Below are 42,724 nucleotides of genomic sequence, written 5' to 3' on the forward strand. Positions count from 1 at the left end.
GAGGCGCGGGAATAAAATCCCATTCAGACGCCGGATAGATTCAAGCAAGCCAATTTATCGTCAAAATCGGTGTTGCAAAAACGGGAGTGACCATAGATTCCGTTTTCCATGCGGACCCCTTTTCTGATGTTTTTGGATTAAATTCAGAATTTCCACTTATAAATTCAAAGTTAAAATAATTCTGAATGACTTCCCACACGATACAGCCTTAGTTCTGAATCTGTACGTTGGTAAATCAAGAGTAAGTCAGGCATTCCATGGCATTCTAGGTAGCCTATATAGCTACCAATCAGCGGATGTTCTCTATATTTTTCAGGTAAAGGCTCACCTTTTTGAAGAAGCGCAATCGTTTCTAAGATGACCTTTTGCGCTTTCTTATTGTTTCCATATCGTTTTGCGTCTTTTTTAAACCGGCTCTGATAAACAATAGTCAGCATTATTACCAGCCAAGATCATGTTTAAGTTCATCAACCGTATCGACGCGCGTTACCTCGATATTATTTTCTAAGTCGCGAATAGCTTGTAAGGTTTCCTGGTTCGGCTGAAGCAGGTCTCTCGGTAGCTCACCGTTCACTGCTAACCGGTTAACCACCATGCGGATCACGGTAGATAGATCTAAGCCAAGCGCTTTTGCGTTAACCATCGCGGCGGCTTTCAAAGCCGGCGATACTCTTGCACGAACAACGGTATCAGTCATATTACCCTCCATATTCAGTCCATTTATTGTAGCTACAATGTAGCCACTAATCAAACTTCGTACTTTTTAGTTTTATGCGCGCAGCGCATAGAAGGCGACAACCTAAGCCAAAAAGGTTCATAGAGGTAAGTGTCGCCGAAGCGCGGCGCAGCCGCCCTAAGTTAATAGGTTTCATCAATTCCCCCCTTCGCCCTGCAAAGCTAAACCCGCTCAAAGTAACGTAGAAGCTTCTGTGCGCGGTCGGAGTGGTCCCGACAAGGCCTATGGCCGCAGTCGGGGCGTATCTCCGCGTGCGAGCGTTAGCGAAGCTACGAGCGTGTACTCAGAACGTTCAGCAAAGCTACTTCCAGCGATACCAATTTAGTAGTTACAACATTCACTTTTAAAGCCACTCTGTTCCGGGCCTTTGGCCCGGGGCGGGGCGGCTTTTCAGGTGGGCGGAGGGGGTGCGTGCAGGCTCGGTGCTGGGGGTGATGTTTTGAAAGCCTGATGAATGTTGTAACTAATATAACGGGTGTTATGCCCCGGCTTGTCCGGGGAGCTACTTCTTCTTTTTCCCTGGCAAATGATGCCATTGTTCAGGTGTGGTTGCCCTGAGCACAGCGAAGGGAGCTACTCCAGATGCCATGCCGTAGGCTGGCTCAGGAGTACTCTTTCTTTAGAAAGCTTGTTTTGTTCAGAAGTAACGTTCGAAATTAATCACATGTTAAGAGGGGTTTTCGAAGTTAATGGGATGCCTCGACCGGGAGAATTATCTCTTCGAATTTAAACGATTATTTCTTAATCAGACGTTGGCCAGCGCTGCCGGGTGAGAATGCCCCGACCGTCGCCGGTGCACATTTTGGCGGATAACAGACGTGGGGAAGCCTGCCTAGCATCCGCGAACGGAAAAAATGCCAGCATCAGGCCCCCGCGAAATCGCAGGAAGGGGAAAGGTTTAGAGAGGAATGTGGTTAAGACAGTGGAACGCCGGCACGCTCCAGGAGCCGCCGATAAAACGTCTCAGCATCCGTGGCCAGCAGCGTCGGGAACTCGGCTTTAAGGGCACTTTCCAGCGACATCTGCGCAATCGTGGTGAGCAGGCCACTGGCCGTAAATCGCCGCCACGCGTTCTCATGCGTGGCCGTGCTATTTTTTGGACGCAGCTGCCGCACTTTACGCGCCTGTTCGTCAAGAACGGCGCCAATATCTGCCTCAGTTCGCGCTTTTTCATCGCGCAGCTCCGGGCTGACAACCCAGCGTTTTATCTGTCTCAGCCGGTTTTTGAGTGAATGGTGGCGGTCAATACTGATGCCAAGACGCGCCATTTTGAGCAGGTGACGCTGATATTTCTGCTGCATTGACTCCGCCAGTCCGCTGGCTACCGCCCACTGGCGATATTTATGCAACCACTCCCGGATGCTTTCAACGGCGATGCCGCGTGAAGTGAAGCATTTGTCGGTGAGAAAAATTCGCATGGGCTTGTTCTGGCCAGAATCGGCGTCGCGGTCACGGTGTATCACCACGTAGTCCAGTTGCTCCATCACCCGCAGGGCATGGAGCAGAACGTCATAGGCTTTACGACCGTTCTCATAAACGTGCAGCGCATTCATGCGGCGGGCAATCTCTTCCACCGGCAGCATCATTTCGAAAAGGTAATCGCTGTCCGGGCTGTAGTCACAATTGGCGGCCAGAACCAGGGACAGAGAAGTCAGCGCCTCACGGCTCTCAGAGCGAGGGGTAATACGCATAGGTTTAGGGGTAAAGGAGGGGTCAGACGCACGGGAGTACGGCGTGTAACCAGTACGGCGAAGCGCGATCAAATCGGTATTTCGACGCCAGTCATGCTGACGGAAGCAGGCCACCACTTTTGCAGCCATGCCGCGCGGCGTTTTGCCCGTGTAGACCGGCTGGTTGTTACGATGCGTTTTCGACTGGCCTCTACGTAGGCGATTAGCCTCACCCCGACGTGAGGGACGATAAACACTGGCAGAAAAACTGTTTGCTACCGGGGAGAACGGAAACAGTTGTTCAGACACGGCTCCCAACGCTTATGTTGCGCCGGAGGAGTTGATTTTTAAAAGGCATAAATCTATACTCCCTGCATAGAGCAACAACTCTATACAGTTTTAGTGAGCCCCGGTTATCTTTCCTCGCCCGCCAAAGTGAAGAAGATTATCGGGGTTTTTGCTTTTCTGGGCCTGTAAAATCTTCTACACAGCACCCATTCCCTGCCACCTTGCGGCGTGGCTCACCAAAATTCTCTAACTGATCAGCAATCTAACACCGGATCCCAAAACACTCAAGAAAGTTATTCCGTAACGTCTCCAGCTAACCGACTGCTCGCGGTTTTTATTAATTCTTCGAGCATCTCTGTTTGCGTAAGACCTTCTGCTTCGCATAAGCGTTGAAAGTCTTCTTTCAGCGCACTCTGCACGTACACACGGATCTCTTTATGGGTATCTTTTCTACGAGCAACCAAAGCCTGCTGTCTTTCTGACGGCGACAATGGATTACCTTTCCTGTAAGGGCGTTTATTTTTCGATGAGGAAGGAGCTACATTTGTGGATTGTGACATTTTTGGCCTCCCCAAGGATCTGAATATATCGTTTGGGAAAGCCTACTATAGATTCATTAAATCAGCAGCATAAAAAGCATTTTCACTCCCGTTGGCGCGGGATAAGACGAAGATGCGAAAAGAGAGGACGCGTCCCAGGTCAGGTTTTCCGGCACGCACTTAGTCAGTGCAGGTAATGGTCACCTTCAGTGCCTCGTGGTGCAATCCCGGATGCGTTCTGAAAGGGGGCAGTTTGGATATCGAAAATTATTGTGCGTTTAGGCTGTTTATGGGTTTTGAGAGCCAACCGTACGAAAACGTACGGTAAGAGGAAAATGATCGTCTGAAAAATCGATTTATAGACAACGTTGTCCGACAACTGCCTGTTTTCGATTAAATCCTGAGAGATTAAAAAGACGCCATTTTCAGGTCTGTTTTCCATGTATATTATGTTTTGATTTGTCTGATAAAAAATCCTTATCGTGTGAAACCGTTCCGTTGAGCGTCACCCCCCTATACCCACCGCGGGGCATTAGGCATATTTACAACCAAAATCAGTAATTCCAATAAGGTACTGAAATGAAATGGAAAATATTAATAATTACTCTTTACCTTCTTCCCTTTATTGCAAGGGCTGATTCGCAATTAATAAGCCTGATGTGTGCTACTGAATCAGACTTCAAGAGCTCAAAACACACACACGGCGTAATGATTATTGATATCAAATCTTCAAGTGACGGTGTTGGTTATGCAGTAACTAAATTCATGTCAAATGATGGCAGCGTCAAGCTTGGGATGACGTACTTCAAAGCATCAGGCAAAAAAGTCGATGATTCTGTATTATTTACCACAAGACAAAATCCAGATGATCTTGGTAAGGATGCTGATTTCCTTGGTCTTTCACTCAAAGATCAAGGTTTTACTGGCCAGGAAATATACGGAGCTGTCATTGGGAGAGGTCATGATTCTATCAGCACGTATACCGAAAAATATTTTTGCTGGCCCAATAAATAACAAAACTGCTGATAGTGGATCAACGGTGCTTTTTCACCGTTCATCGTTTTTCTCCTGACACCGCGCAAAGCCACCTCAAACCCGGTGGCCTGCACGACCTCGCCTTATTTCATCGCATTATCGATGGCCTGCTGCATCACCTGAGCGGACACGACGCCCAGAATGACGGTTGTGTTGTCAGCGGTCGCGTTCTCTGCCGGCATCACGATGATCCCCGGCGTCCCGGTTAATCCCAATAGCTCTGCCAACGCACTGTTACCCGCGATCAGGGCATCTGCCGCTGTGCGGTTCGCGACGTCTTCTTCTCCTGCGCCCGCTGCCGTGGCCACTTTTTCGATATCGTCTGACGTCAGTTTCCCTTCGTTATGGCCGGTGCCGTAAATCCCGTTGTGGTAGGCCATATAGGCATCAGCCCCCTTCTGTTTCCAGATGGCCAGACCCCGGCGTGACGCCTGCGTAGACTCGGGGTAATGCCCGGCAAAAATCGTCCAGTCACGAAAAGCAAACCGCACATCCGGGTTGCTGACCATGACCTGCTCCATTACCGGGGCCATCATGCTGCAGGCAATGCATTCGTAGTCGAAAAACTCGGTCACAATCACTTTCGAGTCCATCGGCCCTTTCACCGGCACGCCGTCAAGCTGCATCAGCAACCGGTGCCCCTTCAGAGCGGACTCCGCCATCAGCTGTGCCTTGATGGCTGCCTGCTGTGCCTGCAGCTTTTTGCTCACCTCGATGAGCACCTGCGGGTGGGCCACCAGGTAGTCGGCGGCAATCTCGCCGATGCGTGACTGTTGTGCCGGCGTGAACTCTTCCGGCTCTGCGGCGCCGGCGTGGATTGAACCGAAAGTAAAACTCAGGGCGAGCGAAAGCGCCGCCGCGTTAAAACGGTTTGTCATGATGATGTCTCTCGAAGAAGGATCCCGGTGTCACCGGTGAATAAAAGGTTGAGCCGCTGCCATGATGTGTCGCGGTGTGGATTAACGTTCTTTCTGAATATTTCGGACGGCTTCGTGGGTAATTTCTTCCCGCTCCGGCTCCCGGCCCCGGCTTTCGGGCGGCAGCGTCAGTTGCCCCTGTTTTTCCAGTTCACGCGCCGCGCTGGCCAGCGCCCGCTCTGACAGGTCATTTTGTGGGTTTTTAGCGGTGCCGTGCGTTTTATCCTGCTCGGCCTGCACGTAGCGGAGTGTTTCTGCAGACACCATGCTTCCCTGTGCGTTTTCAGCCGGCAATACTGCACTGGCAAACTGACCCGCCCCGGCAAGGGTGGCCAGCACGGCCCGAATGGCACCGTTGTTGTCCTGCAGGGCTTCGTTTTGGGCAAGCAGGCCAGACGCCTGACGGATAAGCGCGGCGTAGTCCGGCAGTTTCTCACCCGGTAGCACCGGTATTTCCTGCTGCATGTTTTGAACTACACGCTCGACCAATTGTGCTGACAAAGCTGGCACATCCTGCCCTTTAGTCTCTGGAAGCTGAATTTCAGACAGGGGATGCCGCGTCTCTTCAATAGCCCGGAGTGCCTGGCGAAGCAGGGCAGACTCATCCGCCGGCCTTTCTTCTGCCGGCAGATGCCGCAGGATCTCCTGCAGCTCAGACTGGACCAGCCTGAGCAACGTGGCATCCGGCCTGACAGTCCGGTCAGTCACCCCGCCCGCCACTTTCAGCAGCTGCGCGGACGGCATCTGCCGGCCGGTGAGCAGCAATACGCCTGCCGCCGGGTTGCCTCGCGCCGCCGTCAGTGCCTGCGTCATATCGCTAACCACAATCGTGTCACCGTTGCGGCTTTTTTGCACCACCGCCGCCTGGGCGCCCTCAGTCGTCAGCTGGCGTACCGGCCCGGTCTGTATCTGGCCGGTGTCTGACTGCAGGGGAAACATCGTCAGGCCCGCCGTCTTGCCGTTGCCGTCATAAACCGGTAACGCCAGGTGCGGCATGGGATATTTTCGGGTCGGCGGAATAATCCGCGCCGTCACGGGGTTATCTTTTATGCCCTGTTCCCGCAGGTAGGTTCGCCCGATGGCCGTTTTGCCCACCGGCTGCCCCATCGCCCAGATGCTCCGGGCCTGCGCCCGCTCTGATTCCGGCTTCAGGGCATCATGCGCCGTCGTCGGGCCGTTATCCTTTTGCCGCAGCGTATCCATCCAGTCACGAAGACCATCGGTATAAATCTGCACATGATCGCGCGCACGGGAGGCGTTAATGTAAAAGGCCCGCATGCCGCTCATTCGCTTACGCGCCCCCTCCGTCCCCTCCAGCGCAATCACATAGTCCGTACTGGCCCCCTGTGCGCCGTAGCCGGTCACCGCCCAGGCATAATCGATGTGCTGGTCTGCCCGCGTCATGCCCGGCGTAATGACCTTTTCGCCGCCGGCGTTTTTAAGCACCACCTCGCCGTTGTCACGTAGCGTTTCTACCCGGTACTGTTCATGGGCATCATGGCCCGCCTGCTTCTGCGTTTTGCTCATGCGCACGCTGTCACCTTCCCGCAGCTCAATCTCACGCCGTTCAAACACCTCAATTTCGGTGGCGTTTAGCTCTTTCGGGGAGTAATAGTGCATGCGGTCATTTTCATCGCGCAAAAAGACGCGCTCCGTTCCCAAATCGATGCCGGTCACGCTCAGATAACGCTCGTTGGTCAGCACCACCTGCCCCGCCTTCCAGTCATTAATGCGGTTGAAATCGTGACGACCGCCGGTGATGCGATCCAGTATCGGGACGGTCACCGCCTTCTCCCCCAACGACCCTTCTTTTAACATGGCCTGATGAATGTATTTATTGATCATCTGCCGGTCCTCATGCAGCTGCACCACAATCATGGTGCGCTCGCGGGCATCCGGTGTCCGGCTCATGTAGTCCACGGTAATACGTGTCCACGGTGATTCGGTTTCGACCACCGAGTGGCCAGGCGCCTCCCAGGACCTCAGCCGGGGCACCGTCTTCGGTGAGACTCTCTCTATTTTCTCGAGGGCAGCACCGGCTTTGTTCTCAATGACGCTGTAAACGGCAGACTTCAGGTCATGATTACGCTGGCGAACGATTTCGTTCATCACGGCCACGTCGAGGGTACTGCGCTCCTGCATCAGCGTGAACGGTGCCCCGCTTTCCGGTGACTGCAGCTGACCGGTATCGCCCACCGCAACGGCCCGGCCCTCTCCGCGCGATATCGCCTGATAGGCGGCAGCGGTGTCCTGATTCCCCAACATCGAGGACTCATCAATCAGAAAAAGTGTCCTGGCATAACGCACGTCTTCGCCCGCCGCCGTGCGCTGTTGCCAGTCCACCACGAAGGATTTAAGGGTCTGCGCCTCGATGCCAACGTCACGCATTTCCTTCACCGCGCGGTGCGTCGGGGCAAGCCCAATCACGAGCGGCCGTTCACTTTCCGGCAGGGTGTCAATCGCGGCTTTCACCGCCCGGAACTGGGTGGTTTTCCCCACGCCGGCATAGCCCTGTACGGCAGTAAAGCGATCGGGGCTTTGCAGGATAAGCGTCGTGGCGGCCTTCTGCCCGGCGGTCAGCCCATTAAGCAAGACCGGATCCATCGTGGCCATCAGCGGCGTCTGGGTATTTTTACCCGTATCAATTTCCCGGATGATGGCCTTTTCCATCTCCCAGGTCGCCCGCCCCACAAATCCCCCTCCGCCGGCGACTTTCACCGGGATGAGGTCTCCCTCTTTCACCTGCCGGGCCACTTCGCCCCGTAACGCCCCCAGATTATTGAAGAACGTGCCCGCCTGCTCCAGCAGCTTCACCTCTGAGAAGGCGACGTCCTTCATCTGGGCAACCGCCCGCGACACGGCCTTTTGCGCATCCGTGAGTAATCCCGCGTTTAACGCGGCCAGCGCTTCCCCGGCGTCTTCCTTGCCACTGGCCTGGCGGACTAACGCCAGCGGTGACCGGGTGGTGCGCATCCGGCCGAGTTTCTCCTCCGCCTTGTTTTGTGCTTCCCCGGTAAAGATTTCCGCCTCATGGCCCGACTGGGCCAGGGCGTTAATGATGTTGCCGGACAGGTCACGGGCGTTGAGGCTGGCCAGCACGATACCGTGCTCATTGTCCCGGCTCCCCGGTGCGCTGACGTAGCCGTGCGTCAGATACAGCGGCCGGTCGGTCGCGACCTGCAGCGGTTTTTTCTGGCCATCGCGCTGCACCGTTAATTTTCCCTCACTGACGGCAGTGACCGTCAGCCGGTCGCGGGCTTTCAGCCCATTGGCTTTGTCTGCGGCCAGGGCAAACAGCTGTTCCCCCTGAGCAACGTGCAGCTGTTCACGGGTAAACAGCCGCCAGTCGCCGGTCAGGTCGCTCAGTTTTACGCGGCTCAGAACGCCGTCGCTGTCGATAAGTGACAACATGCGCGTCTCCTCATGCACCCGGTCAAGGGTGTAGTGGCGGGTCTCATTTTTGTCTGACCGGTCTTCCAGCACCATCCCCGCCCGGTACGTGGCCGGGAGCAGGCGTTCTTTCACGCTGGCATAGACCGGCGTGCGGGCTTCGACGGTCACGCCGTCCCGTTCAAGCTTGCCGGCGTTTTGCAGGGCGTCACGGATAATGCCGGTCAGGTGCTGCTGCTCGCGGGCGCCGGTGACCACGGCGGTGACGGGGGAGTCCGGTGAACTCAGGTCAGCATAGCGTTCAGCCAGTGCCCGGTAACGGTCACGCTTATCGCCGATACTGATCACCCGTGCTTCCAGCCCCGCCACCGGTTCGGTCAGACCGTGACGGGGCACGCCGGCGGATGACAGCACCGACAGGGCGTTGGCGTTGGACTGCCGCCCGGCGCTGTCCAGGAAAATAAGCTGGGCGTCTTTCTCCTTCGCTTCGCCGCTCAGGACCAGCATCTCCTTGAGTCCGAGGCGCTCCGCACTTTCCACGATGAGCGTGCTGTGCGGTGAGAGACTGAACCCCTTATCCAAAATGCGGCTGCGATAAAGGATGTCGTCTTTGAGCAGCACAGATTTGCCAAAGCTCAAGCCCCGTTCGGCAGAACTGGCCAGTATTTTCACCTCGCGGCCATGCTCACGTGACATTGTCACCAGTTCTTCCGTCACCTCGCGCAGACGGCCGATTGACGCCGGCGCGTTCAGGATGGCCACCGGCGCAAATTCCACCGCTTTGAGCCGCTCAGGCGTGTCGATGTCGGTCTGCCGGAAGCTGACCACTTTCCCTTCCTTCACGATATCGGCCGCCAGGGCCTGCACAGACAGTTCATCCAGCAGATGAATATGCGAGGTAAATACCCCTTTGTCCCCGTCCAGCGGGGCCAGCAGGTTTTCACCGATGGCCCGGTCGATCGCCTTGCGCAGATTGGGGATCGACTGTTGCCCTTCCCCCGCCTCATGCGCCGTCATCAGCAGGTCACCGTAGGTAAAGCGGGTGCGGGTGTCACTGAGCACCGAAATCGCAGTACGCACCGCCTGCATGACGCTCGGCGGCATCGGACGTTCTTCCGCCTGTTCAGGCTCCACGGCGCGAACCTGTGCCGCGTCTATCACCTCACGGATATCAAAATTCAGGTCTGCCATCTGCTGATCCCACCGGGCCTGCAGCCGGTTGCGCCCGGCCTGCGTCTCTGGTTTGGCGATGGGTGGTTCCGCCGGTGCGTCCTTTGCACCCGTACTTTTTTCCGGCGTTACCTGTCCGGGTTCGGTCAGACTGACCGCCTCAGCGGTCATGCGGACAGGGGCGTTCCCCTCTCCGCCCACCTCAATTGCAGGTTCTGACGGGAAATCCACGCGTTCACGGGACAGTGATGGCTCGGTGACGGCTTCAGCCGGACTGGCCATCTCATCAGGCGTGCGGGCAGAGGCTATACCCGGTTTACCCACTTCGGCTGCTGATTCTGACGGTAAATCCAGACGCACAGGGGGCGGTGATGGCTCGTTGCGGGCGTCTGCGGACGTCAGTGACGGGGCAACCGGCGTGCGTGCGCCCTGCGCATCGACGTCATCGAGTCCGTAACGGCTGATATCGACCTTTTTCTGCCGGGTGTCTAACGCCGCGACGTCGCGGCTTCTCAGAGACGCTTCATCCCCGACCTGGGCGGCGATTTCACGGTGACGGGACGAAAACTCCTCCAGCACCGCCTCCGGAAACCCTTTGATTTCCCACAGTTCATGCTTGCCGCCGGTGAGTTCTGTCTCATACCCCATCGCCTCGGTTTTCGCCTTCAGGCTGTTGCGGTAGATTTTGCCGAAGCTGACCTGATGGCGGTACATCGTCTCAATAAACCCGGCACCGTAAATGGCATCGGTGGCCAGCGCCTTCCACTTCCCGTCCAGCTCGGTCACGTTGGCAACCACGGCGTGGGTGTGGATGGCCGGATCGAGATTGCGAGATGTATCGTGGGTAAAGAGCGCCGCCACCATCTTGCCGGTGGGGACGATCGAGGTGATGCCCTCCTTCGTGTCACGGGCGGAAATCGTCTGCTCCATGATGGCCAGCGTTTCTTTGACCGCCTCAATATGGGCCTGCAGCAGGCGCTTATCGCCGCCGGCCAGGATAAGCATTGAGACACTTTTCGGTGCAGAAAAGGTGAAGTCGTGTCCGGGCCGGTGCACATGATTACCTGACACCTCCTTCCCCAGCTCCACGCCATTCGGTAAATGCCCGTGCAGGATATTGGTGAACGCCTCAAGGTCAACGTTCCCTTCCAGTCCCAGCTCACGGGCGCCTTCCCCCAGCCACTGGCTTTGCAGATCATCGAGAAAATAGTAGTTATCTTTGCTGCTGTAATAGCCCGCCGCGTCTGCAGCAGACGCAACGGAGGCAACGGTCATCATCGTTCAAAACCTCCGGGTTCGTGGTGTTCATCCATATGCTGGTAGGCGTCATAATCATCGTGGTGTCGCAGAATGTTCTGTTCCTCCTCGGCCATCGCGCGGTTTGCCGCGCCGTACTCCGTCGCCTGGGCTTCATCCAGGCTTTCCGGTGACTCCTTCCGGGCGCCCAACGTGCGCAAAACAAGCTCGCCTTTTTCATCCACTTCCACGTCCATCTGCAGATCCGGTGCTTCACCCTGTGCCTCTGCAGCGGCCTGACTGTCCGGGCCTTCTGAAGACGAAACGGGCTTACGGCGTTTAAGCGCGAGCAACTCAAGCGCGCTGAGGCCGGCCAACGGTTTCATGTTGTTGGCAGCAACAGACAACACGGGTGGGTTTTTCAGCGCGGCAGAAGTGTGTGGTTGAGGGGGTATGGTGTGAGTCGTTATGGCGGGTTGCGGTACGACAGGCACAGGTTCAGGTTTAGTCTGTGTGTTGGCCTCTATCTCGGGTGCCACGCCCTTTTTCACCGTTTCCGCCGGCGGAGGATCCTGTCGCATACGCGGGGTGAAAGGGCGAACATTCGCTGGGAGTATCGGCGCATCAGAGGGTTCGGGCTTTTCAGCGTCGTGTTGTTTTGATTTTTCCACGCCCCTGGCAACCGGGGGAGTGCTCAGACTGACGGCAGACACGAGCGGGATATCGGCCTGCTTTCCAGTCGGGACAGTTTTCTGCCGGTCGGCTTGCGGTGTCACCGCCGGGCTGGATGACTGACCGGCATTATTCGGTTCCGCTGCGGCTTTCTGCCCTTCCAGAATTTCGTCGCCGGTCGGGAAGACAATGCCCACCCTGCGCGTCGCCTGTTCGTTCTGGCTGATGACCTGTTCCAGCTGGGGACTGAGCACATCCTTGAAATCGCGCTCAATCAACGCCTTGTGATACTTCTTCTGCGGACGGTACTTCAGATCCAGTTTCACGACCGGGTATTCCCCCGGCAGGCGGGCATAGAAACGCAGATTTGGCATCGACATGATCTGGTCATAATCGACAACCGGCTCATTGACCTTGTCGCGACTGATGGAAATCCCGTCACGGATTTGGTCAAGACCGTAGCTGTTCTGCTCCCGCGCCTCACGGCGGCGCTGATGCCCCAGCTCTTCCTCTACGATTTTCGCCACTTCAGCGCTTGGCGAACGGCCATAGAAACGGGTGTTCAGCAGGTCAAAAATAGACTTGGCCACCTCACGTCCGTACACGTTGATAAGCTGTGGCATGTTCTGAATGCCAATAACAAAACAACCGCCAAATTTGCGCCCTTCAGCCAATGTCTCGGCAAACTCGGGGATTTTTTGCAGGCTGGTCTTTTCATCGACGACAAACCACACACGGCGGTCGGGATCTTCCCCCATGCTTTGCAGATAAATCGTGGCCATCGATAGCCACATGGATATCAGCGGACGAACCGACTTGCGATGACGGGCCGTGGTGGAGATAAACAGCCAGCTTTTGTCGTACCGGGCGTCGGTCATCCACTCCCGGATGCTGAACTCGGGTTTCCCCTCCTGGTCAAGCCCCTGCAGGTATCGCAGCGCTTTGGCGTAGTTGGTGACCACCGAACGGATAGAGATGGCCGTTTTCTCAATTTTTTCCTCAACCAGGTTGGCAGAGGGGGTGTTTTTGAGAAATTCGCGCAGACTTTTCAGGTCGATAGACAACAGGGCTGTCAGGAATTTCTCAATACTGCGATCGCTATGTGAGGCAAACTGCATTGCCGTATCGCTGAAAATGGTACGCGAAGAGGACACCCAGAACGGGTCGGACTCCCCCTCCACCGGAATAAGCGAGGCCGTCAGGTTCTCGTAGTCCACGACCTCCCGCGCTTCCCGCCACAACACCCAGTTCTCACAGCGCTTATCGTGCGGGTTGAGAATTTTGTCGATACGTTCGTCAAAGTGCGTTTCAATAAAAGTGCCGCCGGAGTCGTAGACAATCGCCCGGTCCCCCCGTTTACGAATAAAGTCGAGCAACCAGCGGATAAGCGTGGATTTACCGACTGCAATAGTGCCGTGTATCAGGTAGTTCATGATCTCGGCGTTCTTCACCATGTGTAGGCCACCGATCTGCAGGTCTGATTTCTGACCGGCCTTTTTCAACTGACGGTTTACGCTGTCCACGTCATCGGTCAGCGTCATGCCGGAGAGATAGGTGTCTTCACTCTCTTTTTTTCCAATGCGCCCCACGTACCAGGCAATCACGCTGAACAGCAGCAAACACACCGTGCCGCAGCCTGCGGCACTCAGCTTTAAGTTATTCACCAGCTGGTCGCCCATCGACTGCATCCAGGGGTCAGCCAGCAGCTGTCCCAGCGTCAGTTTGGTGGTGCACAACTGTACGCCGCTATTGCAGTGCCAGCTGATATCCCAGGTCGCCGGGCTTTTCGGGTTCATCAACGGCACAAAACTGGAAAACAGCCTGCCGGTCCAGTACCAGAAACCGTTATTCAGCACATCGGCGGAGGTGACCGCCCAAAATACGCAGCCGGTGGATAACAAAAACAACAGGAACAGCCAGTTAAATATCCACTGGTTGACCTGGGCAAACATGCGCAGGCGGTAGGCCGTCATCTGGCCCCCCTGCGTGAGGTACTTCGGTGTAAAACTCATGGTTCAGCTCCGGCAAACGCGCAGGCTTAAGCCGCCCGGACGGGCAGTTCAGGATGGTCAATGAAAAACAGGGATGAAAGGGACGAAAAAGCAGTAAAGAACTTAATGGAATGACGATGTATTGCGGCGTGCGTGAGTTTGACTGAACTGCGCCTGGATCAGTGCACCGGCCGTTCTGAACAGGAAAGCCACCGCGTTTATCATGGCAACCGTGACAGACGACAAAAATGCACCCACCGCCAACACCAACATCATCAGCAGTACGACCGGCAAAGCATCAGGCAGCATATCGCTGCGGGTCTGGCGTAAGGCCAGCGAGAAGGCGTACAAATTACTGTCGTGCATGATGAACTGCAGCAGGGCGACGCCGTGATACCAGAGAACAAACGCGCTCCAGATGAAAAACAGGGTAAACCAGGCCATCAGGCCACGGGCACTTTTGTATAGCATGAGCAATTCCTTCAGTTGGGCGTTTAGCGGCAACGCTCGCCACAGTCCGGACGCGGGGATTTGCGTCTGGACGAGGAAGCGGAATATCACAGGTGGATAAGCAGGCACGGTCACTGGGGAGTTAACAGGCAGAGCGCTGAATTATGACGTCATGCGAGTGGGTGAACATGGCACACGGGCGTGTGCCATCAGGACAATAAACAACAAAGATAATACGTTCAGGTCAGTTCATGATCCCGGCGACGGATTTCGCCAGCTGGGCTTCCAGAACCGGTTTTGCCTCTTCGAACTTGAGGTTCACCTTGTTGGCGTTAGAGACAACGCGCGTCTGGTATTTCATGCGGTTGCCTTCTTCACTGCTGGTCTGCACCTTCACACCCGAGTTACCCTGGCGTAATGCGGCGATGTTATCTGTTGTCACGGTCGCTTTGCTGCGTTCGGAGATCTGCAGATCGGTCACCATTGTGTAGTTAGTGTCTTCCACCATCGCGTCTGCCGCCATACCGGCAAGACCTGCGGCCAATCCTACCCCCAGAATTGCCCCACCGGATGTGCTGTTATATGCGGTGATCCCAGCGCCCAGTGCGGCACCTGCGGCAGCACCTTCATACCCCGTGGAAAGCAGACCCTGCGCCTGACGCAGGTCCATTTTCTCGGCTTTCAGGACGTTGGCCTGGATCCAGTAATAGGCAGAGTCCGGTGACGACGTGACGTTATAGCCTTTAGCACGCAAATCCTGTGCTAATAGCGTTTGCAGGTCGCTCATGTCTTTGTCAGAGGTGTTTCGGATCTGGATATAGACCGTTTTTTCGCTGGATGGCTCCAGCCACACGGTCTGACTCATCTGTGTTTTCACATCGAGGTTACGTTTTTTGATGGCGGTGCCCATCGCGCTACAACCGGAAAGTACCAGACATGAGACGACCACAGCCGCCACAAGAGAATTGCGGTTTTTCATTTACTGTTTCCTTGTCAAAAAAGCGGGGCAGGCACGCCCCGAAACATTGGCTATTTGGATATAAATCTGGAGGGTGAAACCCTTCCGTTAGAATTACAGAAGGGTTATCGGCAGTAGGGGATTTAACTTAAATCTTTTTGATCAGCTGGCTGATTTTTTCGAGGGCCATACCTGCACCCAGACGGTTAATTTCAGACCCGACAACCAAATTTATGGCAAAAAACATCACCAGCTCGAGCAATGGAATTGCAAAGGCTAACCTTGAGTAAGTTCCAGAAAGCAATGCTGTCAATAGCATAAGTAGCAAGAACGCACTAGCTGTTCGACATGCTACTTTCTTTAAATGACCAAGAATTACGGATTTATCGCGAAGCTCTTTTGGTACTGACATGTACATTATTAAACTGTTATAGGTCATAAATGAAAAAAACAATCCAATAACAACCGTTGGAATCACAACAATCCATCCATCACTGAGAAGATAGCTAAAATATCCTCCAAACGATGAATCTGAACCTTTATAAAAAAGATAAATACTTAGTATGCTGATCAGGCTAAAAAAGGCAGATAACAACGGAATAAATAAGCTCAATCTCAATAATGAGAATAGCGAAGGAATAGGACGGCTATCAAATCCAAAGCCATTCATAAGACCGGCGATATCAGCATCAATCTTATCAACAGTTAAATTACTCATATATCCTCACACTAATCCACCGATTGACCTTAAGAAGCTTTTCTCTGCTCTTCTCTAAGCCGCTCAAGTTTATCTTTAAAGTTATCCCTTTTTTCTGAGCTATCCCAAACAGGTAACGTTTGTTTTAGATCCTCTTCAGAGCGGCCAATCTGCTGACCTTTCACCGCACCCTGATGCTCATTTCTGAGTATATCACTGGATGCCTGAACAGGGGTTTCGTTTTGATCGATTTTCCCGCCATTTTCTCTAATGACATTAGAATTCGCAGATCTTTGTGCTGTAACCTGCGCCGCCACGTTGCTTGGGATACCTGCTCCCTCCGCGTGCGCCCTCACTTTCTCCGCTGCTGAATTATAATTCTCAGTCATTGAAGCTGAAGGCGGACCACCCTGCACGTTAAGATCTCTCTCCCGATTATGCAGGTTCACCTCATCAGCATGTACAGATTCGGCACCCCCAATCCGGTTCCGTTGTGGGCGGTGCGCTTCATCCTGTGTTGATTGGCGATTTTCGCCCACCGGCGCTGACTGCTGGCCACTTTGTACGTGGTGCTCCCGGTTATGCAAGTTGACTTCATCGGAACTTGCAGACGCCGCTCCTGTACCAGGAACCTGGGAAGTGCTGTGGTCATCCGGCGCACTCACAAACGGTGCAGTCCGTTGCGGGGTTGTTTCAAAGACGCCTGATGGTGTCGTTCCATTGACGTTTTCCGGGCTGCCGGCTCCCCCACTCGCTCCATAAGGCGCAGGGATTGAGTCACCTCCTGCGGTATGTTGCGCAGTGACCGCGCCGTATTCTAACGAGTTTGATGGTGTCAGAGGTTGTGTGTTTGTCTGTTCCGTCCGTGCGCCGTAGTTTTGCATGATTTCCGGCTCGAGACGCTCCTTCATAAACTCCGTGGCCGCTTCCCGCGCAGAGTTAACGTTGGTCAGAATACCCTGGGCATTATTACCAAATTTAGCCGTCGTCCAGTCCACGAATTCCTGGTTGTAGTTGGCATCCAGGCTGGCACTTTCGTTCTGGGCCAGCGTGGCCATCCGGCTGAATTCCTGACTTTTAGTGCTGCTGTCAGTGTACTGATGATACTGACTTTTGGCATCGTTCAGCGTCGCGGCATACTGCTCGACCTGGGAATTCGACTGGTTATCCGTCTGGTTGCCAGACTCGCTTACGCGGGCTGACGTCACCATATCCATACCCTGACGGAAATCTTTAACCGTCTGGCTGTTTTCGTCATGGCGGAAATCTTTCCCTTCTGAGTGAGTATCCTGCGTACCGTGTGCACTGCCAGAGGTATGTCTCCAGTCAGTATTGATATGCGCCTCACCGCCAACGCTTACACCCGAGGCCCATTTGCCCAATTTCCCGACGAGCTGATCGCCAGAATCAACCTTAACATTCGCCGACATGCCTGCTCCCCCTGAACCCTGATTAGTGATGTCCATCAGTTGGTTGTAGGCCTCCTGGGTAGAGATATTATGGGCTTTACCATAGCTTTCAGCGGCTGACATCATCATGCTCGCCCCCCGTGTTGCGTTGGTGGCCTGGGTGTTTTCACTGCCCTGCGTCATGGAGGCGCTGTTACCGCTTTGGCTGGTCAGCTGGTTCAGTTGCTGGAAGCCGCTGGTGACACTTTGGTTATAGCCATCGAGCGCCGTTTGCGCCTCCTGCTGTGCCTGCCGCGACTGCTCCTGGAAACCGCTGCTTGCCAGTGAACTGAGTCGCATGTTAACCGGCAGGTTAGAGATGGCCTGAGACGTGTCATAGACGTTATGACCGTCAGCCGTCAGGGTGCGCATCCCGCCATTTTCCATCTGGTGGCTTTGTTGACCCATACGTTGCGACAGGTTGGTGTCAAATTTGTTGGCGTTAACGTTATCCATCGACATGTTGTTAAACGACCAGTTGCCGTCAGCGGTCGTGGATGCCTGCCCGCCCGCCGAGAACGCCGCTGAACTCATCACGCCGCCCACCACCTGCGACGCCACCGAGGCCGCCCCTTTCGTCAGGAAAAAGGACAGTACCGGTATCGACATACTGAGATAGCCTGCGATATTGGCCACGTCAGAATGCTGCAGGGCAATGCGATCCTGATTCGCCAGCACCAACGCCGTTGAACCGGTTTTCGACTGGAGGTAGAAGTTGGCCAGGGAATTCAAAATCGCAAACATCACCGGCCACATCTGGAAATACAAAAACCCGCCGGCGTACAGCTTGAGGGTATTCAGCCCAAAGATGGTGTGGTTGACCAGGGCCAGCGCAATCACCAGCGGGAAAAGGCCTATCAGAATCAGCATCATCAGGGACTGGAACATCGGTAACGTTTGTGAGGCAATCGCCCCGCCCGCCGCCCAGCTCAGACGCTGTTTGGTCAGGGTCGATTCGGTGGCCAGATTCACCAGGTTTGCCGTATCCGAGGAACGGGCCGCAAACCCTTTCCAGCCGTCGCGGATGGCGGCATTGGTCACGTTGTTACGCATAATCTGTGAGGCACTCAGTCCGCCCGCATAGAAAAACCCGTAGCTGTCGTTCATGGCATTGCTCAGCAACGCATCCGCATTCACTTTACTGCCAAACACGCGGGTCGCCATATCGTGCCAGCTGACGCCGCCCACCGAAATATCACTCCCCATCAGCGTTCTGATGGTGCCGGCGGCCTGCTGGCAGGTCACAAACTGCCTTACCCCACTGACCGTCTGATAGATCCCCCGCAACGGACTCGGGTTACTGGTGATCAGCGTCAGCGGGTCGGTGCTGTTGAGCAACTGGTTGATGGTGTATTTATTGTTAAGCAGAATGTCGCCAATCACGCAGTTTTCGACATAGTCTGTCAGCATCTGTGCCAGCTGCGGGTTTTGCGTCCGAAAATTGGAGGTTTGCGCCACGATTTGAGAACCAAACAGCATCCCACTCTTGGTATAGGTCAGCGAGTCCGGGCGCGATAAGGTGTAATCGTACAACTGCGCCACCCCAAATCCCGCACCGGTGGTCAGCCCCGCAGTCATGGCCAGTCCCAGCGGCACATTGTCCACCTCGTACACAGCTGCCGGGTCGGTGATATCGAGGATTTGTACCGACCGTTTTGGCACCAGTAACACAGACGTAATAAACATGAACACGGCCAGCCAGTGCATAAATACGCGCGGATCACGGGTTTTGATAAAAGACACCATCACCCCCAGCACGCCAAATGTGCTGACAATGCGAAGCAAGGTATCAAACGTATCGGCGCCCAGAATGGTGACGACGCCGTTTAACACCTGCCGCCACATGTCCCCGCCGTATATCGTATACATTTCAGTCATTGCTGGTCCCCCAACGGTAGTTACCCTGATATGACGTTGAAATAATGGTCGAGACCTGTTGCTGGAGGTACTGCATGTTGCGGTCAATACCGTCCAGCGCGTTCTGATCGGCCGCCGACTGCAGCTTCATGTTGGCCAGCAACTGCTGAGCCTGGGCCACGTTCTGCCGCAGCTCCCCCGCCGCCTGTTCCGGGAAGTTTTTCCCGGCCAGCGACTGACTGGCCTGCTTCACCAGCTCCTGCAGGTACTGGATCATTAAATCCTGCGCGATGTAATCCGCCACCTGGATGAGGTAGGTCGGGCTTTGCCCCATGCTCTGCGAGTTGGTCAGGTATTTCAGGACGGGGACAGAGGTGGTGTTGAGAAACCCCTTTTCCTGGTCGGATAAGCCGGTGTCATCCGTCAGCTTCTGGTTCATGGACAGCATGATGTTTTGGACCAGCGTGACCAGCGCGTTATTGCTGCTGATGGTGACGCTGGCCACCGTCGGCCCGAGGCAAAGGTCGGGTTCATCACAACCGTAAATCTTGGCGGTCCCGCCGCGCATCAGTACGGTGATCACATCCCGGTTATCCACCATCGGCGTCAGGATAGTCACCTGCCCGGCGCTGTTGAAAATGATGGATCCGACGATACTCATCACCAGCTCTTTCAGCTGGCGGTTCCCGTCGAAAAGATGATTGCGCCCGAGCGCATCCCAGATGAGATTTTTGTTCTTCAGCACCTGGTCTTTTTCATTGGCGTTGGCCCGATTCGTGACGCTGTCACCCTGCCCGCCTACCGTGCACCCTTGCCGGGATGAGGCCCAGTCGGAGAAAATATTGTCGTCACCGGCAATGTCCTGGCAGATTTTCTGGTTGGAGAGCTGAGACACGGGCCAGAGGCCCCCAATGATCCCCTGCGCCGCCTGGCATGAACTCATGTTGGCGGAATTCACGTCGGAGGCGATTTTTTGCAGAAAGTCTTTGGCCTGTTTCAGTTCAGGTACCATCGTCTGCAACGCCAGGTCGAACGCGTAGCCCGCCGCATTACTCATGATTTGCTTGGCAAAGCGCTGAATTTCCTCACCACTGATAAATGAGAAGGCGCCCAGATAGGCATCAATGCCCCCGCAGCCGGAATTCAGGGAAGGCACCTGCATCGAGATAAGTTGTACCTGTTTTACCGGATTTCGCAGATATACCGAACCACCGGTGATGTAGCCTGCGGCCTGCCCCTGCCAGGCCTGCGCTTTGGAGACGTTGCCGTCATAGCCCAGACTGCCGAAAAACCCGTTCAGGTCGCCCTGTACGTCGGCCAGCGCCGGTGTGCTGATACACATTGCGGTCAGTAATGTCAGCATGACCTTTTTGAGTTTCATGGGTATCCTTATATTTGTGGTTTACGACCCAGACAAAGCAGACAAAATATTGTCCATAGCAAGAGGTCGGAAAATCTCGCGCCGCCCGCCACAACATCCGGATAATTACGCTGACTGAAAATCCAGAACGCCGTACCCAAGCTGGCTGCAATAATGACTCCATAGCGTTGAAGCCAGCCTTTGAGTGTGGGCAAGCCTGAATAGATTTCGTGGTCTAGATAAAGGCACCCAACCGGCAACAGGGTGAACAACCACCCGGGCAGGCTGTACATCCTCAGGTCTGCCAGATATCGCCAGCCTGCATCGGGGGGAAACGTAGGTACAGTTTCGACACGGGTGCAGAAGAAGATGTACCACGTTAAACCACACCAGATAATGGCGCACAGCAGCACAAGCCTTTCAGCGGGTGTTCTCTTCGTCTTTACCGGCTGTGCGCACGGATCTGTTGTCTTCATCTTTTTTCTTCCTTTGGGATAACCACGACGTCACCGCACAGCGGGCGGCATTCTCAGGCTCGATGTTCATCTACTATCGGGGGGCGTACGTTCGTTACTGCGGGCTGACGGCCTGACTGGAAGGCACCGGCCCCAGCGTATTGGAGGGCAGATTGTCGATATCCGCCTCAATCATCAGCGCGACGCGCTGGCTCAGGGTACCCATGTCGGTATCCCCCTGATAAAGCGGAAAGGCCGCAATGGTATTGTCCGGGCGTGGCGTGGCAACGTTAACCAGAAACGTGGTCGGCGTGGCGATGGGCAGACCGTTGCCAAAAAACGTCATAATCTCCCCCGCCAGCGGCTCATTTGCGCCGCGTTTACGGGGAATGAGTGCCACCGGAAAGGACGTATCGCCATAGCCGTCAAGCGTATAGGGATAAACCTTGATGCCGACTTCATCTGACCACTGCTTTAACTTCGGGTCGAATTTCGCGCTGTACGGACACCCCCGCTGCATAAATACCACGATCGCGTAATTGTTCAGGTTCACCTCACGCCCGTCGGTGAGCGTCATCATGTGCGGCGCACGGTCTGAGGGGGAGCGCGCCTGCGGTAATCCCAGGTCAGGCAGCACCGGTGACCAGTTGGTTTGTGTCTTGGACTTTTCCAGCGCCGCTATCTGGTCGGCCACGGTTGCCTGCGCGGCCAGCGGAGCCATCAGGCAAAAGAAAAGGAAATGCAGACTCAGTTTCACGATTTTGCCTCCCGGTTCTTCCTGCGCGCTTTACGGTGTGCGAGGACTTCAGACGCGATGAGCACGACCAGCGACAGGATAAGGCAGGTGAAGGTTGAAAAAGTGAGTACCTGATACGTCAGCTTAACCGAGTAGGCCAGCAACTCGCTCAGGCAGTTAGCGATGATGCCAAGCAGAAACAACACGGCCACGACGGGTAAATTATTCATGTTTTTGCTCCTGTTTCCCGCCCTGAACCACCATGCCAAAAGCCGCGACGGACATCCGGCCTTTACGTCCCACCATCAGCCAGCGCGTGGCCCCCGCCACCAGCCCTTCGGCCTGACGGATGACAAACGCCCCCGGCGAAGGCCTGGCATTAACCACGATAAAGAGAGAGAAAATAAACACCGGCCCGATAACCATGATATCGAGCACGAGCCTGACCGCAGCCCAGCCGGCTGCGGCGCCCGTTTTGAGCGCTGAAAGTTGCATGAGAAATCCTCGGTTCTGAAGAAGGGGTTAAACGGGGGGTTAGTCGGTGAGGTCTGCCGCGTAAGGCACGATACGTTCACCGACACTCAGGAAGGAGCAGAGCAAGATGAAATCGCCCGTCCCCTGCTGTGGGCAATAGTCAAAGTTCAGCATGTCGTCCATGAAGTGCGCCTGTATCGCACTTTCCAGCGCATGACAGTCCAATCCGGGGCGCGTTGAAAATGTCACAACGTCATACTCAATGCCGGTGAACGTTTCACCTTCCCTGATGCTTTCAATATTAAGAACAATGCTTTGCATAATGGGCCTCCCTTTAGAAGTTAGGTTTGAAACCCGTGGCCACGTTCAGGAAGCGCTTCGCCAGGTCATCCTGTGTCATAAAGCCATAAGCCAGCGGACGAAAGTCGCGGGAGGCCGGGTTAACCAGGAATAAAGCGGGGAAATGGCTGATGCCCATCCGGGCACTTTGCCCTGCGTCCTGGCGGCTGTCCGGCACCTGCGGGGAGATTTGACCGTCCACGCTCACCGGAATTAACGAGATATGCCGCGTGCGGGCAAAGTCAGCCACCACCCCGGCCATCTGCGCATCAATCGGATCACTGCCGCGATAGAAGTAAAACATCCCGTACTGGGCAGACAGTTCGCTGATGGCCTGTGCCTGTTTGGCCTGGTCGCTGGCTTGCTGCAGCGGTGCCGTACTGTTGTAGTGCGGGTGTTCGAGGTTGTAATCCAGATCGGGATGATCCAACTGCGCCACCGCAAACGACTGGCTGAACATCGATGCCCTGTCCGTCCAGAACTTCTGCCAGCGCAGGAAGGTGGCGGTATTTTCGCTCGACGGGTTAAGAATGGCCCGGTCCAGCGCCTCCTTCGTGTAACGCTTGAGCACTGCCGCCTGCTCTGACGGTGACAGCTTGCTAAAATCCGGCACTTGCGGGGACGGGGCCGGTTTGGGTGCCGGCGTGTCCGCCGGCTTCTTCGGTTCGTTGTACCAGTGCCAGCCGGTGAACGGATCCGCTGGTGTCACCACCGCATCAGCCGGTGTATCTGTACCGTCCGCCCACGCCGGGAGCGCGAGACTGAGCAGGCAGGCAAACCACAGTGTTTTCATCATTTCCCTCCGCCCTGCGCGTTAACCTGCGCCGCAATCCGGTCTTTCACCTGCTGAACCATCACCGACGAGTTCGGGATTTTCTGGTTGGTCATCAGGTCGCTGTAGAAATCAGCAAAGTTAATCAGGTCAAAGTTGATGGCCTGCAGCTCAGGCACGGTGATCCCCCGGCAGTTCGGTGAATCACCGCTGCCAAAACTCACACCCAGCTGATCGCGCCGCCCCTGCTCCTGAATAATGCGGGCCAGCTTGCCCCCGAACACGCAATACACCTGTTTTTTCTGAATACAAACGCCCAGCACGGCGCGGTTGCAGGCCTCACCGACGCTGACTACCACCTTTTTCGCCTTGGCCTTGCCGATGGCCATTTCATCACTGTTGCAGTTCGCCAGCCCGGCGTTGTTCCCCCAGCCGGAGTCCACACAGCAGTTGGAGAATCCCGCCATTGCCTTGCGACAGGACATCGCCTGACCGGTAAAGGCTTTGATGTTGATCTGGTCGTTGACGACATCATCACCGGCTGATGCCAGTCCCGCGAGTTTGGCCACCGCCGTGTCAAAACCGCTGTCTCCGGCGCCGTTGGTATCGTCACAGTCCCCTGACATGCACAGGTAATTGCCGCCGCAGAGTTTGCCGGTAGAGGTGTAGGTCTTCTGGCACTGATACGTGACCTGTTGGTGCGAGCATTGCCCTGCCGTTTGTTCAGTACAGTGACTTCCGACGACGGTACAGCTGGCATCAGACATTAAAGCGGCACAGTTACCGTTACTGGCCGGCGTCGTCAGATAGGTATCGGTGTACTGCCAGCAGTCGCTGTGAACGGTGTAGGTCTGTCCGTTCACGGTGGTTGTCCTGTCGCCGCCGCCCACCGTGCATTGCGTGCTGATTAACTGGCCGCCCACGCTCTGGTCATCACACGCCTGCTGAACGTTGGTCTGGGGTTGATACGTTTGTACGGTAGTGACAGCCGTCATGCTGAGCGTCAGGGACGCAGATCCGTTACTAAAACCACGAATGATGCCGTCAAGGAAAGTCGTCTGGTGATTCACTGACCCAATCGTTAAAGAAAGCGTGACCGTCTCTCCCTGATTCATGTGATAGCCCGAAACAGACAGATTCTTTTGCGTGGTTCCCGAAATCCTATCCGGTACGACCATCGCGTCCCCTAACACGCTCCAGGTGACTGTCCGGGCCAGATACCCCGACATGTTGAAGTTCGCCAGCTGAAGGTCGCCGGTAAAGGGTGCGACAAAGGTGGCATAAACCGTCAGGTTGTTGCGGTAGTAGGTGAAGTCCCCGGTATTGATTACCGCTGTCTGATTGGTTTGCGTCGTCACATACGTCCCACCTATCGTGACGGCACGGTTACAGCTTTGGGTCACCGCCACGTCTTTGTCGCAGGTGTAATTCTGGAAGGTGCTTTTACTGACGACTTTGTCCGTACACTGATCGTAGGTGCCGTTGACGACCGTGCCGGCAGTGCTCTCCGCATCCTTGCCGTTGGTAATGAACGGTGCCTTGGGGTCAATAGTCACCGCCGGATTGGTCGTGCCGGAGCTGATAACCGCCTGCCCGGCGTTGTTCTGACCGAGTTCAGTCTGTCCTTTGTCACTGATACCACCGTCCCCACCCTGCACGCCCCCGTAATACCCGCTCTGTGACGGACTGGCGGTGTACCCTGGAATAACGGTCGAGGGTGAGGTGTTTTTCATCCCCGAGGTGCCCTGACTGCTGTTAGATTTTCCGTAGCTGGAACCGGCGTTGTAGGCATCGCTGACGGCATCGGCCTGTGCCCCCTGGGCACACAGCAGCAACAGTGACAAAAGAAATCGCTTCATTATTTTCCCTCCGCCGTTTTCAGCAGCTGTGTCGCCGTGGTCGCACAGTCTCCCCGGCGCACGACTTCTTCGAGTGCCTGCTTAACCGGCAGGCTGCCGTAAAGCACGTCATAGTTGCCCTGACAGGTGACCACCAGGGCGGGCACAGCTTTGATGCCGTATTGCTGATACAGCGTCGGGTCAATCTGCACCCCCGCCTCTTTATCTTTCTTGGACAGCTCAAACATCACCGAGGCCGTTTTGCGAAAATCGTTATCCAGCAGGCCGCGCAGCGTCGCCGGTATACCAAAGCGGCGGGCATCGGCGAGCATGGGCAGTAACCCTTCTTCCGGAATGCCCAGACTCACAAAATAGAGCGCCTGCGGCGTGGGCCGGTCGGCGCTGTTCTGGTCAGCCTGGGACGCGGCGATTTCGTTTTGCAGCTGAGACACCTTATTTTGCTGTGCCGGTGGCAGGGTAATGTTCATGCCCTTCAGCTGCGCCTGGAACTGCTCAAGCTCGGTTTGCTTTTGTTTCATGTACGCCATATCACCGGCGGACACGGTGGGCTGCTCGGCTGCCTGCACGGATTGCGCGCAGAGCAGCGCGGCGCTGAGCGTCAGCGCCGTCATCAGGGGTCTGTTCATGGAAGGTCCTTACAGATAAGCGCAGTTACGCTTTCGCCACAGGAGGTAGCCGAAGTTCTTTTTGGATGTCGGGGCGTTATGTACCGAGCCCCACAGCTGCGTGGTCGTGCCAAAGGGGTGGCAGTCGCTGGCTTCGGGGTACATGTTGACCATCTGATATCGCCAGCGGGATTTCGGGATAATCGGGGACGGATACTCGTAGCACACCGCCACGTCCGCCCCGACCGTCTCCATCACGAGTCCCTCCCGGTGCAGTTTGAACGCCATCCGTTCACTGACCAGCACCGACGCCTCAAGCGGCGAAAACTCGTTGCTGGTGTAGCCCGTGAAGGGGTACATCGACCCCTGCGCTCCGGCACACCAGAACAGCGGATCCAGCGGCACACCGGCTGTGGAGGCAATCGAGTCGGCGGCGCAGGCCCCCTGTGCCAGCAGGTTAGAGAACAGGCTCACTTCCGGGTTGATGATCATCGACAGCGTGCTGTCATTCCACAGCGGGTCAACCTCGGAAAGGTAAGCAATATCCATGTCGCCGGTCTGCATGCAGCCGGTGCTGGTGATGATATTGAGCCAGTAAATCAGCGGGTATTTGTACCAGTGGACATGGTAGAACGCGCCGGGTGAAGGCTTGTCACTCTGCCCGCCCGTACCCGTACCGGTGCGTCCGAGGTCAATTTTAAACCCGCCCATATTGACCATTACGCCGGGTTCGCGCGTCACGTCCGTCAGGGCAACGGGTTCCCAAAAGCCGATGGCCAGTCCCAGGCGGTAAAAAATGCCGTAAGGACACAGCTGGATAGGCGATGCCGGATTGGGGGTGTCAGGGTGTGAACCGGAAGCCAGCTGAATGCTGCCGAGCGTCATGGGAAACAGGCATTTCCAGCACACATCACTGATAGGGTTCACCCAGCGGCCGTCTCCGGCGTTCGTACTGGCCGCCTGTGCCGGCGTGCACAGAAAGGCCGTCCAGATTAAGGTAAGGCAGAGAATGAGCTTGCGCATTCGTCCTCCGGTTCCCTGACAACCGGCATAACCTTCCAGCCCAGCCGTTCACAGCTGTCGATAAGCTGGATAAGAAACTTCGGTGCCCGCCCGGACTGCATCTGATAGTCGATATCGTCTTCAATGTCCGAACCCAGCACGGTCAGAAATTCCTGACGGGCTCTTTCGACTTCACGGGCCATTGCATCAATGGTACTGCCTGACAACAGCGGCGCTACACCCATTTCCCGGTCTGACAACGTGTAGCCCGCCCGCTGCAGACTGCGCAGAAAGGCAGAGAAAATGGCGTCAAAATAGGCTTCGTTCATCTGCGCCTGTAAGGCTTTACCCGTAATGGCGGCCGGATACCTGAACAGCTTCGATGTATTGCCTTCGGCACGGGGAGCATCGTCCTGACGGGGCATGGGTTTTCCAACAAAATCATTCTTCCCGACAGCTTTGTACCAAAAAAACAAGTAAAGGCAGAGGAGTAATAACAGCAGCCACAATATTTCGTCGCGTGTGAGTGATTCAATAAATGCAAATAATCTCATCGTTATTCAACCTTCTGATAAGGTGCGAAAGAGGCCACGTATAATCCGCGCTGACGCAATCGCCTGAGCATCCGGTGCACCTTCTGTGCACTTTCACCGGCAGCAATCTCCATCCGGATTTGGGCAATTTTCTCTTCGGGTTGGATGTGGGCGGGCAGCGTGCCAATCCAGGTGTAAAGCAGCAGGTTAGCCAGCTGTGTGAGCACGATTTCGGGCACAGAGATTTCCAGCCGGGGATTGGTACTCAGAAAAAGCCCGTGGTCTTTAAGCAGGTGCTCCAAATCGAGAGCCGCCGCCAGGTAAAGCGCCTCTTCCTGCCCGCCGATATCCGCCCCGCCTTCATGCCGACCGATGACGCACGTCAGCAACGGCTTTAGCCATGATTTAATCGGGTTCACAGTGTTGGACTTTCCATTTACACACTCCTTTCTTTAGACAGCGGCCCGTGACGCTGAAGCACTGTGCGAATATCGTGCTCATTCAGTGACGCCAGGATGAGCGAGGTGCGAAGCTCGGCACTCAGAGCCAGCAGCGTCTGCAGAGCCGCGCGGATAACCACCGATTCGGTGTAAAGCGGGTGTTCTTCGGTCATGGCCCGCAGGCCGTTTTTATCGGTGTCGCCCAGCCGCACGGTGGTGGCAAAGCGTTTTATGTTATCCGCGTCGTGATTGTCTTTAACGCAGTGATTCATTTCAGTGCCACCTCCTCGACCTTGAGCGTCCTGTCGTCGCGGCTGATACGTACCGGCGTATGCTCAAAGCCAAATTTTGTTGTCAGGGTGCCGTACTGGTCGAAGTACACCGGTTCATCCAGCGCATTGCTGCTGTCCCGGATATTGCCGTTCACCAGAATGACTTTGAAATTAACCTGCCCGGCCAGCTGCTGTTTCACCCACTTCATCTGCGCGGGGTTGTCGCCGTCAATGAAGTACAGGGTTTCGCTAAACGGCACTTTATCCAGCGGATTGACCTGGTCACCGGCACGGGCGATCACGTTACCGCGCATATCGCGGATAGTTTCACGCACGGTAAACGTCGGGTCATAGTGCAGCGTGCGGTCGGCTTTCGCCGGGGTCAGGCCCGCCACAGGATCGGGGCGAACGGCGTGGGCTTTCACCCTGGCTTCGGCTTCGCGCTGGATCCTGTCCATCTCACCGTTGTCTTTCATGCCCTGCAGGCGCTGACCGATAAAATCCAGCAAGTCAGGCTCGGCTATCGGAAACAAATGCCCCATAGTGCCGAGATCCTTTGCCCCTGCTGACAGGCTGAATAAGCCTGCCAGCAGGCAGATAACCCACCGTGATGTCATGGTGCCTCCTGCATGCGGTGGGCAATGTCCGCCTGGATCTGAGGCGTGATGTCCAGTACGGGCATCACCACCGCCGGCGGCACCAGGATCAGGTCACCGTGCGCCTGCTGCCAGTCATTCAGGCTGGCTTTAAGCGCCTGATCAAACCGGGTGGTCAACACCCGTGCGCTGTTCTCATCCAGCTGCTTTTTAGCCGACTGCTGCATAAACAGATCGATAGTGCCCTTCATGTCAAAGACCACCGTCCGGCGCTGAAATTGTTGAGCGACCAGTGCACTGATACCGGCACACACCGCGACCAGCAGCAGTGTCAGCAACAGTGCCACCGCCCCAGCCCGCACGAATTTCTTGTTGAAAAAACCGGCCTTACTGGCCGGTGTGATGCTGATGCCCTGCCTGACGTTTTGCGCATCGATATCGGTTTCATTCACGGTTGATTTCCTCGGTTTCTTTCACACTCAACCCTGCCCAAATTTCCAGCTCGCGGATCTCGTCCTGATACATGTCGGGTTCACAGGCCAGCAGGTAGGCCGCCTCTTCACTGGTGGCCCCCGCATCCTGCGCCTCGCTCATGTATTGGAAATCCTGCCCGCGCGTACTGAACATCGCCCGCGTGACCGGATCGACGAAAACGCGATGGAAGGAACTGTTTTCCCCGGTCGAAATCATCACCGAACTGAAGCCCGTTTCTTTCGCTGGCTGGAAGCCGCGAATGACCTGCGTTTCCAGCTCGGTAAACTGGTCAGGGTTGGCATTGAGGTAGGTTTTAAAGGCTTTGGCATCCTGCAACAGCGTCACCTTCGTCCCGCTACAATCCCAGGCTGCGGCCGCCGCCGGCGGTGCGGCCTGGTCTTTGGTACCGGTGAAGTCCTTAATCCCCTGCGTGATGGTGATGAAGGCCCCACGGTGACGACGCACCGTCCGGTAGCCGGTTTCGATAAAGCGTGCGGCATGCGGGTTAGAGCCGCTGAACAGACGCCAGGCTTCGTCGATAATGGCCACTTTTTTCAGGTCACGCGGCGAGTGGTACATTTTTTCCTGTATGGCCAGAATGAGCGAATACAGGATGGCGGACAGCAGGTGTGGCTGATTTTCCAGGCTCAGCAACTCCAGCACGGCAAAGCGTGTTTCGCCATCGAGCGTCGGATTGTCGGAGTTGAAGTATTCTCCGTTCGCCCCCCAGGTACACCAGCGGTCGAGCAGCAGAACCAGCTCGTTAATACGGTCACGGATGGTCGGCTGGGATTCGTAAGTGGTCGTGACTTCTTGCGAAATCATGTACGCCACCACGTCATCAATACGGGCTTTGTTGGCTTTCGCTTCCCAGGCCGCAACCACGCCTTTGAGCAGAATGGTTTCGCTGACCTTATCCAGCGGCTCGTTAGGGCTGGCCAGTACGGTCAGCAGGCCAGTGATGCCTTCTGCCGACTCTTTAATGTCCACCACGTTAGCAAAGGGGTTAAAGCGCAGGGTGGCACCGTCCAGGTATTTCCCGCCGGCTTGTTTACAGAAGTTTTTGTAGCTCGCCCCCATGTCGATAACCCAGGCGAAGCCGTGGGAGTTCAGCACCTGTCGCAGGATTTCCTGAATAAAGAAGCTTTTGCCCGCGCCGGTGGTCCCCGTCACCGCAATGTTGTAGTTGGTGCTGCCACTGGTTTCGCTGAACATATCGAAAAATGCCAGCTGGTTGCGGTAGGTCGGCAACGGGCTGCCTATCGGTGACATTTGCCGCTCAGCCACCACCGGCATCAGGTTGACGGCGTTAAAGCTTTTACAGCGCAGCGTCGAACCCATCACCACCATGTCTTCCCACAGCCCCTCCTGCATCATGAAGGGGAAGGAGCTGATCCAGTTTCGCAACTGCTGAAAGCGCGGGGCGGAGATTTCCAGATCATTTTTGCGAAAGACGTTGATGGCCGCCAGTTCACACGACTGTTGTTCGCTGGCGTCATCCGGCGTGAACAGGGTCAGGTTCAGCGAGAAATTGCACATGGCAATTTCGTTACTGGCCAGCCCCTGCCGCAGGTCTCGCCATTCCTCATACGCCCGCTGGGTGCCGGGGAAAAGCTTGGCGTAGGACGTGCCGGCTTTCTTACCCAGGTCCTGCTCTTTACGAAACGCGTCGTTCTGGCTTTTTACCTGATCTTCCACGGATACCGTCCAGCTGAGGATGAACGGACAGGGAATACCCAGATCGGGAAAACGCATGTTCTGCAGATTGTCTGACGCCTGCCAGAGCGCAAACCTCGCCGGGGCTTTAGTCAGTTGCATATTCACAATACGGGTGCTGGCGACGGCGGTATCGCGGCTGTCCCCGAGGATTCGATCCTCTGGCTGACGCGCGGTGGTCAACCGCAGATAGCCCGGACGCACTTCCATTTCGGTACTGTGATCGACGCACTGGCGGTGCAGTTCCTGGTCGGTGTTCCAGTGATCGGGACTGCGGGTCACCTGTCCCGGCCGGTAGTTAAGCTGTTCCCGCATGATCGACAGAAATTCCGGGGCACCGACGCGGCGGGTTTCCATATGGGCCGCCATCAGCGAGACGCGCAGCGTCTCCCGCAGTTGCACAACGGCGTCCATCGCCCGGATACCGCCTCGCCCTGAGCGGGCATACACCAGAAACACGCGGTAGTTACGCAGATAAAGCGGGTATTCCCGGTCATTACTGAGTCCCTTCAGGGCCGCCCGCTCCCAGTAGGCTTTGGTGATGGCATTAAGCGGTTTCGCCATGCTGCCTTTCCACATGTCCTTACTGAGACCATTGTCGAGCATCTCACCCACGCACTTGCTGGCCACCATCAGCACGGTCACCGGCGTTTTGCGGGGCATTTTTTTGCGCAACAGGTCATCGAGCGCCTGCACCACCTGCTGATTGGCCCCGGCCAGCGGAGCCACTTCCATGATGAAGCCGATGGAGCGGCTGTTGATAAAGAGTTCGGTTTTTTCATCATACATTCGGTAGGGCAACAGGCTGGTGATGGACGGATAGCTCAGGCTTTGCTGCAACATGTCGGCCGCCGTCTTTGCCCCGCCTTCATCTTTACTGCCGGCAAAAATGTTAGCCAGCTGGTCTAACCAGGAATCGCTCATGACACCCTGCCTTTTTTAATGTGTTGCAAATAACGAAGAGGATGCGGGGCCGCGTTGTTGAACATTCCCCGGGCGTCGTTGGGCATAAGGCTTCCGCGCGGTTCTGCCTGCGCAACACGGTTCAATACGGCCGGCATGTCGAATGTCTTGCCGCTCCCCGTCGTCCCGGTACTAATAACGTTCCAGGCACAGGCACCACGGGACAGCCAAAACAGGTCCATGCCTGCCGGTCGATACTGCAGGCAGCGCAGGGATGACGCCGGCACGGGCTGCGCGTCAATAAATTCGGGCGTTAAGGTCCGCTTCATTGGCCTCATTCCCCTTCACTGATCACGCGAAAATCGGCATCCCAGCGGGATTTGTTCTTCACGAACTCGACCACGGCGGGCTGATGGAAGCTGTCTTGCTCATCCACCCAGGGGGCGATCCACAGACGCTGCGTGGCATCGGGGATACGACGGGCGTCCACCTGCCCCGGACCGGCATAGTCAGTTGGCGTGATGGGACGGATTGACGACAGCGCGCTTGAACTACTGCCGGTCACCGGGATCGTTGACGCCCGCAGCATGGCGTCGTTATTGGATACTGGCGTGCCGGCTATCGGCCGGGGGGCCAGACCGGCAACGCTGATGGGGCGGTCGGGCGACACGTTCGGTTTGATGTTTGTTGTGGGAGCCAGTGACTCAGCGGCAGGCTTTGGGACGGTTTGCGCCGCCGCCGTCAGGTCGTCCAGGCTTTTGCCTTTGGCGGCCAGGTGACTGGCGTCTGACATGGACAGGCATTGATCAGTGGCTGTCTTGTTACAGTCGAAATCGGAATTCATACCGGCGCAGCCGGTCAGCATGCCGCACAGCAGCACGGCAGGAAGGACTTTGAACATGGTGTTTACTCCGGATGCGGCGATGCCGCCTTTTGTGAAAGAAAAAATGAGTGAATGGTAGGCAGTGCAGTGGGGGGAATTTCTGTGTTCTGAATTACGGGTGCGCGATTCTTAGGTTAACGGGATAGTACATATGCGGGATTTGCGGGCAGAGGGCCGAACATTTCTTCATATCGTTGCACCAGGCGGCGGAGCGTATATGCTTCTGTTTCCGTTTTCTTCAGGTTTTGACGCAAATGGTCACACTCGCTGGCTAGCCGCGACTTTTCCCTGACCGCTTTTCGGACCACCTTTTTAGCGCCTTCTGGATCAGCAAATTTCGCCAATGCATAAGCCAGCATATCCAGTTCAAAACGCAGGTCTGCCGGATGTTGCCAGAACGGCGACAACTGGTGACCCAGATACCCGCATGCGAGACAGCCACAAATATGACCGGCCTTCACCCTGACATGTCCGCGTGTGTTCACCCACAGCAGTCCCCAACGGTCGGGAAGATCATCAAGGTCGATTAATCCTTCCGGACAAATGTAATACCGGTAAGTGCCCGTTATCTCGCCTCTGCGGTGGGGTTTTGCCCGGTCAGCCAGAAAATCAGAGCGGCTGACCTTGGACTCCACCACCACCGAACCGCCGTCACCCCCCCACCGGTACGCAAAGACATCTGCTCGCTCACCACCGTATAGCCCGCCCACCTCCGTTAATGCCACCTGACAGCCGGGGCCGTTACCGCTCGCCGGACGCTTACACCACTTCGCCGCAATCGCGTTCAGTTCGTCATGGTTCATACGCCATAAACCTCGTATAACTTTGCCGCCAGTCCCCCCGTTAACACGCAGCAGGCTTCTATCAAAAAGAGTGCGTTGATATCGTCAGCGTTTAATACCGGGAGACGCCAGGCCACGATGATCCAAAAGGTAAAACCCAACAGGCCCAACACGAGGGGGAACCCGAGTGCAGTCAGAATGATTTTTCCGTTGAATGATTTTCGTCTGCCGGCGAAGAAAACACTGGCAAGGTAAATCCCCCCCAAAAGCAGCGTGCACCGCCATATGCCCCATTCTGCCCGTATATGAGCGAAATGATTGATAGCGGCCCAGCCGCCAAAATAGGCGATAAACGCCAGGGTAAGAATGGCAAAGGGCCACCGGTTGTGCTTACTCAGCAGCATCATGTTTTCCTTAAAGCGTTGAGTTAACACCTGACAAATTGAAACATGCGCCCCCACAGGGCACTCAGAAGTGAAATAACGCCGTGCGTCTCTAAAATGCCGTCTAAAAGGGAAGCGTTAAGCGCAGGTAACCTGCAGGCCACAAAGGTTAACAGCACACAATAGAGAGCCATCATCCCCCAGAGTGCGGCCATCATGCAGAGCGTATTGATGACCGAAAAATCAATCGCGCTGGCATAAATCAGAAACAGATAAAGTGCGCCGGCAATGAGGGCAAAGCGCCAATCACTCCAGTCGGCCGTTGTTGTATGGTGTAATTCGTATGCCCAGACGCCATAAAATCCGAGGGTTATCAGACAAAGGATGACATAGGGAATACGGTTGTTTTTACAATCACTCAGAAACATCATGTTCTCCTCAATAATCCGGATTGAGATTTCCCAACCCATTGGCTGGCTGCGTCGCGTTCCCGGCGTCAGCATCAGACTGGCCGTGCTCAAGCTTTTCAATGTCACTGAGCAGGGCCGACAACTCACAGGATGACGCTTTGCGCTTCCAGGCCTGGCGGTAACGCACTTTTAATGCGCCGAGCCGGATACGTTGTTCCCGATTTTTCACCACGTTTCCCCTCTTTTTATGCCGCTGCTCCCCGCCCCAACACCCGTACACGCAGCGTTTCCGGTGCCCGACGCCCGCTGACCGGCACCCGTACCACCTGATTCATCAGCGTCAGCATCAGCATGGCTCGCCTGGCTCCGTTGGGTTCGTCCCAAACGGCTTCCAGCCCTTCAAACACCCCGCTGAGCACCTCCACCCGGTCACCGTGCACCGGCATCGTCGGTGCGGGTGACAGGCAGTCATGGGTTTTCAGCCGCTCCACCACCTCATCGGGCACCACTGATGGCATGCCGCCAAAACTGATTAAGGACGACACCCCCCTTGTGCTTTTGATGGTGGTGGTGTGAATAACCTCCGGATCAAAACGCACGAAGATGTAACCGGGGAAAAGTGCCTGAGGTGACACCGTTTTAATCAGCGGGCTGCCGAGTAACATGGGGGTGATGACTTGTGCCGTATAAAGCGGCAGGAAACATGTCACCCCCTGATTGTCCAAATGCTGTTGTGCGCGTTTTTCCTGTGCATACTGCGTCTGTGCAACGTACCAGTGTTCCATATCCCTTCCCCCTGTCAGTTAATGGTATCGCCCAGCTTCAGCTGGCTCGCCTGACGCAACACTTCATCAGGATTGAGGACGGCGGCGCGGGTGACGTTATTCACCTGCGCGGAGGCATTACCGGCCACCTGCTGCACGTTGTTCTGCGCGTCACCTTTTTTGTCTTTATCCGCTTCAATGTCTTCAATGGTTTCCAGACGGAAGCCCTGCTGGAAGACCACGGTCACGCTGTTTCCCGCGCCGATATCAATCACCGGGTGATACTGCTCAGCCCGTTTTATCCAGTACTGGCTGAGCGTGTCAGCCGCCTTGCTGGCACCGCCGCCAATCCCCTGCTTAAACACGTCGCCGGCACCCACTGACGCCGTGGCACCCAGTCCGACTGACGGCGTGGCGGCTGACTTGATGCCTTCCCCGAAGCCAGAGAGCAGCCCTGCCATACCGGCGTAGCCGATGATCTGACCGTTACGCATCACCGGCTTGCCGCGAATACCCTGCTTGCCCTGATAGGCCACGTGTCCGTCAAACGGCATATCGATATGCTTGCCGTTTTTCAGGATGCAGCTGATGTTTTTGGTTCTGACCTCACCGCGTTCGCTGGAGATGTCCCCCCAGATTTCGCCGGTGACGCGGCACTGGTCCATGTTGTAGGTTTTACCGTTGGGCATAGAGACATCACCAATCAGGGTGATGACCACGGGAGAGGTGTTCTGCTGACCGGTCACGCTGGCGTTGGCATCCGCCCCTTCAATCATTACCGCTTCCGAGAAGGAGCCGGACGGTATCCACGGCAGTTTGGTTTTCCTGGCCTGCAGTGAGGTATAGCTGAAGGTTTTACTGGTCATACCCCCCAGATGGCCCGAGCCGGTGCCGGGGTAAAAACCGGCACCCTGTCCCTGACCTTGCCCCGGATAAAACTGACTGCCCTGCCCGGCACCCGGCCCACGGTGCGGGTCGGTGACGTTCCACTGCGCGGGGCTGGCCGGGCCGGTGGCAACCGGGCCGTTTGTGCCTGCACCGGGACCGTTGGCTGGCCCGGATGGCGGTGCGCTGGCCACAGGAGACGCCTGCGGCTGACTTTGCAGCTTGCTCATGGCGTCCATGATTTTAGAAAGCTGTTGCTTGAGGGCTTCGTTTTGCTGCTGCTGGTCGGTTTTGAGCTGGTTCACGCTGCTTTCCAGCGCCGAGGTTTTGTTTTGCTGCTGGGCCAGCGCCGCCGTGGCCAGGTTGTCGGTAAAGGAGCTGGTGACCACGCCGCCGGTCATATCGACAGCTTTGGGTTTGGTCGGGTTCTTCAGCGCTGTCTGATGGTGGGCATACGCCCATATTCCCCCCCCGACGCCAAGGGCCACCGCGACACACACGCCGGTTACGACCCACTGTTTGCGGCGGGTCGTGGTGTTGATGTTGCTCATACCCCGCCCTCCGTCGCCGTGGAGAAGATAACCCACACGTACCCTTCACCGCCGGCGTAGAGGTTATGGGTGGACAACATCACCGCACGGACCCCCTTCTGCCAAAACTGCTTTTCTGACAGCGAATGCGTGATATAGCCGGTGTTTTTCATGCGATAGCGCATGACCAGCAGGTGCGAGCCGACCAGCTGGCGTTCAGGTGTCAGCTGGACGCCCGGCATCGGATTGTAGGCAGGTCCGCGCGCCGCTTTGGCTTCGATATAGCTGTCAGGTACGCCGCCGTTCACCACCGTGCGGGCCACGCTCACCAGCGTTTTCTCCCACGGCTGGCTTTCCTCCCAGGCTTTTGCATCCGGGTTGGCCTTCAGCGGTACCGAGGCGGGGATAAGGTGCAGCGTATGTCCGCTGCCCGGCTTTGGCGTCACGTCCAGAGAGGCGCCGATACCGCTGGCCGTTTCCAGAAAGAGCGTGAAGTTCTGGCCGGTCAGTGGCGTGATAAGCAGTGCCCCGTCTTCGGTGTTTTCCTGGGTAAAGGCCCCGTCGGGGCCGGTAACGCGGGTGATAAGCTCACCCTCAATGACAATTTTGTTCGGGCTGGTATTGCTCAGCTGCGCTTTCAGGTGCGCATCATTTTCAAATACGGTGCCCGCCGGGCCGCTGACGTCGGCCATCGCCGCCGGTGTGAGGCAGAGGCCGGCGACGAGCGCGGCAAGAAGTCGTGCTTTCATGCGGTTATCCCTGATGCTGTTTTGACACGGGTTGAGGGGGCTGCACTTCGGGGAAGGCGGTCAGACGGATGATGCCGTCCACATATTTCACGTTGAGCCGGTAGGCTTTATGCACATCGGGGATGTCTAACTTCAGGCTGCCGTTAGAGGTGCTGGCAGAGAGCGTGCCGCTGACGATGACGTCACCGGTCGCGGGGTCGAACGCCTCATCCTCGATGCGAAACACCGTGGAAATGCCGTTCTTCTTGATGTAATCCGCCTCGACGGCCAGCGCTTTTTTCAGCTCAGAGCGAGCTTCGGGCGGTACCCAGCGCAACAGGGCGGCGTGCTGACTGTCAACGGTGTCAGGCGTCACGCTCAGGCGTAAGTTAACAAACGAGCGCACCAGCATGTTGTTCAGGTTGGCATCCCCCTGCGATGCATCGGAGGTGAATGACCGGTCAAATAACATCGGGGTGGTGATGGTTTTTTGCGTGGTCGCAAAATGCCAGGCCATTGCGCCGGTGATGCAGGTGCCCACCAGGCTCAGAGCAAGGAGCGAACCGAGTGACGCCAGAGCCAGCATCGTCACCCGGTTTCGCGTTTCTTTCACTTGGTACTTCATCGTTTCTTCCTTCGGGCAGGGAAAGGGCGCCACCCGAAAGTGGCGCATACGCTACTGCATCCAGTGACGGTTGCCTGAATCAGGCACCCGCCTGAACTGCACCCGGAAAAGTACCGTTGGCAGATACCAGTAAAGAAGGTTTAAGAGCCACCATGAGCCCTGACCTTTTTTAAGATGTCGGATAAGCAGCCAAAGGACGGCACCCACGCACAGCATCACGATAAAAATGTCGCAGAAGAACCCCGTCACCCCGCAGGCTAAAAGCACAAAGGCTTCCTCGGGTGGCAGTCCGGCAACGCGTTTTTGCTGATTGAGAGTCTCCGGGAATCGATATTTCAACGAGTCCTGGTCCATAGAAGGAATTAAGCGATGAGGGCGAAGAAAGCGCGGGTGATAAGAATAAGCATAATAAGACCGGCAAATACCATCGGGTTACGGGTTTTAATAAAACCGGTCACCGACACGATAATTTCCGCCACATATAACACCCACTCCACCGTCGAGCCGTGACCAAAAGTATCATTGGCATCCGCTTTTTGCGTAGCCATTAAATCCACAGCGTGAGCCAGGTGGGGAGAAATAACGACCGCAAGGGCCAGTGCAAAGAAAATAAGATTTCGCCGGGCGGCGGGAGACTGCGAAATAACGGGTTTAATACGGTGAGAGAAAAAAGCACTAAAGTAAAATGGGCGGTTGCCGATAATACCCCTCTGGAGATTATGTCCCCCTTCAGGCAAAGCTACCGCTACCCCTTCCGTCATAGCGGAATCGGTCATCACTGATTTCATTATGAAAAACCTCGATTTAAGTAATAAAAATGTCAGCGTGCGTAAACAGACGTAACGCCCGTCTATCTTACATTGAGTCAAAAAAAAAAAAACTGTGACACATATCACAGTTTTTTCAGTTTCTGAGATATTTCTTATCGTTCACCGGTAGTAGGCTCACACTCTCATTTCCTGTGTTATTTCAGTCAGGCACAAAAATATGAAAGTAAAAGAGAAGATATACGAACGGCGCGGCCGTCCGAGAAAATATACGATGGGCGAAGTGCGTTACCGCGTACTCTGGGCGCCTGAAAATCTGCTGCTGGAGTTGCGCATTGCCGCCCGCGTTCGCGGGGTAAGCATGAACGATGAGGTGGTGGGTCGGCTGATTCAGTCGCTGGATTTCACCCCGAAAAAACCCATTATTAAAACGGAAGAGGGAGAGCGGTTATTAGCCCTGGCCCGTTTGTTTGATGAGTTTATTCAGGCGCACCTGGATATGCTGCGGGAAAAATATGCCCAGGAAGCAACGGTGGTGGATGACAAGCGGCAGTTTGTGGCCGGTAAAATGCGCCGCTTCAGCAGCAGTTTTCCGGTGAATTTAAAAAAGGACATGGAAATCAGCGCGCGGTTTAATCAGCGCAGTATGAATCAGGAAATCGTTCAGCGCCTGTTAGGGTCACTCAATTATTTCACTGAGCAGCAGTTGCCCGAAAATGAGGAAATAAAACGACTGCGTTCGCTGGCGATGCTGTTCGATGAATTCATTGTGTCGAAGGTGGCGGTGGCGGAGAACCCGTTAACGAATAAGGAAAATAACGAATCGGGATCTTAGTTATCCTGACAAGATATGCCGGGCAACCAGCCCGGCATAAACTTCATTCTTCTGCGATAAAATGTTTTGATTCTGCCCGGTCTTCGGCGGCGCTCATGCCGGAGAGGTTTCTGTCGAGCAGTTCCTCCAGTTTTTCATTCCCGCCCTCACCGCGCAGCTGCAAATACATTTCTGACATCATGGCCATCATAATGCTGATGCCTTCACGGCTTCCGGAAACTTTCCGTATTAAATCCCGGTTAAACCCTTCCTGGTCAAAGCTATTTCCTTCTCCCTGGTGCTTTTTCACCATCAGCCCGATGTTAACCAGTTCATTGACCACGGAGGAAAAGTTCACCTCGCCGTGCGTGGCACCGTTTTGCAACTCAATCTGCACCAGTTCCAGCACTTCCCTTTCGGTTTTTTCTTTGAAATAAATATTGCGTCTGGCCATCTCTTTTTCCTGTGTGTCCGGCAGTGTTTTATTGCCGGTGATGTTCGCGTTATTTCCTGAGGTATTAGGCAACCGCATGGGTGAGATAAAGCGAAAGGTGTTATTCTGTTGGTGGCGATTATTCTGCCGAAACTCAGTGTGTGTCAATACGGCACTGCAAATTAACCTCGTCCGTTTTGGTTTGGGTGTGTTAATCCAGCACTGTGGAAGAATTTCATGTGTGACAATCAGGCACTGCATGCCGTTTTGGGGTGTGTTAATCCAGCACTACACGGTATTTTGATGTGTGTTAATCAGGCACTATGCCGTAAATAAGAGTGTGTGGATTAAGCACCACACACCATTGTGAACTATTTAATTTATTGATATTTAAAAAAACACACTATTATCACACCATACAGTGCTGGTTAGAGTGCCGAATTAACACACCATCAGGCACTGTAAACACACACAATACGGCACCTCATTAACACACCATTCAGCACTGCAAAGTGTGCTAATTAGCACACACTTTCCGGGATACTTGTAAAAATACATTAAAAATCACAGTTAACGCCATGAATTACAACAACAAAACCGCAAGATGAAATCTTGCGTGGGGTGTGATGTAAGTTGTAAGAAAAAGCGGCCTGGTGAAATATCCCTATTCTGTTGATTTATTTAATTCCGTGGTGACATCAGAAGGCGTTCGCAGAGCGCCCTGTGCGCGTCTGTAACTAATTATCTTGCATCGGGAAAGGTGAAAGCGTATTTTCGCCAGAAATCACGCCGCGCTTATCCGGCGCATTCTTGGGGAATATAAAATAATGAAATGGTATGCTCTGCTTACGCTGGCGGCGGTGTTTTCTGCCCAGGCCAGCCCGGAAATTTGTTTTAACAAGGCGGGACGCGATTACGGTATTGATCCGCTTTTACTGACCGCCATTTCAATAAAAGAGTCGCGCCTGAGAATGGACGCCATTAATGACCGTAACCGTAATAAAACAGAAGATGTCTGCGGCATGCAGGTTAACAGTTCACATTATGCGGCGCTGCGAAAATTTGATATTACCCGTGAACGGTTACTGAAAGAACCCTGTACCTGTATTTACACCGGCGCCTGGGTACTCGCGCACAATTTCCGGGCTTACGGTAAAAACTGGGACAGCGTCGGGATGTATAACACCGGTCCATCACCGAAGCTCATCGCGCAGCGACGGGCCTACGCAACCGCTATTAAAAATATATATCGCATCCTGCTGGCCACACAAATGATTCAAAATAAACAAATCGCACAGCGTGACGAAAACCCGCTTCTGGCCAGGTCAACGGCATCAGCAAATACAGAAGCAAAAAGAAACAATCATTAATGCAACCACGAGGCGTGCGTATACGTTTTCTGATTTTATGGTGCGGGAGGAGAAATAATTCGAAGGGGAGAATAATATAATGACGTCAAATATCCGGCGCTTTTCGATTGCGCCGGACAGATAAACCGCTACCATTCAAAAACATCGTACCCGTCAAGAGTATCAGCGTCCGGGTCAAAACAGATCATCCCGATTTGATGTTGTTTGCGCATACAAAACACCAACTTCCTCACGGGCTTTGAAATCCCCATTTCTTTTAATTTCAATACCGGATACCGGTATTCACGCAGCATTAAAAGATAGCCATAGCCGGTGTCAAATACCCAGGGGAATTTTTCGTTGACGTATTGCTATAAAATTTCTCCATCGCCCGGCGTTATATGTGCCGTGCTGCATGTCATGCCGTGAATCTTTTCCATACTGTTGACCTTATGCACAGGGAGAGCGAACACTCTCCCTAATGTAAATGCAAAATGTTACGCCTTCATTTTTTTAAACTGCTCGGCAATCATCCACAGCGCCCGGTTTAATTTCACGTCGCCGTCAATACCGTTAATAGCGCGCGTCGTGGTGCGCTTTCCTTTTTCGTTGCGACCGGTTAATCCCCCCCGGATCATATTTTCCTGCACCCGCTGAAAGGTCACCCACAAATCATTTTGGCGGTCTTCGGTGCGGCGCGGCATTAATACACTCGCCGGGGTAACGGGGATTTTTTTATCCTCTTCCCCGTAGCGATACATGAGCGCCGCCTGGGCAAACAGGTCTTGTTCATCCCGGTTGAGGGGGATGTCTTTCATGATGTTCATGTGCTCATCGACTTTGTCAAAGATGCCGAGCACCTCATACGCCCCCTCAATAACCTGCCCGGTCACATCGCCTTTGTGGGGGACACGCACCTCGCCAAAGTCCTCACCGCACACCATGCCGTTCGAACAAACAAAGCGGAAAATGCCGGGCAACATCTGATAACTGCTGCTGCCGTCGTGTGAATTGAGCAGGATAATTTCCGGCACTTCGCTGCCGGTAATTTGATTTTCGCGGCGCAGCCGCAGCATGTGTTTGGTGTGGCCTTTCCGGGCTTCATCCCGCACGCGGGTCTGACAGGCAAAGAACGGCTGAAAGCCTTCTTTGCGCAGGCTGTCGAGCAGCTGAATGGTCGGAATATAGGTATAACGGTCACTGCGGGAGCCGTGTTTTTCTTCTGAAAACACGCTCGGGACGACGCTGGCCAGCTCGTCATTGGTCAGCGGACGGTCGCGGCGGATCTGATTTTTGGCACCAAAGCGGGACGCTAAACGCATAATATTATCCTCGATGTTGATCATGTTGTTGGGTCAGGTGTGAGTCATGAAAAGCGCGCCGGGCAGCTGACGTTCACCGCCCGGCAAAGACGCTATTCCTCTTCAAACAGTTCATTGCGCAGGTCGCAATAGGCGTTTGCGGTGCGGACAACTTCCTCGTCCGTGAGCGTCAGGCCTTTCTTTTCCGCCGCCTGCAAAAACACCGTCTGGTCTTTTTCCGGCAGGCGTTTCAGGTGCGCGACGGCGCTGGAAATCAGGGTGTACTCGTAAATTTCGGCATGCTGGCCGCAGGTGTTGCCTGCATAAATTTCCAGCCGGGAAATCACCACGTCGGCGCGGATCACATCAAACGGATGAGACGACGAAATGTCAGTAATGAAACCGTCCCTGCGCAGCGAGGTGGTTTTCGCCCCCCATCTTTCGGAAGATTCAGGAGCGGCGGTCTTGACGTTTTGTGTG

At 55.2% G+C, this 42,724-nt stretch carries 45 protein-coding genes and 1 pseudogene; 3 read left to right on the forward strand and 43 right to left on the reverse strand.

Translation table 11 applies throughout. From position 1 onward, the window contains the following. Positions 1–170 precede the first annotated feature (170 nt). The 4 genes from ACT3RT_RS21645 to repA form a co-directional block, all read right to left on the reverse strand. Positions 171–437 carry a type II toxin-antitoxin system RelE/ParE family toxin gene (locus ACT3RT_RS21645; RefSeq protein ID WP_112198185.1) on the reverse strand — a complete coding sequence of 89 codons (267 nt, stop codon included), beginning with the start codon at positions 435–437 and terminating at the stop codon, positions 171–173. A gap of 2 nt (positions 438–439) precedes the next feature. Further along, entirely contained in the window at positions 440–697 is a 258-nt protein-coding gene (locus ACT3RT_RS21650; RefSeq protein WP_167686178.1) for a type II toxin-antitoxin system RelB/DinJ family antitoxin, read from the reverse strand. Positions 698–1,650: 953 nt separating this feature from the next. Next, positions 1,651–2,715, reverse strand: a complete 1,065-nt coding sequence (locus ACT3RT_RS21655) for a Replication protein (protein WP_496203725.1) — start codon at positions 2,713–2,715, stop codon at positions 1,651–1,653. Positions 2,716–2,987: 272 nt separating this feature from the next. Continuing rightward, a complete protein-coding gene (repA, locus tag ACT3RT_RS21660; protein ID WP_496203726.1) occupies positions 2,988–3,254 on the reverse strand; it encodes a replication regulatory protein RepA in 267 nt (88 codons plus the stop codon). Between the two features lie 558 nt (positions 3,255–3,812). Here repA and ACT3RT_RS21665 point away from each other — a divergent pair. Continuing rightward, complete coding sequence (locus ACT3RT_RS21665) at positions 3,813–4,247, forward strand: hypothetical protein (RefSeq protein ID WP_496203727.1); 435 nt, start codon at positions 3,813–3,815, stop codon at positions 4,245–4,247. A gap of 104 nt (positions 4,248–4,351) precedes the next feature. On the opposite strand, the gene ACT3RT_RS21670 is transcribed toward ACT3RT_RS21665, so the two are convergent. The 35 genes from ACT3RT_RS21670 to ACT3RT_RS21840 all read right to left on the reverse strand — a co-directional run bounded on the left by ACT3RT_RS21670 (position 4,352) and on the right by ACT3RT_RS21840 (position 38,368). After that, entirely contained in the window at positions 4,352–5,146 is a 795-nt protein-coding gene (locus ACT3RT_RS21670) for a DsbA family protein (RefSeq protein ID WP_496203728.1), read from the reverse strand. 81 nt (positions 5,147–5,227) lie between these two features. Continuing rightward, on the reverse strand, positions 5,228–11,023 hold the full coding sequence (gene traI, locus ACT3RT_RS21675) for a conjugative transfer relaxase/helicase TraI (RefSeq protein ID WP_496203729.1): 5,796 nt from the start codon (positions 11,021–11,023) through the stop codon (positions 5,228–5,230). Next, positions 11,020–13,665, reverse strand: a complete 2,646-nt coding sequence (gene traD, locus ACT3RT_RS21680) for a type IV conjugative transfer system coupling protein TraD (RefSeq protein WP_496203730.1) — start codon at positions 13,663–13,665, stop codon at positions 11,020–11,022. The genes traI and traD overlap by 4 nt, the downstream gene beginning before the upstream one ends. A gap of 102 nt (positions 13,666–13,767) precedes the next feature. Further along, positions 13,768–14,115 carry a hypothetical protein gene (locus ACT3RT_RS21685; protein ID WP_496203731.1) on the reverse strand — a complete coding sequence of 116 codons (348 nt, stop codon included), beginning with the start codon at positions 14,113–14,115 and terminating at the stop codon, positions 13,768–13,770. 223 nt (positions 14,116–14,338) lie between these two features. After that, on the reverse strand, positions 14,339–15,073 hold the full coding sequence (traT, locus tag ACT3RT_RS21690) for a complement resistance protein TraT (protein ID WP_014695898.1): 735 nt from the start codon (positions 15,071–15,073) through the stop codon (positions 14,339–14,341). 127 nt (positions 15,074–15,200) lie between these two features. Next, complete coding sequence (locus ACT3RT_RS21695) at positions 15,201–15,770, reverse strand: hypothetical protein (RefSeq protein ID WP_014695897.1); 570 nt, start codon at positions 15,768–15,770, stop codon at positions 15,201–15,203. Positions 15,771–15,799: 29 nt separating this feature from the next. Continuing rightward, positions 15,800–19,075 (reverse strand): conjugal transfer mating-pair stabilization protein TraG, encoded by a 3,276-nt coding sequence (gene traG / locus ACT3RT_RS21700; RefSeq protein ID WP_496203732.1) that lies wholly within the window; start codon positions 19,073–19,075, stop codon positions 15,800–15,802. After that, positions 19,068–20,435 carry a conjugal transfer pilus assembly protein TraH gene (gene traH, locus ACT3RT_RS21705; RefSeq protein WP_448313620.1) on the reverse strand — a complete coding sequence of 456 codons (1,368 nt, stop codon included), beginning with the start codon at positions 20,433–20,435 and terminating at the stop codon, positions 19,068–19,070. The genes traG and traH overlap by 8 nt, the downstream gene beginning before the upstream one ends. A gap of 8 nt (positions 20,436–20,443) precedes the next feature. After that, positions 20,444–20,890, reverse strand: a complete 447-nt coding sequence (locus ACT3RT_RS21710) for a hypothetical protein (protein WP_014695894.1) — start codon at positions 20,888–20,890, stop codon at positions 20,444–20,446. Between the two features lie 94 nt (positions 20,891–20,984). Next, a complete protein-coding gene (trbB, locus tag ACT3RT_RS21715) occupies positions 20,985–21,626 on the reverse strand; it encodes an F-type conjugal transfer protein TrbB (RefSeq protein WP_014695893.1) in 642 nt (213 codons plus the stop codon). Next, positions 21,623–21,835: a hypothetical protein gene (locus tag ACT3RT_RS21720; RefSeq protein WP_014695892.1), complete on the reverse strand. Its 213-nt coding sequence runs from the start codon at positions 21,833–21,835 to the stop codon at positions 21,623–21,625. The genes trbB and ACT3RT_RS21720 overlap by 4 nt, the downstream gene beginning before the upstream one ends. Further along, a complete protein-coding gene (locus ACT3RT_RS21725) occupies positions 21,828–22,100 on the reverse strand; it encodes a hypothetical protein (RefSeq protein WP_014695891.1) in 273 nt (90 codons plus the stop codon). The genes ACT3RT_RS21720 and ACT3RT_RS21725 overlap by 8 nt, the downstream gene beginning before the upstream one ends. A gap of 39 nt (positions 22,101–22,139) precedes the next feature. Further along, complete coding sequence (locus ACT3RT_RS21730) at positions 22,140–22,400, reverse strand: hypothetical protein (protein WP_014695890.1); 261 nt, start codon at positions 22,398–22,400, stop codon at positions 22,140–22,142. Between the two features lie 13 nt (positions 22,401–22,413). Further along, a complete protein-coding gene (gene traF, locus ACT3RT_RS21735; RefSeq protein WP_250981471.1) occupies positions 22,414–23,211 on the reverse strand; it encodes a type-F conjugative transfer system pilin assembly protein TraF in 798 nt (265 codons plus the stop codon). After that, positions 23,211–25,049: a type-F conjugative transfer system mating-pair stabilization protein TraN gene (gene traN, locus ACT3RT_RS21740; RefSeq protein ID WP_496203733.1), complete on the reverse strand. Its 1,839-nt coding sequence runs from the start codon at positions 25,047–25,049 to the stop codon at positions 23,211–23,213. Before traN ends, traF begins: the two co-directional genes overlap by 1 nt. After that, a complete protein-coding gene (trbC, locus tag ACT3RT_RS21745) occupies positions 25,049–25,675 on the reverse strand; it encodes a type-F conjugative transfer system pilin assembly protein TrbC (protein ID WP_353504316.1) in 627 nt (208 codons plus the stop codon). The genes traN and trbC overlap by 1 nt, the downstream gene beginning before the upstream one ends. Positions 25,676–25,684: 9 nt before the next feature. Continuing rightward, positions 25,685–26,677, reverse strand: a complete 993-nt coding sequence (gene traU, locus ACT3RT_RS21750; protein ID WP_112198206.1) for a conjugal transfer pilus assembly protein TraU — start codon at positions 26,675–26,677, stop codon at positions 25,685–25,687. After that, positions 26,647–27,210 (reverse strand): hypothetical protein, encoded by a 564-nt coding sequence (locus tag ACT3RT_RS21755; RefSeq protein WP_496203734.1) that lies wholly within the window; start codon positions 27,208–27,210, stop codon positions 26,647–26,649. Before ACT3RT_RS21755 ends, traU begins: the two co-directional genes overlap by 31 nt. Before the next feature lie 2 nt (positions 27,211–27,212). Continuing rightward, positions 27,213–27,608, reverse strand: coding sequence for a hypothetical protein (locus ACT3RT_RS21760; RefSeq protein ID WP_496203735.1), 396 nt, complete (start codon positions 27,606–27,608; stop codon positions 27,213–27,215). Positions 27,609–27,625: 17 nt separating this feature from the next. Continuing rightward, entirely contained in the window at positions 27,626–27,901 is a 276-nt protein-coding gene (locus ACT3RT_RS21765; RefSeq protein WP_014695883.1) for a hypothetical protein, read from the reverse strand. Further along, entirely contained in the window at positions 27,898–28,518 is a 621-nt protein-coding gene (gene traW, locus ACT3RT_RS21770; RefSeq protein ID WP_496203736.1) for a type-F conjugative transfer system protein TraW, read from the reverse strand. The genes ACT3RT_RS21765 and traW overlap by 4 nt, the downstream gene beginning before the upstream one ends. After that, on the reverse strand, positions 28,515–28,949 hold the full coding sequence (trbI, locus tag ACT3RT_RS21775) for a type-F conjugative transfer system protein TrbI (protein WP_496203737.1): 435 nt from the start codon (positions 28,947–28,949) through the stop codon (positions 28,515–28,517). Before trbI ends, traW begins: the two co-directional genes overlap by 4 nt. Further along, positions 28,942–31,611: a type IV secretion system protein TraC gene (gene traC / locus ACT3RT_RS21780; RefSeq protein WP_496203738.1), complete on the reverse strand. Its 2,670-nt coding sequence runs from the start codon at positions 31,609–31,611 to the stop codon at positions 28,942–28,944. Before traC ends, trbI begins: the two co-directional genes overlap by 8 nt. Beyond that, positions 31,608–31,919: a hypothetical protein gene (locus ACT3RT_RS21785; protein WP_496203739.1), complete on the reverse strand. Its 312-nt coding sequence runs from the start codon at positions 31,917–31,919 to the stop codon at positions 31,608–31,610. Before ACT3RT_RS21785 ends, traC begins: the two co-directional genes overlap by 4 nt. 5 nt (positions 31,920–31,924) lie before the next feature. After that, positions 31,925–32,491, reverse strand: a complete 567-nt coding sequence (gene traV, locus ACT3RT_RS21790; protein WP_496203740.1) for a type IV conjugative transfer system lipoprotein TraV — start codon at positions 32,489–32,491, stop codon at positions 31,925–31,927. A 116-nt stretch (positions 32,492–32,607) separates the two neighbouring features. Then, complete coding sequence (locus ACT3RT_RS21795) at positions 32,608–33,276, reverse strand: adenylosuccinate synthase (RefSeq protein ID WP_496203741.1); 669 nt, start codon at positions 33,274–33,276, stop codon at positions 32,608–32,610. Beyond that, on the reverse strand, positions 33,273–33,662 hold the full coding sequence (locus ACT3RT_RS21800) for a hypothetical protein (RefSeq protein ID WP_496203742.1): 390 nt from the start codon (positions 33,660–33,662) through the stop codon (positions 33,273–33,275). Before ACT3RT_RS21800 ends, ACT3RT_RS21795 begins: the two co-directional genes overlap by 4 nt. Before the next feature lie 20 nt (positions 33,663–33,682). Beyond that, positions 33,683–34,069 (reverse strand): hypothetical protein, encoded by a 387-nt coding sequence (locus tag ACT3RT_RS21805; RefSeq protein ID WP_496203743.1) that lies wholly within the window; start codon positions 34,067–34,069, stop codon positions 33,683–33,685. A 7-nt stretch (positions 34,070–34,076) separates the two neighbouring features. Then, on the reverse strand, positions 34,077–34,277 hold the full coding sequence (locus ACT3RT_RS21810) for a hypothetical protein (RefSeq protein WP_496203744.1): 201 nt from the start codon (positions 34,275–34,277) through the stop codon (positions 34,077–34,079). A 16-nt stretch (positions 34,278–34,293) separates the two neighbouring features. Beyond that, on the reverse strand, positions 34,294–34,833 hold the full coding sequence (gene rfaH / locus ACT3RT_RS21815; RefSeq protein ID WP_213053029.1) for a transcription/translation regulatory transformer protein RfaH: 540 nt from the start codon (positions 34,831–34,833) through the stop codon (positions 34,294–34,296). Positions 34,834–34,847: 14 nt separating this feature from the next. After that, positions 34,848–36,248, reverse strand: a complete 1,401-nt coding sequence (traB, locus tag ACT3RT_RS21820; RefSeq protein WP_496203745.1) for an F-type conjugal transfer pilus assembly protein TraB — start codon at positions 36,246–36,248, stop codon at positions 34,848–34,850. Further along, on the reverse strand, positions 36,245–36,976 hold the full coding sequence (gene traK, locus ACT3RT_RS21825; protein WP_496203746.1) for an F-type conjugal transfer protein TraK: 732 nt from the start codon (positions 36,974–36,976) through the stop codon (positions 36,245–36,247). Before traK ends, traB begins: the two co-directional genes overlap by 4 nt. Positions 36,977–36,980: 4 nt before the next feature. Then, positions 36,981–37,580 (reverse strand): TraE/TraK family type IV conjugative transfer system protein, encoded by a 600-nt coding sequence (locus ACT3RT_RS21830; protein WP_014695872.1) that lies wholly within the window; start codon positions 37,578–37,580, stop codon positions 36,981–36,983. A 51-nt stretch (positions 37,581–37,631) separates the two neighbouring features. After that, entirely contained in the window at positions 37,632–37,934 is a 303-nt protein-coding gene (traL, locus tag ACT3RT_RS21835; RefSeq protein ID WP_037035618.1) for a type IV conjugative transfer system protein TraL, read from the reverse strand. 8 nt (positions 37,935–37,942) lie between these two features. Further along, the gene (locus ACT3RT_RS21840) at positions 37,943–38,368 is read right to left on the reverse strand and encodes a type IV conjugative transfer system pilin TraA (RefSeq protein ID WP_496203747.1); all 426 of its coding nucleotides are present in this window, start codon (positions 38,366–38,368) and stop codon (positions 37,943–37,945) included. Between the two features lie 199 nt (positions 38,369–38,567). Here ACT3RT_RS21840 and ACT3RT_RS21845 point away from each other — a divergent pair, with 199 nt between their 5' ends. Then, complete coding sequence (locus ACT3RT_RS21845) at positions 38,568–39,182, forward strand: Arc family DNA-binding protein (protein WP_200227453.1); 615 nt, start codon at positions 38,568–38,570, stop codon at positions 39,180–39,182. Between the two features lie 43 nt (positions 39,183–39,225). Here the strand turns inward: ACT3RT_RS21845 and ACT3RT_RS21850 are convergent, their stop codons facing one another. After that, positions 39,226–39,615, reverse strand: coding sequence for a relaxosome protein TraM (locus ACT3RT_RS21850; RefSeq protein ID WP_496203748.1), 390 nt, complete (start codon positions 39,613–39,615; stop codon positions 39,226–39,228). 806 nt (positions 39,616–40,421) lie between these two features. On the opposite strand from ACT3RT_RS21850, the gene ACT3RT_RS21855 reads away from it, so the two are divergent. Beyond that, on the forward strand, positions 40,422–40,964 hold the full coding sequence (locus ACT3RT_RS21855; protein WP_496201058.1) for a lytic transglycosylase domain-containing protein: 543 nt from the start codon (positions 40,422–40,424) through the stop codon (positions 40,962–40,964). Between the two features lie 128 nt (positions 40,965–41,092). On the opposite strand, the pseudogene ACT3RT_RS21860 reads toward ACT3RT_RS21855, so the two are convergent. The 3 genes and pseudogenes from ACT3RT_RS21860 to ACT3RT_RS21870 all read right to left on the reverse strand — a co-directional run. Then, a pseudogene (locus ACT3RT_RS21860) lies at positions 41,093–41,287 on the reverse strand (DUF5983 family protein); the annotation flags it as partial. Positions 41,288–41,440: 153 nt separating this feature from the next. Then, positions 41,441–42,265, reverse strand: coding sequence for a DUF932 domain-containing protein (locus ACT3RT_RS21865; protein WP_496203750.1), 825 nt, complete (start codon positions 42,263–42,265; stop codon positions 41,441–41,443). Positions 42,266–42,357: 92 nt separating this feature from the next. After that, on the reverse strand, positions 42,358–42,724 hold a 367-nt coding region (locus ACT3RT_RS21870), incomplete at its 5' end, for a hypothetical protein (RefSeq protein ID WP_496203749.1).

This window comes from Ewingella sp. AOP9-I1-14, from assembly GCF_052375995.1.
Classification (GTDB): Bacteria; Pseudomonadota; Gammaproteobacteria; order Enterobacterales; family Enterobacteriaceae; genus Ewingella; species Ewingella allii.

Bases quoted from the DNA above. Each gene is read 5' to 3' on its own strand.
- ACT3RT_RS21645 (WP_112198185.1), bottom strand. From the start codon at position 437: ATGCTGACTATTGTTTATCAGAGCCGGTTTAAAAAAGACGCAAAACGA.
- ACT3RT_RS21650 (WP_167686178.1), bottom strand. From the start codon at position 697: ATGACTGATACCGTTGTTCGTGCAAGAGTATCGCCGGCTTTGAAAGCC.
- repA (WP_496203726.1), bottom strand. From the start codon at position 3,254: ATGTCACAATCCACAAATGTAGCTCCTTCCTCATCGAAAAATAAACGC.
- ACT3RT_RS21665 (WP_496203727.1), top strand. From the start codon at position 3,813: ATGAAATGGAAAATATTAATAATTACTCTTTACCTTCTTCCCTTTATT.
- ACT3RT_RS21670 (WP_496203728.1), bottom strand. From the start codon at position 5,146: ATGACAAACCGTTTTAACGCGGCGGCGCTTTCGCTCGCCCTGAGTTTT.
- traI (WP_496203729.1), bottom strand. From the start codon at position 11,023: ATGATGACCGTTGCCTCCGTTGCGTCTGCTGCAGACGCGGCGGGCTAT.
- traD (WP_496203730.1), bottom strand. From the start codon at position 13,665: ATGAGTTTTACACCGAAGTACCTCACGCAGGGGGGCCAGATGACGGCC.
- ACT3RT_RS21685 (WP_496203731.1), bottom strand. From the start codon at position 14,115: ATGCTATACAAAAGTGCCCGTGGCCTGATGGCCTGGTTTACCCTGTTT.
- traT (WP_014695898.1), bottom strand. From the start codon at position 15,073: ATGAAAAACCGCAATTCTCTTGTGGCGGCTGTGGTCGTCTCATGTCTG.
- ACT3RT_RS21695 (WP_014695897.1), bottom strand. From the start codon at position 15,770: ATGAGTAATTTAACTGTTGATAAGATTGATGCTGATATCGCCGGTCTT.
- traG (WP_496203732.1), bottom strand. From the start codon at position 19,075: ATGACTGAAATGTATACGATATACGGCGGGGACATGTGGCGGCAGGTG.
- traH (WP_448313620.1), bottom strand. From the start codon at position 20,435: ATGAAACTCAAAAAGGTCATGCTGACATTACTGACCGCAATGTGTATC.
- ACT3RT_RS21710 (WP_014695894.1), bottom strand. From the start codon at position 20,890: ATGAAGACAACAGATCCGTGCGCACAGCCGGTAAAGACGAAGAGAACA.
- ACT3RT_RS21720 (WP_014695892.1), bottom strand. From the start codon at position 21,835: ATGAATAATTTACCCGTCGTGGCCGTGTTGTTTCTGCTTGGCATCATC.
- ACT3RT_RS21725 (WP_014695891.1), bottom strand. From the start codon at position 22,100: ATGCAACTTTCAGCGCTCAAAACGGGCGCCGCAGCCGGCTGGGCTGCG.
- ACT3RT_RS21730 (WP_014695890.1), bottom strand. From the start codon at position 22,400: ATGCAAAGCATTGTTCTTAATATTGAAAGCATCAGGGAAGGTGAAACG.
- traF (WP_250981471.1), bottom strand. From the start codon at position 23,211: ATGAAAACACTGTGGTTTGCCTGCCTGCTCAGTCTCGCGCTCCCGGCG.
- traN (WP_496203733.1), bottom strand. From the start codon at position 25,049: ATGAAGCGATTTCTTTTGTCACTGTTGCTGCTGTGTGCCCAGGGGGCA.
- trbC (WP_353504316.1), bottom strand. From the start codon at position 25,675: ATGAACAGACCCCTGATGACGGCGCTGACGCTCAGCGCCGCGCTGCTC.
- traU (WP_112198206.1), bottom strand. From the start codon at position 26,677: ATGCGCAAGCTCATTCTCTGCCTTACCTTAATCTGGACGGCCTTTCTG.
- ACT3RT_RS21755 (WP_496203734.1), bottom strand. From the start codon at position 27,210: ATGAGATTATTTGCATTTATTGAATCACTCACACGCGACGAAATATTG.
- ACT3RT_RS21765 (WP_014695883.1), bottom strand. From the start codon at position 27,901: ATGAATCACTGCGTTAAAGACAATCACGACGCGGATAACATAAAACGC.
- traW (WP_496203736.1), bottom strand. From the start codon at position 28,518: ATGACATCACGGTGGGTTATCTGCCTGCTGGCAGGCTTATTCAGCCTG.
- traC (WP_496203738.1), bottom strand. From the start codon at position 31,611: ATGAGCGATTCCTGGTTAGACCAGCTGGCTAACATTTTTGCCGGCAGT.
- ACT3RT_RS21785 (WP_496203739.1), bottom strand. From the start codon at position 31,919: ATGAAGCGGACCTTAACGCCCGAATTTATTGACGCGCAGCCCGTGCCG.
- traV (WP_496203740.1), bottom strand. From the start codon at position 32,491: ATGTTCAAAGTCCTTCCTGCCGTGCTGCTGTGCGGCATGCTGACCGGC.
- ACT3RT_RS21795 (WP_496203741.1), bottom strand. From the start codon at position 33,276: ATGAACCATGACGAACTGAACGCGATTGCGGCGAAGTGGTGTAAGCGT.
- ACT3RT_RS21800 (WP_496203742.1), bottom strand. From the start codon at position 33,662: ATGATGCTGCTGAGTAAGCACAACCGGTGGCCCTTTGCCATTCTTACC.
- ACT3RT_RS21805 (WP_496203743.1), bottom strand. From the start codon at position 34,069: ATGATGTTTCTGAGTGATTGTAAAAACAACCGTATTCCCTATGTCATC.
- rfaH (WP_213053029.1), bottom strand. From the start codon at position 34,833: ATGGAACACTGGTACGTTGCACAGACGCAGTATGCACAGGAAAAACGC.
- traB (WP_496203745.1), bottom strand. From the start codon at position 36,248: ATGAGCAACATCAACACCACGACCCGCCGCAAACAGTGGGTCGTAACC.
- traK (WP_496203746.1), bottom strand. From the start codon at position 36,976: ATGAAAGCACGACTTCTTGCCGCGCTCGTCGCCGGCCTCTGCCTCACA.
- ACT3RT_RS21830 (WP_014695872.1), bottom strand. From the start codon at position 37,580: ATGAAGTACCAAGTGAAAGAAACGCGAAACCGGGTGACGATGCTGGCT.
- traL (WP_037035618.1), bottom strand. From the start codon at position 37,934: ATGGACCAGGACTCGTTGAAATATCGATTCCCGGAGACTCTCAATCAG.
- ACT3RT_RS21840 (WP_496203747.1), bottom strand. From the start codon at position 38,368: ATGAAATCAGTGATGACCGATTCCGCTATGACGGAAGGGGTAGCGGTA.
- ACT3RT_RS21845 (WP_200227453.1), top strand. From the start codon at position 38,568: ATGAAAGTAAAAGAGAAGATATACGAACGGCGCGGCCGTCCGAGAAAA.
- ACT3RT_RS21850 (WP_496203748.1), bottom strand. From the start codon at position 39,615: ATGGCCAGACGCAATATTTATTTCAAAGAAAAAACCGAAAGGGAAGTG.
- ACT3RT_RS21855 (WP_496201058.1), top strand. From the start codon at position 40,422: ATGAAATGGTATGCTCTGCTTACGCTGGCGGCGGTGTTTTCTGCCCAG.
- ACT3RT_RS21865 (WP_496203750.1), bottom strand. From the start codon at position 42,265: ATGCGTTTAGCGTCCCGCTTTGGTGCCAAAAATCAGATCCGCCGCGAC.